The sequence below is a fragment of the Brevibacillus sp. BD137 genome, from assembly GCF_041644655.1.
Taxonomy (GTDB): domain Bacteria; phylum Bacillota; class Bacilli; order Brevibacillales; family Brevibacillaceae; genus Brevibacillus; species Brevibacillus brevis_D.
The window spans coordinates 1-57,671 of the sequence record NZ_JAOTNO010000017.1 but is presented as its reverse complement, the minus strand read 5'-3'; the positions used below and the strand labels follow the sequence as shown (position 1 = coordinate 57,671).

Sequence of the window (57,671 nt, the reverse complement as noted above, 5' to 3'; positions counted from 1 at the left end):
GAGTAAAAAGGCGGCTACGGCTGCACCCAATGGATTTCCTAGTCCGCCAAGAATGGCTGCGGAAAAGCCTTTGATTCCGAGCAGCACGCCGATATCGTAGGACGTTACGGAAAGCGGCGCGATCACGATTCCCGCAATCGCTCCGGTCGCTCCACTGATGGCGAAGGCCAGCATACTCATCTTTGTCGGGCTAATCCCCATCAGGCGAGCTGCCATCGGGTTGATCGAACAGGCGTTAATTTTTTTGCCGAGAATCGTCTTGTCCATCAAGTACCAAAGTAGAAGAAGAATGATAAGAACAGCAGCCAAAATCCAGATACTTTGTTGTGCGATCATCACGCCACCGAACGAGATCGGCTCATTGCTCGTAATCGGTTCGAGGGCAAACGCATCCTTTCCCCAAATAAAGCTGGCAATGCCGCGAATCAATGTGGATATCCCTATCGTCAAAATAATCAAACTAATTGGATTAGCCTTTTTGACGTAAGCGATTACATATTTCTGCATCAAAACACCGATCAAGGTGACCATGAGGATCGCGAGCAATGCCGCCAACCCATACGGAAGATTCATGCCGATCAATGCTACTGTAACCATTCCGCCCAGCATCAAAAATTCACCCTGCGCCAGATTAATCACCTTGCTTACGCTGTAAATCGTGATGAAACCAACCGCTACGATCGCGTAAATCCCGCCACTGACGAGTCCGTTTGCAACGTACTGCAGCAATTCCGTCATATTCGTGCTGTACCCCCTTTGTTTCTCGTCCACCAAACAACACCCAACTGAAACGCTTACATTTTAAATAATGGAAAACCAATTGAAGAATAAAGACCCTAGACGTGTGCTAGGGCCTTTCCTTCGCAGCTTTCGCCTATGCGGATGGCGCAGCTTCATACACGGTCTCGAAGAATCGTACTGCCCCTGGATTTAATAACTGGTAGTAATTTTGGAACAACTGATCCGCCTCTTTGCCCAACCACAGCTCTGGCAACAATTCCTGCGGCAAATCAGGATCGATGAACAAGAACTTGCGGTATTGGTGGACGAGCTTTGTCTTTTCCACGAAGCAATGGCTGTCTGGAACCTCTTCTCCATTGCTGAGTTTTGCTGAAAGCTGCTCATATTCTTCTCGGTAGGCATCGATGAAGGCCTTGTATTTTTCATTGATTTCATCGATATCCCAGCATTTCTGAACGAGCTGCTTCGAATTGCTCCAACCCATATGCTCGGATGTAAAAATCTCGACATACTCTGTAATCTCGTGGGCTTCCGTCAGGTCCTTCACGCGATCACTGAGGTTATTCGGGCTGATCCATGTGCTTGTCGTCAGCATCCCGAAGCCCATCCAGCCCAGCTCCTTGCGCAATTGATCACGCAGCGCTCGACGCTCCTCGGGGATGTTGTAGCTAGCAATGCACCACTTGCCATCCCACACATCTGTCTCGACCTTATAAATACGCGCCGCTGCCTCTTCCAGCCGCTTTTTGCCGCGGTCGGATACCGAGTAGAAGCTGCGGTTCCCTACTTTTCGCGATTCCAGCCAGCCTTGGCGAAGCATCCGGGAGATCGCTGCACGAACAGCCGGCTCCGACAGTCCGAATTCCCCCATCAGCTTGGTCAAACTACCAATCCAGATTTCGCTTCCATAATGGCGGACGTATTCACCGTAAATTGTAAAAAGCATGGATTGTGGCTTCACGTTTCTTCTACCCCCAAATCGATTCATACCTATTAGCTGTGTGAAATTGTACCATATTCTGTAGGAAGTGCGTGAATCGATCGAGAGTATATGACGATAAAATCGTATAACGTAATTTTAACGTAATTATAGTAAAACATTTTAAAAGAGTCAATTTATTCTGTCAAATTTATAATTCCCTACTTACTTCCTGATTGATCTCTGCTTGCAAGGCCTCAAAGCGCTGCTTGATCTCGTCCTTTTTGAAGATGGCCTGGACAAACGTCCCGAGTCCTACACGATTACGCGTAGTGTCCGCCGTAACCTCGCACACTACGCGTTTTTCGGTAACCTGCACACAGGTAGCCCGGAACGTGACCTCCTGACCAATCACAGCTGGGCCGACATGCTTGATATCTACAGCAAATCCCGAGCCCTCTTCATCGGCTTCCAGGTACGGTAAAATAACACGTCTTCCCGCCCATTCCATGTAATAAATCATGCTGACTGTCGACATCACAGGATGCACGACTTGGCCTTCAAAAACAGGCAGCATGTCCTTTGTCACCGTCACAGTAAATTCTTCCGTCGTACCCGGCTGCAGTCTATCTATCAAGAGTACCTGCCTCCCTATCTGTCCAAGCTATACACGCTCGATAATCGTCGCAATCCCCTGTCCTACTCCAATGCACATCGCTGCCAACCCGTAACGGGCATCACGACGCTCCATTTCATACAAAAGAGTAGTAAGGATACGCGCTCCGCTACACCCGAGCGGATGACCCAAAGCAATCGCTCCACCGTTTACGTTGACCAGATCAGGGTTGACTCCCAGCTCGCGTACGCTTGCCACTGCCTGCGCCGCAAAAGCCTCGTTGAATTCGAACAGATCAATCTGCGAAACCGTCAAACCTGCCTGCTTCAGTACTTTTCGCGTAGCAGGTACAGGTCCAATTCCCATCACGGATGGGTCAACACCTGCGACTGCGGATGCGACGATCCTTACACGAGGCTTCAAGCCGGCTGCAAGAGCCGCTTCCTGTTCCATGATGAGCAGAGCGCAGGCTCCATCGTTTAGACCGCTAGAGTTGCCTGCTGTGACGCTACCATCTGCTTGGAATGCTGGTTTCAGCTTTTGCAGCTGTTCGATAGTCGTCTCCGGACGTGCATGCTCATCGCGTGCAAACAGTGTGACCTCGCCTTTGCGCCCTTTTAGCTCTACCGGAACGATCTCGGCCTCCCACTTTCCTTCTGCCAAGGCATGTGCGTAATTTTGCTGACTGCGCAATGCAAACTCATCCTGCGCTTCGCGGCTAATGCCGTATTGCTCCGCTACCTTCTCGGCAGTTTCCCCCAAGCTGATCGGTGGATACATCTCTTTCATTTTTTCGTTGACCAATCGCCAGCCCAACGTCGTATCAACTAACTGCTGATTGCCGCGCTGAAAAGCCGTGCCAGGCTTCATCATCACCAGCGGAGAGCGTGTCATGCTCTCTGTCCCGCCCGCGATATAGACGTGACCTGCTCCGGCTTTGATTGCATTCGCGCTTTGGTTCACAGCCTCCAGACCTGAGCCACACAGGCGGTTCACAGTCACACCCGGCACCTCGACAGGCAATCCCGCCAATAGAAGTGACATACGCGCGACGTTGCGGTTGTCTTCCCCAGCCTGATTGGCACAGCCCATGATCACATCATCAATCGTCTTCGGATCGATGGAATTGCGTTCCAGCAGCTTTTGAATCACCAATGCGCCCAGGTCATCCGGGCGCACATCCTTCAACGCACCACCAATGCGGCCGATTGGGGTGCGCACAGCATCTATGATGACAGGTGTACCCATTCTTCCATTCCTCCCATGCACAAGGGCTTTGTTTCTATAGCGCTTCTACTAACGTGGCCAATCCTTGACCGCCGCCTATGCACAACGAAACGATTCCGTATTTCTTATTGCGACGTCTCAGCTCGAAAAGAATCGTACCTGCCAGGCGGGCACCGCTCATTCCGAGTGGATGACCCAATGCGATTGCCCCACCGTTCACATTGGTTTTCAGAGGGTCCAGTCCCAGTTCTCTCATGCAGGCGAGTGATTGGGAAGCAAACGCTTCATTTAACTCAAACAGGTCGATTTGCTCTACGGTCATGTTCGTTTCTGTGAGCAGCTTGCGGATCGCAGCGACCGGACCAATGCCCATAATGCGCGGATCAACACCAGCACTGACGAAATGAACAATGCGCCCCAAAGGAGCGACGCCTGTCTTTTGCAGCATTTCTTCGTTCATCAAGAGCAAAGCCGCTGCGCCATCGTTGATACCCGAGGAATTGCCTGCTGTGACGCTACCATCTCTTCGGAAGGCAGGTCGCAACTTGGACAACGACTCCACACTGGAATCTCTTCTTGGGAATTCATCCGTATCAAACAGCGTCTCTTCCCCTTTTTTCCCTTTTAACGTGATGGGAATGATCTCATCGTAGAACAGACCTGCATCTATCGCGTTGATAGCCCGAGACTGGCTCTCTGCCGCAAAACGATCCTGATCCTCGCGACTGATGTCGAATTGCTCTGCCACGTTTTCCGCGGTATCTCCCATGGTCAGATCGCCATAAATCGAGACAGGAGCAGAACGAGGTCCGCCAAAAGACTCGATCAGTGTCTGTCCGCCGCGTTGATACGGCTGCTCGAATTTTTCCATGATGTACGGTGAACGAGTCAAATTCTCTACACCGCCAGCCAGCATGACCTGACTATGTCCTGCCTGGATGGATTGCGCAGCCAAATTGACTGCCTCTAGCCCGGATGCACATACCCGATTCACAGTCAGTCCAGGTATGGTGTCAGGAAGCCCTGCTTTCAACAAACCAACGCGGGCAATGTTAATAAACGGTCCGGCCGATATGACGTTACCCATGATGACCCCATCAACAATCTCACCGGATTGTCCTGCCTTCGCAAGCGCTCCATTCAAGACAATGGCTGTCAGGTCGTCAATGGGGGTGTTCTTCAGACTTCCGCCCAGCTTGCCGATTGGTGTACGTACGGCTGCTGCTACGTACACCTCCTTGTTAGTCAAGCTCATGCCTCTACACCCACTTTTTCTTCGTACGTGTAAAAGCCTTGCCCACCGCGTACGCCGACTCGCCCTGCCAGCACCAGCTTTCGTAATAGCGGTGCAGTGCGATAACGCTCCTCGGCCAGATCCCGTTGCAAGCCTCTCGATATCGCAAAAATCTCATCCAAGCCAACGCGATCTGCCCATTCGAGAGGACCGTATGGGTAGTTGGTGCCTTTTTTCATCGCGATATCGATATCAGTGGCCGTTGCTGTTTTTTCCATCAGAGTAAAGGCTGCCTCGTTGATAATGAGTGTTAAAATGCGCGGGAATACGAGGCCTACCTCGTCGTTTACGGTTTCCGTCTCTTTCCCGAGCGATTGAAAGAAGCCTTCTGTTGCTTGAATCGTATCCAGCTCCGTTTGCAGAGCAGGGGCAATCTCGAACAGCTCCCGTTCGACCAAGGGTACGAGCGTTCCAAATCCGCAAACGCGTTCAGGATGCTGTGTCCAGGACGCTACTTCTGTCGCTGTAATCGCGAGCGAAGTCGTGATGATCGGTACGTTTGGTGGCAATAGGTCATCCAGCTCGCGTACCTGCCTCTTTTTCGCCTGCATATCCACGCTATTTACTTCCACAGCCAATTCAACCAGCTCAGGTTCCGCCATTGCTTCTGCAAGCGTAAGCACCTGGTAGCCTCTTTCCACCATCAATTGATTCAGCTCTGCGTACAGCGGGCTTGTGCCCACGAGCAATACAGCCTTATTTGTTGTAGTCATAGAAGCCTTCCCCCGTCTTTCTGCCCAGGCTACCGGATTGAACCATTTGTTGCTGAATCCGGCTAGGCTTAAATCGTCCTTCATGGAAGAAGTCGGTATAGACCGATTTGGTGGTGGCAAAATTGATGTCGATGCCAATCATGTCTTGCAGCTCAAACGGTCCCATTTTGAATCCGCCAGCCAGCTTCATGATGCGGTCAATCTGCTCCACACCTGCCACATGATCGCCCAGAATGCGCAATGCTTCATTATAATAAGGACGCGCGATGCGATTGACGATAAAGCCAGGGGTGTCCGTCACCAGAACAGGCACCTTGCCCAACTCTTGCGCAAATCGATACGCCATCTCCACATTTTCCTCGCTCGATTTTTTCCCGCGAATAACCTCAACCAAAGGCATGACGGGTGCCGGATTGAAAAAATGAAATCCGAGAATGCGCTCGGGATGCGAAAGCCCTCCTGCAATCTCTGTAATCGAGATGGAGGAAGTATTCGTTAGTAAAAGGGCATCCTCTCTGCAAATCCCAGAAAGCTGGTTGAAAATGCTTTTTTTCAAATCAAGACGCTCTGGCACCGCTTCGATGACGATATCGCAGTCTGCCAACTGCTCCATTTCCGAAACGAGATGGACCAGCTCTAGCGTCTCTGTCATTTCTTGCTCGCTGATTTTGTTTTTCTCCACGTCTTTTGTCAGGATCGATTCCAAATAGACAAGCGCTTTGTCAAGCACCGCCTGATTTGCATCCAGCAGCATGACCTGATGTCCTTTGCGAGCGCAGACGAGAGCGATCCCCGCTCCCATCGTTCCCGCCCCAATGACGCCTACTGTTTTTATACTCACTTGGGCTTGCCTCCCTTCGCCTCTAACGGCCTGTAAAACGAGGCGCACGTTTTTCCATGAAAGCGGTGACCCCTTCCTTATGATCCTCTGTGCGGCCAGCCGCCTCTTGTGCAAAAGCTTCATATTCCAAGGTCTCTTCCAACCCCATCTCAAGCCCTTTGTACATCGTGCGCTTGATTAAACCAATGCCCTTCGTCGGCAGTGACGCCAGCTTGCGTGCATACGCAAGCGCATCCTCCATGAAGCTCTCCGCAGGGTACACCTGATTGACCAATCCAATCCGTAGTGCTTCCTCAGCAGAAACCTTTTCCCCCGTCATCGCCAGCTCCAACGCCTTGCCGATCCCGACGATGCGCGGCAAGAAGTAGCAGCCTCCTGAATCAGGAACGAGCCCGATGTTGACGAAGGCATTGACAAAGGATGCCTTTTCCGATGCCAGACGAATATCGCACGCCAACGCAACACTCATGCCTGCACCTGCTGCTACACCATTAACCGCTGCGATGATTGGCTTCTCTGTTTTCTGAAACTGGAGGATCATTGGATTATAGCGATCCCTCAAGAAAGCCCCGTAATCCACATCTCCTCCTCCAGCAACGTCACTGAGATCCTGACCCGCATTGAACGCCTTCCCTGCTCCGGTAAGAACGATGCAACGCACGTCCGCATTCTTCTGTGCTTGCTTCAACGCATCAGTGATTTCCTTGTTCATGACGGCTGTAAACGCATTGAATTTGTCCGGACGGTTCAAGGTCACTACTGCTACGCCTTCTGATACTTCATAAAGAATCGTTTCGTACATGGCCGCCTCCTAATGACCCGTAAAACGGGGTTTGCGCTTCTCCAGAAATGCTTGCATGCCTTCTTTTCGATCTTCGCTTGCCAAAAGAAGATAAAAGCTGTTTCGCTCATAGTCCATTCCCTCTTGAAGAGCGAGATCACCAGCTTTGTACACGGATTTTTTGATGACCTGTACCGCGAGCGGCGGCTGCTGGGCGATTTGCTTCGCCAGCTTGAGCGCTTCCTGATAGTACGCTTCTACTGGCACTACCCGATTGACCAATCCGTATTTCAACGCTTCTTTGGCCGAAATCGGTTCACCTGTGAGCAGCATCTCCAGTGCTTTTCGTTCACCTACCATACGCGTCAGACGCTGTGTACCACCAGCCCCAGGCATGACTCCCAGCTTGATTTCCGGTTGGCCAATGACGGCTGTCTCCGAAGCGATCACAATGTCGCAGTTCATCATTAATTCACAGCCACCACCGAGCACAAAGCCGCTGACAGCACCAATAATCGGCTTGGAGATGAGTGAGATGCGATCCCAAACCGCAAACTGATTGCGCTTCATGATGTCGATGGCTGATGCTTCCGCCATTTCATTAATGTCGGCACCCGCTGCGAACGCCCTCGCGTTGCCAGTCAGGATGATCACCCGTATATCCGGGTTGCGGTCCATTTGCTCCAGCTGGTCAACCAATTCGTCGATGAGCTGCAAATTCAGCGCGTTTAGAATCTTCGGTCGATTCAACGTAATGATACCGACACCATCTTCACTGGCTACGCTAATATATTCATAGGCCATGAACTGTCACACCCTTTTTTTACAGGAGTTGGTTTAGATCGCTGCCTGTGATTTGTTTCGGTTATCTACGACTCGTATCGCTTTGCCTTCGCTACGCGTCAAGGAACTTGGCGGTTGCACCCGCAGCACCACGGACACACCTAACGTATTTTTGATGTGATGGCAAATTTCTTTCACCAATGACGAGAGAGCAGAGCTGTCATTTTCACTGAGCTCTTTTGCATATGCTGGTGTCAGCTCGCAGTGCACCTCAAAACGGTCGAGGGTACCGTCGCGCTCAATGACGACCTGGTAGTGTGGAGCCAATTGGTTGAACGTAAGCAGGACGGACTCGATCTCTGTCGGGAACACATTGACTCCGCGAATAATGAGCATGTCATCTACACGCCCTTTGATGCGCGACATCCGCATGGTTGTCCGTCCGCACTTACAGGGCTCAGGATTGAGGGACGCGATATCACCCGTACGATAGCGGACAACCGGGAATGCTTCTTTCGTCAGCGACGTAAATACGAGCTCGCCCTCTTGTCCGTATGGAAGCACTTCTCCGGTATTCGGATCGATAATTTCTGCGTAGAAATGGTCTTCTGCGATATGTAGGCCATCCTGCGCCTCCTGACATTCAATGGAAACGCCTGGCCCCATCACTTCGCTCAGACCGTAAATGTCCACGGCTTTAATGTCGAGCTCTCGCTCCAGCTGCACGCGCATTTCTTCCGACCACGGCTCCGCACCAAAAATCCCGTATTTGACACTTGTCTCACGTGGATTGATTCCTTGCTTTTTCATCTCTTCCACGATGTTGAGGACATAGGATGGCGTTGCTGCAATGCCACGTGGCTTGAAGTCCTCGATCAACGTAATTTGACGGGCGGTATTGCCGCCGGATACTGGCACTGCAACTGCGCCCATATGCTCGATGCCATTGTGCAGACCCAAACCGCCTGTAAAAAGACCGTAGCCATACGCGTTATGGAAAATGTCCCCTGGCTCTCCACCCGCACAGCAAATGGCGCGGGCCACGATCTCCGCCCAATTCTCCAAGTCTTTTTTCGTGTAGCCGACAACGGTCGGTTTTCCCTTTGTCCCGGAAGAACCATGAATACGTGCTACTTCCTTCATTTCAACCGCAAACAGATTGAATGGATAATTTTCTCGCAAATCAGTCTTTTTCATAAAGGGAAGCTTCTGTATGTCTTCGATCGATTGGATGTTTTCTGGTTTCACACCAGCCTCATTGAATGCTTTTGTGTGGAAAGGGACGCGCTCGTATACGCGTTTGACCGTTTCTTTCAAGCGTGCCAGTTGCAGTTCCGTCATTTTCTCTCTTGGTAGCGTTTCCATTTCTGTATTAAAGATCATGTCGCTTCCCTCATTCCCTTGCGTTATGACTCGGTAGGAGTGCTTATTTGAAAATGTTACTCGCCTTTAAAAACTGGTTTTCTCTTTTCGCGAAAGGCTTCCAATGCTTCCAGACGATCTGTGGTAGGAATAATCACTTCATAGCACATGGTTTCGATATCTAGACCTGTCTGTAAATCAACACTGCTTCCGCGATCAATAGCTGACTTTGCCTGATAAACCGCCAACGGAGCATTTGCCAAAATCTCGTTTGCCAGCCCTATTGCCAGCTTACGCAGCTCCTCTGTATCTTTTGCAACAGCATTTACAAAACCGATATGATACGCTTCCTGCGCTTGGATGCGCCTGGCAGTCAGGATCAGCTCCTTTGCCTTGGAAGGTCCGATCAAGCGAGACAAACGCTGCGTACCACCCGCACCAGGAATGATGCCCAAGCTCACCTCTGTCAGTCCCATTTTGGCATCTGCGACGGCATAGCGGAAATCACAGGCCAGCGCAAGCTCAAATCCCCCGCCAAAAGCAAATCCGTTGATCATGGCAATCGTCGGCTGCGGAAGCCTCTCCAACGCGGTAAATACATCGCGGATTTTGCGGACATTGCGGCGCACCTGCTGTTCCGTCAGTGTACGGCGCTCCTTCAAATCTGCCCCTGCACTAAATGCTCGCCCTTCTGCCTTCACGATGACCACGCGAATCTCTTTTGCATCCAAACGCACCTGCTCAATCAAGCTTCCCAAGCGCTCCAATGTATCGTAGTTCAGCGCATTCAGCTCATCTGGACGATTTAATGTAATCAGTCCTATATGCCCTTCACGTTCAAAGCGAACGCTCTCTTCCATCATCAACGTCCTCCTTGTGTAGGCGGGTTCACCCGTGCATACGTGCCGGTAGCAAAAGCCACAAGCTTGCCATCACAAGTCACGCGTGCTTCCATCACGATCAAGCTTTTTCCTTGTTTCAATACATGAGATTGTGCCTCGAGTACCTCACCGCGTGCAGGGTGGAGGTATTGAATCTTGCTCTCCACCGTCACACATTGCTGTACACCATCCACATGGGGTGCTGCCCCATGCCCCATCGCCACATCGGCTAATGTCGCCGTAACGCCTCCGTGTACGACACCTTCGATGCTATTGAATAGCTCGGGGCGAATTTTCAGTGCTACCTTACAGCCCTGTTCATCTCGGTGAACGACTTCTATGCCTAGGTAGTGGTTGAATCGATTACGGATCTCCACTGACATCTTTGCCCCCTTTCTCGTATCGTCTTGAAACAGTGAAAGGAGCCTAAGCACGTGGCTTTTGGCATCCTTTCTCCGTTTTATTTTCACTGTCAGTTAGTCGTTTTCGTCGATTTCGACGAAGTAATCACTTTTCCGGTACGCCAGTGCATCCAGTGTCGCTACCAAGCCATGCTCCGTTTCTACACGGATGCGGTACCAAGCTGTGCGATTATTTTTCTTTTCTTCGGTCGCAGTTGCCACCAAGCGATTTCCTTTCATGGCAGCAGCCAAAAATCCGATATTCATCGACAGTGCTACAGATGTTTTGCCATAGGAATTACAAGCCGCTGCAAAAACAAAGTCTGCCAGAGAGAAGATGATTGCGCCATGCGCGGTGCCGTGGGCATTCAGCATATGCTCGGCAACCGTGACTTCCGCAGTCGCCGTTCCTTCTCCCAGCTCAATCAGCTTGATGCCCAAAAATTGGGCAAATGGATCTTGCTTTAGCTTCTCGCAAATCTCTGCGTAATGCTTCTGATGGAGCGCTTGTTCGTCTATTAATCTTTTCGTGGTCATGATTAAACTACTTCTGCAAAATGCATGGACACAATGGGTCCAGCGAAGCCACGGAGGTCTTTTCCTGCTGCGCGACCTTCAGAAGATGACAACGCTTCCGTCAAAGCTTCTTTTGATTCAAAGTACATTTCTGCCATCAGATGCAGGTCAGATTCTCCCATTGGTGTTCCGTAGATTTTGCTTACTTCCATTTTGATTAAGCCAGGCATTTTTTCTGCCAATGGGCCATGTACCTCGAAATAATGCTTGTCAAAAGCATCGATATCTTCGGGCTTGCGATAAATTGCTACCAATTTCACCATCATGTTCCCTGCTTTCCTCAGATTATAGTTGTAATGTGTGACGACTAATTCATATAACGTTATTTTAACGCATGTTAATATTTTTATTATATAAAGCCTTTGTGACAGGTGCAAGTATTTTTCAAAAAGCGCGAAAACTCCGTCTGCTCTTAATCCCCCCTTCTCTTCATGTTTATGACCAGGAAAAAGCTTACAGAATATGCTTCGATGGGGTGTCTTCCAACTTTTGTGGTCGGGGGGAAGCCCTGCCACATGTTTTCCAGTCGCCTGTATCCTCACTTCGTTCGGGCGGTCTCCTTCCAAACATGTGACAGGACTTTCGAACAGCTGTAGTTGTCTTTGATTTTTCAAAACATTTGTTAGGGAATTTCAAGGAGTCCTTTTTCGGAATTTAATAAAAGCCGCGTGGGAAGAAGCGAATTTCCAGTCCAAGCGCCTCTGGAGCCCTACCCAGCGGAGGGATGAATGGCGGGAATGGTTTTAGCTTCAACCTCTGCTACCCCCTTCTTCGAGACTGCTACTTTTGAAGCGTTCCCGACATTCATTCCGGAGCGGACAGTGAATCCCCCTTGCGGGGCGTAGGCCGAAGCGTAGACTGGAAATTCGCTTCTTCCCCTCCCCAACAGCAACAAATACACAAAAAAGAGGACAGACCCAATGTCTGTCCTCTCGCATCGCTCCACTTCCTAGACCCAGACCCAGAAAATAAAGACGATGATCGCCATCATAATTACAAACAATCCTGCGAAAATACTGATCCGTGCAAACTCATGACCTTTTTGATCCATGTGCATCCAGACATACAGCTGGAAGAACGCTTGAACAAAGGCCAGTGCTACGATGAATGGTACGGTAAAACCTGATGGAATTGCTTCATACGCCACTGCAATGAATGCCAGTGCGGTCAATACGAGAGATCCGATGAAAGCAACAAGGTGCCTTTTCGGACCTTCGTGCTTCACTTTCGGTTTGCGTACCTCTTCATTATGAGCTTGTGCTCCCATAGATTATCCCACCTTTCCACCGATCATACCCATGAGATATACCACGGTAAAGATGAATACCCATACAACGTCGATAAAGTGCCAGTACAGACATGCCAGGTAGAACTTCGGTGCAGTTACTACCGTCAGGCCCTTTTTCGTCGCAGATAGTTGCAAAAGGATGATCCAGCAAATCCCAAACGCTACGTGAGCTCCGTGGAATCCAACCAATGTATAGAAGGCAGAAGAAAATGCACTTGTTGACAATTTCAGTCCTTCATGCACATAGTGTACAAACTCGTAGATCTCCAAAGCAAGGAAGCCGAGACCGAGTATTACCGTGATAGTCAACCATAGCTGAATCTTCTTGAGGTCTTTCCTGTGAAGAGCCAGTGTAGCCATAACACTTGTCATCGAGCTGGTAAGCAAGAGAAGTGTAGCCACTGCTACGAGATTCATGTCAAACAACGCTTGGGACGTTGGTCCACCGTTTGCTTGATCACGAAGAGCGATAAATGTTGCAAACAAGGAACCGAAGAGAACTGTCTCCCCACCGAGGAAGAGCCAGAAGCCAAGAACCTTATTCTTACCTTCAAGGGTGGCTTTTTCCGGTTCGTCAGGCAATACTGCATGTGCGTGATGGTTAGCCATTAAGCCTTTACCCCTTTCTCTTCGAGTTCATCTTCATGAATGTGATAACCTGGATCATCTTTCACTGAACGAGTAAACATGCAGGCGAATGTAGCGAGCACTCCAATAACTACAACCACATAGTTGTGGTAGATAAAGCCATAGCCTGCCACGAACAATCCGAGAGACATCAGGAATGGCAAGAACGATGGCGATGGCATGTGAATGTCGCCAATTGGCTCCGCAGGCGTCATGCCTTTGTTACCAGCCATTTTCTCGACCCACAACGCATCCAAACCGCGAACGAGAGGGGTTTGAACGAAGTTGTACTCCGGCGGCGGCGAAGGAATCGCCCATTCGAGTGAACGTCCATCCCACGGATCTGCAGGAGCGCGTTTGGAGCTCTTCGCTGCAACGACTACGTTGATCACGAATAGGATGGTACCGATCGTCATACCAAATGCACCAATTGTACTGATAAAGTTCCCCATATCCAGGTTCTGATCTTTAAGGTATGTAAAGACGCGACGTGGCATCCCCATCAGACCCAGGAAGTGTTGCGGGAAGAAGGTAAGGTGGAAACCAATGAAGAACGTCCAGAAGTTCCATTTACCAATTGTTTCGTTCAGCATTTTACCGAACATTTTCGGCCACCAGTAGTAAAGACCAGAGAAGAGACCGAATACGAGACCCCCTACGATTACGTAGTGGAAGTGAGCAACTACGAAATAACTGTCATGGTATTGATAGTCAGCCGGCGGAACCGCAAGCATAACCCCTGTCATACCACCGATTGTAAACGTTGGGATAAATCCTACTGCAAACAAGTTTGCGGTAGGGAAGCGAATTTGACCACCCCACATGGTCAAGAGCCAGTTAAAGATTTTGATACCTGTAGGAACAGCAATCAACATGGTTGCAAGTCCAAACAGTGTATTGGCAATTGCGCCCAAACCTGTTGTGAACATGTGGTGAGCCCACACCATGAAGCCCAAGAAACCGATCAGCGCTGTTGCAAATACCATGGAACTGTAACCAAACAGACGCTTTCTTGAGAATGTAGAAACTACTTCTGAAATGATACCGAATGCAGGGAGAATCAAAATGTATACTTCGGGGTGACCGAAGATCCAGAACAAGTGCTCCCAGATAACAACGTTACCACCTGCATCAGGGTTGAAAAAGTTTCCGCCGAACAAACGGTCAAACATCAACAGAACCAAACCAACCGTAATCGCAGGGAATGCGAAGAGGATCAAACCGGACGTAATAAAGGACGCCCAGGTGAACATTGGCATACGCATGAATGTCATACCTGGAGCACGCATGTTGATGATCGTAACCAGGAAGTTAATACCACCAATCAGCGTTCCGAGACCGGCAATTTGCAAACCGAGTACGTAGAAGTCTACGCCTCTGCCACTGTATTGATTCAAAGCCAAAGTTGTATACGATGTCCAGCCAGCATCAGGTGCGCCACCCAAGAACCAGCTTGTGTTCAGTAGCACTCCCCCGAAGAAAAATAGCCAGAATCCGAGAGCGTTAACAAACGGGAATGCTACGTCGCGTGCACCGATTTGAAGAGGGACAATCGCGTTCATCAAAGCAAAAATGATCGGCATAACCGCCAAGAAAATCATCGTAGTGCCGTGCATCGTAATTAATTCATTAAAAGTCTTGGCACCAACGAATTCAATCTCCGGGTACATCAACTGCAAACGAATCAGCAGGGCTTCCAAACCACCGGCCAAGAAGAATATCCCACCAGCAATCAGATAAAGGATCGCAATCTTCTTATGGTCCACTGTCGTAAGATAATCCCACAGCCCCGAGCGATTTGGTGCATGAGAAGCATGTGCAGACACGGGTTTACCTCCTTTTTAAGCGTCACTGCCTATGACGATTGTCAATGCAATAAGTTTTATGAGGTTTTACTTTACTTTTTCTCGCTTACGCTCAATGTCTCCATGTACTCTACAAGTGCTTTCACTTGGTTGTCATCGAGGTTGAGGTTAGGCATTTTGTTGCCTGGCTTGATTTTTTGCGGATCTTTCAGCCACTCTGCAATGTTTTCAGGTGTATGTGCTTTGATACCTGCTACACGTTCGCGATCTGCAAAGTTAGTCAGGTTTGGCCCCATCTTACCGCCTTTACCTGCCACAGCGTGACATCCCAAACAGCTCTTATCAAAGATTTGTTGACCTTCAGCAGCCAATGGAGAAGTTGCCGTTACAGGTTCTTTTGCCTGAACGCCCTTCATGTTCGCTACCCAAGTGTCAAAATCTGCTTGTTCCTTTACTTCTACCTTGAAGTCCATCAAGGCATGGGAGGCTCCACAGAGCTCCGCACATTTACCGTAGTAAATGCCTGCTTTGTCTGCTTGCAGCCACATTTTGTTTTCTTGCCCTGGGTTCGTATCGATTTTACCGCCCAATGCAGGAATCCAGAATGCGTGCTTAACATCAGATGCTGATAATACGAATTGAACCTTTTTACCAACCGGCAATACCAAGTCTTGTGCAGTCGCTACTCCAAGATCAGGATACTCGAATTCCCACCAGAATTGGTGAGCAGTAACCTTTACTTGAACTGCTTCCTCTTTCGGGTACTCCTTGTGCAGTGCGAAACCAGTAGTAACAGTCGGAATCGCCATGATGATTAGGAGCAAGAAAGGAATTACCGTCCAAAGAATTTCAAGTGCATGATTTCCTTCGACCTGCTTAGGAATGCCTTGCTGTCCGGGACGCTTACGATAGCGGATAAGGACGTACGTAAAGATCGCCATAACGACAATGAAGACGCCGATCATGATAGCGGAGGACAGCTTCATCAGGTCAAACTGCATCGCAGCTACCGGACCAGAGGGCTTGAGCGCTGAGAGCTCATCCTTGCCACACCCGGTTAACACTAGCGCCAGCAGAGCAAACAGGGAAAACTGACGCCAATACTGTTGCCAACCCTTCATACCAATGAACCCCTCTTTCTTCGTGTTGGTAACGTTCTAGCCACGCCTACAACTAGAAGTTTTCGTACTTTTCTATCTGCTTAAAGAAATCGCATACAATACCATTCACAACTATAATACCCAAACATGAAAAGTATTAGCAGCCATTCCAAAAACAAACAGCAAAGTAAGGGGCAGTATTGCACACTTCTACCCAAGCGTGGTAACCATTTAAGTATACATAAATTTTCCTTAATACAAAGGCTATTTGTTATGATTTTGTTAACAAATTTATGAACAATTTTGTGAACATTGCAGTTAAATTCTACCATACTATACATTTTAAAGGAGAATTCTATGCAAAAAAGACCAATTGCACTAGTCACTGGTACCTCAAGTGGCTTTGGTAAGCATGCATCGGTCGCTTTAGTCAAGGCTGGTTTTCAGGTAATTGCTGCTATGCGTGATCCAGCAAAAAGAGACCCTCTTGACAAATTGGCAAGCTTGCTTATAGATTCTGACCATCTGGAAGTCATTTCCCTTGATGTTACGAATTCGGAACAAATTCAGGAGGCGATCACCTCCATCATTGCAAAACATGGGCGCATTGATTTATTGGTAAACAATGCCGGCTACGCGTTGGGTGGCTTTGCTGAGGAGGTCTCTTCTGAAGAATGGCGCAAGCAGTTTGATGTAAATGTGTTCGGGTTGATCGACGTCACTCGGGCAGTCTTGCCTTATATGCGGCAGCAACAAGCTGGACGAATTATAAACGTAAGCAGCATCAGTGGGCGATTTGGTTTCTCCGGTCTCTCGCCGTATGCCGCATCCAAGCATGCAGTCGAAGGCTTCAGTGAATCGCTTCGCCTTGAAATGCTACCCTTTCAGGTTCAAGTCGTCCTTGTTGAGCCCGGCTCCTTTCGTACAGCCATCTGGGAGAAAGGAATGCAAGACCAACAGCTTGATGAAGACTCTCCTTACGCCTCCCAAATGAAGCAACTAATACGTCACGTAGAAGCAATCATAGAAAAGGCACCTGCCCCCGACGCAGTCATCTCGACGATTGTCCATGCAGCCACCACTCCCAAGCCGCGATTCCGCTACCCGGTTGGCCGAGGTGTGGGACTTACAATCGCTGCAAAAAATTGGCTTCCGTGGTCATGGATTGAGCGAATCGTGACAAAGCGATCGTAATGGTTTTTCCATAAACAAAACACACCCCCAAGGAGTGTGTTTGCACGGTAAGCAACTATACACTTTCCGTTCGTCCTGTGCGTATCAGCCAAACATGCTGGATATATTCTGCTACGCCAAAAAATATCGCAACAAAACCGGCCCCGATTGCAGCAATTTGAGCCGTCGGCAAAAACACAATGCTTCCATAAACGATCAAAAAGCCGATAATCAAGTCAAACATGGTCGTAAGCCAAAGACTCCCTGCTGTAAGGATCGCCCTATCCAAAAAATATCCGGCGATTGCCAAGACAAATCCGACTCCGACAGACTGATATAGATTAGCGAAATTCACTTCTGGAAAGAGAGCATCTGCCAAAACGACCAACAACGGACTAACGAGCAGCTTCATCAAAAGACCGTCCACGTCTATTTACTCTCCTTTACTGGGGGTGTACTCAGTATGCCCCTCGTTTACTTCAGCCATGTCATGAGGCCGTCGTATACGGGCTTGTAAACCATTTCCACCCAGTAAACAGGATTGGGGACAACCCCTTTTTCAGCTCCTGCGTACAAGCCAACACTAATGACAAGCAACCCGAGAAAGACAGCGATCTCTTTGCGCTGTCGCATCCGAATCAATCGGGGCAGCTCGTATGCACAAACGATTATGGATATAACGATGACAGCAAATGTCGACATACAAACTCCCCCTGCCCCTGTTACACAATCACCTTTCTTCAAAGGCATTATTGATGGTTCCTAAACGTCTGATTTTCACATCAGCTTTGACATGTACAGGCAGCTTGGAAAATCCCTTTTCCCAATTACTCCCTATCTTCTTCCATACCTTCGGGTATTGCCGATGAATCGCTTCTCCGAATCCATATATGTCTACTCCATGTTTCTTGGCATTGGCAATGGCTTTTGTCGCCAATGCTTCCAGTGATTTTTCTGCCTCTTTTTCCAGCTCCTTGATCGTATCCTCCTCTGTCAGATCGAGCTTGCATTGCACTTCGCCAATATCATTTTCCAAAGCGATGTGAACGATGACTTCAGGCGTGCCATTTTTCATGGTAGCCTCGATTTTCGCGTCGGCGTGCATGACTTCCAGCGTCAAGAGTCCTCCCCCCTTGCAGGGCATACTTCCGACCGTGCTTTTTACTTTGCCTGTAATGTAACTATAGGCTTTGCTGTCCGCTTCACTCAGCCAGTTAATCATCTTGTCTCCCCGGAAAGTAGCCAATGTCGTATATTGAAGAAGCACGGGGGTATCTATTTGCTCGACGTTATTTCGTTGGTCCCCCTCCCTTGCAGGTCCGGTTAGTCGCACGCCTGTCAAAACCGCTTCTTTCCCTTTGCTGGTAAAGTCAGTAATCAATTGATCCATCGTAACGGCTGCGGTAGGCGCCCATACTTTGGAGGATGTCTCTAAAGAAGCAAACATTTCTGTAGAAGGGATTTGTTCAAGCGGTGTGATCACTCTCAGGATGTTGCGTGCGGTCGTTCCTCTAGCGATGGCAATATAAAAGTCAGTCCGAAACTCATGGTCGCGCGAGACAAAGTCGATGACAGGAGCGATCCCTTCTCTCGCAACCTCCTCGCCAAATATGAGCATCCGCGTGTGGGACATATAAATTTTACGTGGAGAGATCGTGGTCATTTTCCGCACAGCCTCAAAAATCGTCGGAGCGTTCATGGTAAAGAGAGTAACAGGTGAACGTCCTGGCTTCCCCTTGTTGGCCGCTACCTCTGCAGGATCTACTACTTGAACCGAAACTTGATAGCCTCCTTGCACTTTATCAATACCAATCCCGACCCCAATCGCCAAATCGTTCAGTTCTTTTCGATCCCAACAACCAGCTAGGATAATAACGAGCATGATGCAGAGAAGAACTTTTATCCCTTTCACTGGTGCCCACTCCTTTACATGCTGTGGAAAGTTTCTTACTTTCGCGGTGGTAATGGCTTTATCCCTTTAGATTGGCGTCGCAAATTGTTTTTGGTAATCGATTCAGGACGTTTGTCCAAGGCCCAGCGTGGCAAGCGAAAAATCGTGTCTCTTTGCTCTTTCAAAGAAAACGGAGCAAATGATTCCATGTACGGTACGCCAAACGAGCGCAGACTACATAAATGCAGCACCAAGGCTAGCATCCCTACAATAATTCCGTATATGCCAAAAGAAGCAGCCAGCACCATCAGGGGAAAACGAAGAATCCTCACGGTAATCGACATATTGCTCGCTGGGAAAATAAAGCTGGAGATCGCGGTAATCGAGACCACAATGACCATCGCTGCCGAAACAATCCCGGCTTCCACCGCTGCTTGTCCGATGACCAGTGTTCCCACGATGGAAATGGCTTGACCTACTGCACGCGGCATGCGGATTCCAGCCTCTCGCAATATCTCAAAAGCCACTTCCATCATGATCGCCTCAATAAAGGCCGGAAAGGGCACTCCTTCTCGCTGTGCTGCCAAGCTGATCAGAAGCTGTGTCGGGAGCATCTCTTGGTGGAAGGTCGTAATGGCGATATAGAGAGAGGGGGCCAGCAACGCTATGAAAAAACAGGCGAAGCGCAGCATGCGAATCAACGTACTAAAATCAAAGCGCTGATAGTAGTCTTCCGCTGAATGGAAAAACTCAACAAAAAGAGAGGGCACGGTCAAAACAAAAGGAGTCCCATCTACAAGAATCGCTACGCGTCCCTCTAATAGATTCGCGGCCACTACATCCGGGCGCTCCGAGTTAGAAATGGTGGGGAAAGGTGTGTAGGCTTCGTCCTGGATCAGCTCTTCAATCATTCCACTTTCCATGATGCCATCGATGCTGATTCGATCCAGTCTATTACGTACTTCTTCTACCACATCTTCTTCTACAATCCCTTTCATATACACAACCGCGACTTCTGTCTTGGTTTCCTCGCCGATTCTGTTAATTTCAATCCATAGCTTTTCACTGGAAATCCGTCTCCGCAGCAGCGTAATATTCGTGCGAAGTGTCTCCGTGAAGCTCTCCCGTGGACCACGAATGACAGTTTGTGATGACGGCTCGGTGACTCCTCTATCCTTCCACTCCTGCAAACCAATATGAATTCCTTGCGAGCAGCCATCCACGAGAATGATGACACAGCCAGACAGCAATGCTGTAAACAAGGTGGGAAAATCGTATAAATCCCCCATATCCCCTACGGTCAAGATCGATTCTTTTAAAAAGGGAACGAACTCGTCCTCGCGTATCCCTTCCCATTCCTTCAAGCGCATTTTGTATAAGAGACTGTCGATTAAGACGGCTTGTACCAGATACGAATCAACCATGCCATCCGCATACATGACTGCTGCCCGAACGGGTTCTAGGTTATGTAGGACTACCTCTCGAATCACAATGTCATTGCTGTATCCGAGCGATTCTTTTATATAGTGAACGTTGTCGTCTAGGCTGCAACCAATCTGAGCCATTCGGATTGCTCCTCACATCGGCAATTATGAACACAGTTTCTCCGATTGCCCCCATTGCTAAACAAAACGTTCATGACCGTTTTCACAGAAAAAGACCTCGCACTCATGGAAGAGGACAAGGTCTTTGGGTATAAGTTCTACTTATGGAGCAGGTATTTGTTCTTCACCTGGCACTGATGGATCGTCAAAGGAAGGGTCGTTCCATTCTACTTTGTGTTTATCCTGAAGCGTATTTAACCAGGTACCGTAGTTCTGACTGCGATTTTGGTCAGTCAGCATCATCTTGATCTGATCTTTGACTTTATCAAACTCAGGTGCTGGTGAACCCAGCTGTGCTTTATTTGTATCATAGTAGGTTTTGATTTGCTCCTCGGTAACCGGGAATGCTTTATCCAACAACTTATCCCGTGTCATGAGCACGTTCAACTTATCCCGCAGTTGGGCCTCAGTCATTCCCATACTCTTCAAGTAGTTTTGGAATGCCTCAGGTGAACCTACCTGTTTTTTCATCGAATCAATCTCTTTATTCATATCTTCTTGCGTCACCGCGACGTTTTGCGCCTTGGCTTCCTGCTTGATTAACGCTTCCGCAACAAGTTCATGTATCGTTTGTTTTCCGTACGTTTTCTTCATTTCACCGTAAAGCTGATTTTGTGTAATCGAGGTATCGCCAGCTGTTACCAATACAGGGTCATTGCCTTTTGCCCATGATTGATAAAAACCTAAAACAGCTAACCCCGTTACTAATATGGCAACCGTAAGCATGGAAATATCAAACTTCTTCACTTGGATATCCTCTCTTTCTATAATCTGCCCTCCAAGTATAGAAAGAAGTTATGGTAGAAAAATGGAAAGCGTATTACACAACTTTTCCACATTTTAAACATATTATGCGCTACATAAAAAATCGGGTAAAAAAAGAGGAGAGAACGGAGGCGATGACAGGACCTAAAACTGCCCAAACCTGTAGAAAGCGTTCTTGTTTCCTATCTTTTTCTACTTCCATAAACTGAGCAAGTGCTTCCTTGTCCCGATTTTCATTAGACAGCAATTGCAGGATAATATCTTTGTCTTTTTCCGTCTTCTCTGCTTTCGTTTCTAATTCAGTCTGCAGCTTGTTCAAAACTTGCAGTACATCGTAACGCACATCCTCCATGCGTCCCAATCGATGTTCAATTCGTTCCAACCACTTCGTGACGACTAACATTTGTCCCTCAAGCTGATCGATTCGTTCTTCGAATTTGTCTAATTTCAAATAGATACGTTGGATATGCTGATCTATATCTTTCTGATTTTCATAAGGTCCTGCTGTCATAGATTCCACCTCCCCCGTCCGTCCTTTATACTACTTGTTTATGTATCGGTGAGGAGCATTGCCTGTACGGTTATCCCTCTCTGTTCAGTCTCGTGTAAAAAAGGCGGCAAACAAATGTATTTCCAAATCCTGAATTCAGCTAAAATAGAAGGAAGACTATCTAGCATTTCTCTCAAATAAACGGGGACAAAACCGTTTATTCATAAAGGAGGATACCATGACAACCTTGTTGGAGGTAAAAGGGGTAACGGGTGGGTACTCTTACAACCACGCCGTAATTAAAGATGTCTCCTTTCACATACGCGAAAAAGAAATTGTGGCCCTAATCGGGCTGAATGGCGCAGGCAAAAGCACGACAATCAAGCATATCCTAGGACTCTTGGAACCCATCGTAGGTGAAATCAGCATTGCGGGGAAAACTTTTCAATCTGATCCGGAAAACTATCGCTTGTCTTACGGGTATATTCCTGAGTCTCCCATTTATTACGAAGAGCTTACGCTTTGGGAGCATATCGAGTTAATGGCCATGAGCCACGGGCTGGACCGGGAAGTTTTTTATGAACGGGCACGTCCTCTCTTAAAAGAATTCCGCATGGAGGAAATGAAAGACCGATTTCCTCAGCAGTTTTCCAAAGGGATGCGACAAAAGCTCATGATCATGATGGCGTTGCTCGTACAACCGCCTCTGTACATCGTAGATGAACCGATCCTGGGTCTGGACCCGCTGGGGATTCGTTCTCTTCTCACGTGGTTGAACCGTTGCAAGGAGCAAGGGGCTGGCATTTTGATGTCCACACATATTTTGGCGACTGCCGAAAAGCATTGTGACCGATTCATCATTTTGCACAAAGGCGAGATCAGAGCCCAAGGAACGCTTGAGGAGCTTCGGCGTATGACAGGGCTCCCAGATAGCTCTTTGGACGACATATACTTACATATCGTAGAGGATGACGGCCAGTGAAAATAGACGTTGATCAATTATTTCGCAAACGGTTCCATGCCTTTTCCGTAGAATTCATTCGGTATGCCCAGTACATGGCGAATGGCGGTTTAGCGTTTGTTGGGGTCTTTTTGATGGGGTTGCTCGCTTTCTACTACCGCAGCATCATCGCGATGATTCCAGCCTGGTTCCCTTTGCCGTATGCGATGGCGCTCGTGATTGCAATCGTCGTGGTGAGAAGCCCCCTACGCACGTTTTTGCTGGAAGCGGATTTGCTTTTTTTGACTCCGCATGAAGTAAGACTGGATCGCTATTTCCGAAAGGCGCTCATTTACAATTTTGCCATTCAGGGCATGGTGGTGTTTATCGTCCTGCTCCTGCTCATGCCTATGTATACAGGGGTCGTAGGCGCACAAGGCGTGCAGCTGTGGGTGTACTGGTGCATTCCCCTGCTCTTGAAGGGCTGGAATATTTACAGCAATTGGACCTTCTTACGTTTGCCAGATCAGCAGAAGATCGGATTCTATACACTCGCTCGATTTGTCTTTTCGTACATCCTCCTCGCCTGGGTATTGAGCGAAGGCCAATTCTTGCGCTTGGGTAATGTCCCATTCGGTGTTCTGATCTGCGCTGCGCTCTTGATCTGGCTCCATTCGCAAATGTTGACTTATAAGAAAAAACATTTTCTACAATGGTATCGCCTGCTGGCCATCGAAAGCGGCTTGCGTCACCGCTTTTATCAGTTCGTGAACAACTTCCGGGATGTCCCTGCCATACAGCACCAAGTGAAATCACGCTCGTGGCTCATTACCCTGACGAAGCTGCTGCCTTACCATCAATCAACAGCAGGACGTCATTTGTTTACCAAAAAATTCATTCGCTCTGGTGACTTTGCGGGCACTTATTTCAGACTGCTCCTGTTGTCAGCCTTCGTCGTTCTCATATTGCCCGGCCCATATGCGAAAATCATTGCCGGTCTGCTCTTTCTCTTCATGACTGCCAGCCAGATCAGCAGCCTCTGGCGCCATCAGCAAAAGCGCAACGGATATGCAATCTTTCCGATTCGGGATGGGCAGATGAGACAGGCTTTTAGCTGGCTGCGTATGGTTCTTTTGGGTTTTCAGGGTGTAGTTCTTGTGCTCATTGGAATTTTGTAGTGTAAGCTTGCCGTTACATGAAAAGCCGCGTGGAAGAAGCGCATTTCCAGTCCAAGCGCCTCTGGAGCCCGACAAAGCGGAGGGCTGAATGGAGGGAGTGGTTTTAGCTTCAACTCTGCGAATTCCTCATCGAAACTTCTACTTTTGAAGCGGCTCCCGCCATTAAGCCCGGAGCGGACAGTCTTCACCTCTTGTGGGGCGGAGGCCGAAGCGTAGACTGGAAATGCGCTTCTTCCCCCCACTACAGCCACAAAAAAAGCTCTTCCCCAGTGGAAGAGCTTTTTTATTTATCGATAAAGTAATTTACCTACAGTCGGAACGTATCCACCTTGCTGCGCAGCTCTTGAATGCTGTCTGTCACCTGCTCCGTTTCAGACACGAACTGATCAACGTTTCCACTGACCTCATGCATCGTAGCAGATACCTCTTCGGTGGCTGCTGCTGTTTGTTCTGAGATGGCAGTAACCGTCAACACGGATTCATTCACCTTGTTCTGACCTTGCTTCATCGTCTCTACACTTGCCATAACATTCGCAAGCGACGTCTTCAAGGTATGCGTCATATCAGACAGCGCCGTAATGCCTTGTGTGACGGAATCCAAACGCTCTGTACCCGCATTGTAGCGATCCAGCGTCGCATTTGTCTTTTCCGTAGCCTGTCTCACCTGATCTTGAATATCTTTGATGCTCTCCTGAATAACATGAGTTGCCGCACCTGTCTGTTCAGCAAGCTTGCGAACTTCTCCCGCTACCACAGCGAAGCCTCTGCCCGCCTCGCCAGCACGCGCACTCTCGATGGCTGCATTCAACGCTAACAGATTGGTTTGTCCAGCGATCTGCTGAATCGTTTCAATCACGTCGTTAATTCGGCTCGATTTTTCTTCGAGAATCGCCATTGTATTTTGCACTTCATGAAATTGTTTGTTCGTCTCTGTTCCATCTGCCAAAAACTCTTGCAATACTTTATAGCTGCTCTCTCCGATATCAGACACGCGATTGGATACCGCATCCATCTCGTCAATCGCCGTATTCAATTCAGACAGCTCACTCAAGAATTCTTGCACCGTTTGCACCGTCATCTCCATCGCCGTTGCTGTCTGCTCATTCCCTTGGGCAATCTCTTGACTGGTGACCACGATATTTTTGTTTTGCTCGCGGACAGAGTTGGCACCTTCCCGAATGGAATTCGCCATAGTGTCGATATGCTCCGTAGTCTCTTTTACTCCGCCGATGATTTGACGCAGCTGTGCCGTCATCTCACCAAAAGCAACGACAATTCGGCCAATCTCGTCTTTTTTGTTGGAAACGGAAATCTCGGTAGACGTGAGATCACCAGAAGCAATACGCATAGACGCCTCTTGTACAACCTGCAGTGGACGAAGCAGCTTTTTGATCAAGAAGAATACAGCAACCAAAGCAATAATCGTTACGACGATCATAGCGATGATGATCCGTGGCATGGTTTCATCTAAAACCTGATCATTAATCTGCTCCACTTTGTCTGCCGCAGTATCTACACCTAGCACAGCAATCACTTGACCAGATGGATCTTCAATCGGTGCGAATGCACTTAGGTAGTCTCCGTACACAGGGTCTTTGACAATTGGCGTACTGTTCGATCCGCCTGCCAAAACAGGAGAGATATCGGACATGCCGGTAGAGGACGTCTCTTGACCGATTGTAGCTGCCCCCTCTGCTCCCTTCGCCATTCCATCCACCATAATCTTTACCTTTTCACCGTCAGCATGAAGAATATAAACATAAAGGGCGCCTGTTTTTTGCGTGTACTCAAGCAACATATTTCGGATCGACCAGTAGTCGTCAGATTCTTTTGGCTGAGATATAAATGTCGCTATCTTCTCTGAGTCAAGCCCTTGGGAGATATGCAATGCTGTGTTGATGCTTGAGCGCGAGAGTGTTTTTTCAACAGTAGCTACGCTATTTTCGTAAATCATGATAATATTGATTGCCATCATGACGGCAATGATCACCGCTACAAGAGCAACGACCCGTGTTGCCAAGCTCTTACTCATCCTGTTTCACTTCTCCTTCGCCGGTTGCGATATGTGTAATGCGGACCACCCACCCAGGAGCGGACGCTTTGTTGCGGGAGGGTTTGCCTTTTCGTAAAAGGATCAGCGTTGCTGTTCTCACACGGTGCTACTCGATAAAAAAAGCACCCAAAAAGGGTGCTTTTCCTAAACACTCCCTACCAGTCTTATCGACAATCGGTAGTGATTTAATTAGGACTTTTGTTGGGCGATCACGAGAAAGCGATGGGTAGGAATATCGATATAACCAGCCGCTTCGATTTTCTGGTGCAGATCGAGTAAGGCTTGAGCGTACTTTTCAACAGTAAAGTCGCGAATCTGCCATTCGATAGCCTTCAGGTAGTAAACAATGGCACCTATGTCGTAAAAACGCGAAAAGCTCATTTCCTCTCTTTGCTCTACAATCCTAAGACCAGCTTCCTCCAGTTCGTTCACTGCATAGGCTAGATTCCAGTGCAAGTAATCTGGCGGAATGGGAGCGTCCAGCAATCGATTCAGCTCGAGATTGTCTTGACCGCCTACTTGCTGGGTAACAAATGTGCCCCCTGGCTTCAACAGGCGCTTTATTTCAGAAGGCAAATAAGCTTCATGTCGATTAATAATCAAGTCAAGTGACTGATCCTCAAAAGGCAATATTTCTTCCCCGTCTACCGGAAACACACGAACACCCAGGGGCTCCAGATTGGCTTTTGCCACCGCTACATTCGGCTCATAGCCTTCTGTCGCATACGTTTCCAAAGGGAACGGCGCAAGCGTAGAAAACAGTTCTCCACCACCTGTTCCCATTTCCAGCATAGAGCTGATCCCTTGCATGTTCTTTTTCACGAGGTTTACATAGTTCCAGCCAAGTGGTGCATCCTGCATCCTGCCTGTCGCAGTCAATCTGGCAAAATCCCACCCAGCGAATGGGGCCTCTACTTCCTCTTGAAAGCTTTTGATCCAATCCTTCTTTTCCATGTTTGCTTCTCCTCTCGTTTATACCAGTCTGTTCGCGCCCAATCCAGACGAGGCAGGAGGAGCTCGAGAGCGTTGTTACGTTTGCACAAAATCAAAGGACATGAGTAAAAGTCCCCTCCCCAATATACTTCTCCGACTTAAGGCGGAGTGAAAATACTGCCCCAGTACGTTTGGTCCTCGGCCGTTTCTCTATATCATTAGTATCGAACTAGTAAACAGGAGGAACTGATCATGGCTGATTTTGAAGTGCTTGCCGGGATTCATCAAGGATTGTTTCTGGTCCTTCTCATCGTCATGCTGGTCCCTACAATCATGGCAAACCAGCTCGTTTTCCGTCCGACGAAACGGGCTTTCATAAGCAGTGCTCGCATCACTTTATGTTTTTTATGGTCGGCCCTTTTTGTCTTTGCAGGGCATTTGGTGATGACGTGGGTTTTGTTTGAATCCTTTGGCTGGCTTTACATAAAGGATAAGCTGCTTGGCTTTTTACCTTTTATTTTGGTTCCATTGCTTTTCTGCCTGCTCTCTACTTTTCCACGACTGTGGGAGTTGGCCGGAAAAGGAGGCAGAGATTCGAGACATTCACAAGTAGATACGGATTATACCCGAATTTTGTTACAAGAGAAAAATGTTCGGCCTGTAAAAGCAAACTCCCCTGACCTAGATGACACGTTAGATGCAGAGTGGCGAGGAGACGCATCATGCCCCGAATTGCTCGTTCCGTTGCAAGCCACCGTCTTGGGCTGCCTAATTGCACTCTTCCTTCAAGTCTTTTTTCCTGCTGTTACGTTGGAACCGTCCATTTTATTTCTTGCTTGGGGTGTACTATTAGCTGGGGTCTCCCTGCTTTGGATTCAGCAATCGTGGCAGCATCAATACCACTCCACTGCGGACAACTGGGTAAAACCGCGCCGTCTGCTCCGCTTCATCCGTTTTGCCATGCTTTTCCTGATGACCGCTTTACTTGCAACGATCTGGGGAAATCAAGCGATGATAGCGAGCCGCCTTCCCGACCATCCATCCTTGGGAGCTCAGAATCAGGACGATCACGCTCTCCCCGATTTCGTTTTCCCTGTAAGGGCAAGTGCCTATTCAATGCCTTCCACAGAGAAACCTAGAAGTATCGATGTATCAACAAAATCAAACCAAGAAAACCCTGATCGAACGTTTTCGCTGAACGCACAGAAAACAACCATCCGTCAGGCATCAGGCAAAACCGTAGAAGCATGGACCCTGAACGGACAATATCCAGGACCTGAGATGCGTATGAAGCAAGGTGAGCTCGTCGAAATCACCCTGCTGAACAAGGATATATCCGAAGGGATAGACATCCACTGGCATGGCATGCAGACTCCCGCTAGCAATGATCGCCTTGCAAAAGGAGAAAAATCTGTATTGCGTTTTCGTGCAGAACAAACAGGAACGTATTGGTACCATTCTCATCAGCAAATTCCTGGGCAAGTAGTGAACGGGTTATTCGGTGCCCTTGTGATCGAGGCAGCCGATGCAGCGACTACAGGAAAATCCATCCGCGACATCGCCATGATTCATCACAAGGATGAAAAGGCAGGCGCGACGTTAAACGGCTCAGATACGCAAAAAATCGAAACAGTTACTCCTGGCACAACGGTTCGCCTGCGCTTTATAAACGCAGAAAATGCTCCTGTCACCTATTTGCTGCAAGGAACTCCTTTTCAGGTAGTAGCGATAGACGGAACCGAGGTAAACGAACCGAATTTGATTGCCAATCAAGCCTTGCAACCGGGTGGAGGCGGTCGATACGACATTCAGTTTACGATGCCGAATCGTCCCGTGCTATTTGCTCCAGCTGCCAACCAGCATGACAAGGGGCTGCTCTTAAGTCCAGACGGGTCCAAAGATGCTGTACCCTTCTTAAACGCAGAGCTTTCCGTCTTTGACCCTGCACGTTACGGTAGTCCGACTGCTCTTCCTTTTGATCTCTCTTCCCATTTTGATCGGGAATATCAACTGCTCATTGATAGTCAGTATGGTTTTTATGACGGTAAATTCGAGCGATTATCGACTGTAAATGGCGACTTGCTTCCTGATACCCGGATGATGCTTGAAGAGGGCGATCTCATAAAGCTAACCTTCGTCAACCGCAGCTTTCAGGATCAATCGCTGTATCTGCACGGTCATCACATGCTCATCTTGAGCCGGGACGGCAAAAAGGTTACGGGAAGTCCATGGTGGACGGACACTCTCCAGATAGCGCCGGGTGAAACCTATGAAGTTGCTTTCCGTGCGAATAATCCTGGTGTATCGATGAAAGAGAACCCTCCTAAAGATGAAACTGCTTTTGGTATCGCAGTCCCGCTCGTGTATGAAGAGCATCTCCAAAAAGAAAACAGCAGTCCGTAGCGATTCTTTCGCCAGGCTGCTGTTTTCTTTTTTATCTATTACCGAGACTTTTTCCGGTTCTTGGCCGCCAATAGTCTGTTTAGCGCTTCGTCAGACTGTGTTTGCTTCTCCTGTTTCTCTTTTGCCTGCTCGTTCTTGACTGCCTCTGGCTTCACCCGATTTCCAGCCGTTCCTACCGGATGAATAAGGGGAGCAGATACGACTTTCGGGTCATCTGTCCTCTCTTCGCGTGTCCGTCTTGTTGCAGAGCGCTTCTCGCCGAGGCGAGACAATACTGCCTGTTGTTCAGGATCGGCAGACGGGGACTTGCGCAATCTCCATAGACTGGAAAGCCTTGCCCACCATTGATCCGGCAACTGCAGACGACGAACGGCGATATCGATCGGCAGCAGCAACGCCGCCAACATCAGTAACCACTCACTGATTGACTGTGTGTCCCATTTATCGGGAAGCGTGCCACCAAAAGCTTCTTCCGGCTTGATGATCTGATTCCCTCCACCAGCACTTAGCCACTCTTGAAGTCGCTTCTCACCATCGGCATGTATTCCGTATTCGGGTGAATAGGAAACGGTCAAGCCTGTCGTTTGGCTCGCCATGACTTGGCCTCGATTTTTTTGTGAGATTTGAATCATGTACGTGCCCGGATCAGCCGTCTCGAATTCACCCTCCATAACACCTGGCGCAACCGGCTTAAGCTTGATGACCTCTCGCTTCATCTCTTGATTGAGAACGACTGCCTCCATCTCTTGAGGCATGCTTTTACCAGCTGGCATCGTAACCTTCACATTGCCTTTGGCGCCGTTCAAGCTCGTGGTCGTCTTCCAAGCGCCTTCCGTAATTTGTGGGAAAGTCCATGCCACGATTTCGTTCCACAGACGGCTGTTTCCTCCCCAAGCCACCCAGTCCGGTGACCACTTCCCTTCCAGATCACTCGTCCAGGCGACAGAACGCCCCAGACCGTACTGCCAGCGGGAGAGAATCGGATCATCGTCAGCACTCATCAAGGATGATTCGGCTGTTTGCTTCGGTGTTGTCGCGATATACGCACGCACCGGAGGCAATGCTTGCTTCAGCGTCGGCCAAGCTCCCAAGCCCGTATAGCCTGGTACTTGAGGCTTCTCCACAATAAACGTGCGGCTGGCTAAGGCTGTTTCTTTACTGAAGATTTTCGGGATGGATTCGGCATCATTTGCAAAATAGTATCTGCCTTTTCCTAACTCGGCAATCATCTCCAGCAGCCCCCTATCTGAATCATCCCCCAGCGCCACTGTTGAAACAGTAATATTTTCAGCCGTCATTTGTTGGAGCAGGCCCTCGTAATCGTCGTCGAGTGCAGACTGTCCATCTGTGAGCAAGATAACGTGCTTGCGCTGTGTGTTCATCGCCTTTACACGTTCGTAGCCCAGCTGTAAGGCAGGGAAAATATCGGTCCCGCCATCCGCTTGAATTCTGCTGATCTGCTGTTGGATTTCATCCAGCTTCGTGACAGATTGTGGAGCTACGACATCCCATGGTGTGTCGTCAAATGCGATCACCCCGATGTAGTCCTGTGCATTCATCATGGTTGTCGCTCGTATCGCGGCTTCCCTAGCCAGTGCCATCTTATCCGCACCTCTGGCATCGGAGCTCATACTACCCGACTTGTCGATGACCAGCTGAAGTCCGAGCGAAGGGAGCTGTTCCTTCCCTTTTAAATCCATGTGAACAGGTAATGCCTCTTCGATTGGTGTCTGGAACCAGCCACCCATGCCGAAGCTATCTTTACCGCCTGTCATAATCAAACCAATGCCCAAATCACGTACAGCGGTCCGCATGCGTTCCATATCCGCATCAGTCATGCTGGTAGCGGGCACATCTGCCAGTACGATGGAGGCAAATTGCTTGTAGCCCTCAAGCTCCTTTGGCAGCAGTGCGAGATCGCGCAGCTCCACCTTGATATTGCCCGCTTCCAGCGCTTGAATGAGGTTGCTAGCGGCACCTGGATGCCCTTCGGCTACGAGTACGACTGGTGCCCCGGCTACCTGCGTATAGGCTGTTGCCTGATTGTTCGCCGCTACGGTATCTTGTCGTGGCTCGATTTCCACACGATAGCGATGGAAACCCTGCTGCATCGCTTTTTGCGAAAAAACGAAGCGATTGTTGCCTTTGCCAATCTGTACCGTTTGCTGACCAGCCTCGCGATTGCCTTCATACAGGCGAAGGATAGCCTCGGTCGCTATCGTACTCTCCACATCAACGGTGATGCCGTATTCCTCTCCCGCATACAGTCTTTGTGGCACCTGTACAGATGTAAGGACGACCTCATCCCCGTTTGGTTGCTGCAAGGATACAGCCTCTACAACGATTCCTCGCTCCCTCGCCAGTCTCGTCTGCCGTGCCGCATCTCCGCTTGTTTCCAGACCATCTGTTAGCAAAACGACTTTTCCTCTGGCATTGGTAGGGATCATGGCAGACGCCAATCGGATTCCCTCTGCCAAATTGGTTGCATTCCGGTTGACATCCACGCCCAATGGCTGTACCTCTTCGCGTATCGTCATCGGTTGATCGACCGCCGCCTCTGCACCTATTGCAATGACAGCATACTTATCCGCTGCCTGCTTTTGACCGACCGCCTCCCGCAAAAAGGAAAGAACTCGCGGATCGTCCTTCATGGAAGCCGATCGATCGACAACAAACACAATCGTTTTCGCCTGAACAGGTGTCAGCAGCTGTGTCCCTGCCAACGCCAAAACCAGAAGGAGGAACAAGAGCGAACGAATAGTAGCAATTGTTGCCTTTCTGCCGATTGGCATTTGCTTTTGATGTCGCCACCAGCTGATGATGACATACGCAACAGGAAGCAATAGCAACAGGAATAGCGGCTGTATAAAGTTAATACCCACGCTGATACACCCTCCATTCCACCAATAACACCAAGAGAGCAAAAGCTGCCAACCAATAGGTCAGCTCCTTCGTTCCCAGTGCTCCTGTCGTGTCAGTCGCTGTTGCTTCCTCACTCTCCTTTTGCTCTTCGGCATTCTTCCGGGCAACGCTCAAGGACTTTGGTGTAATGTTCGATTCTTCCTCATTCATTTGGACAGGAAAATACGTACTTTTGGTGCCTGTATCTACCTCTTCATCAAGGCGATACAATCCGGTCAGTTCCGGTAGCTGCATCGTTTTGGACGTGGCGTCCTCCGAAAGAGACTGCTGATGTCCATTCGGATACGTCAAGGTACGTGTTGTCGCTCCCGGTGAGAGTGGGAGGGTCAAGACTTCTCCCGGATGTGCCCTAGGGATTGGGGCTGTCTGACCAGGTGACAGCCAGTTGACGACATTTTGCATGAAAATCGGAAAAGCAGGACGCAGCGGGAAGTCCGATGCATGCAAATCAAATCCGATGATGACCATTCGTCGACCGTCTATGATCCCGGCTCTGACCAGATCGACATCACCTGCGCGTACCAATGGCTTCATACCAGGCATCTCGTCCAATGCGTATCCTTTGGCGATGTGCACATCTCGCCAATCTACGTGCTTGAGCAGAGGGTCATCCGGGGAAACTGGCCTTGGCTGTTGATCTAGCTCTTTTTCTCCGGCAAGCGGCAACCACTCTGTTTTCTTGTTCGGAGCAATCAACAAAAGGTTTCCTTTTGGTAGCTGGTCTGGCACGACTCCGTCAAAAACCCACAAGTCACTCGCATCAGCCGCAGCATCCGGTGCCTGCTGAATCGTTTCCACCTCAAGACTCCCGACTGTCTGCAATACTTGATGGAGGAAGCGGTTCCCCTCTGGCGAATACAATGCTGCTTTTCCCTTCCCGGCAGCGAATGGAACACTCCACATGACATTATCCTGGGAAAGTCCGTCCTGCTCCGGTTCGATGACTGCACGATAGACGCTAGACACTGCCAGCTTCTGAAACGAAAATGTCTGGGAGCTACCCGCCCCAATCGCAAAAGAATCGGTATCCAGCAGCTTATCTTGCTCATCAAAAACCGTGACTTTTCCTTTTGCAGGCATACTGCCGTGATTGTCCACTCGCAGCAGTCCCTCTACCCCTTTTTCCGTAGGTTGGGTCACAAAAACACCGATTGACGTATTCTCCCGGGTGCTTCCCATCTGCATGAACTGAAAGCTTCCGGAAAAGGCAGGGACTGAGCCTCCATCCAGCTTGCGTTCCCCGCTTCCGTCCCCCATCCAAACCACTCCACTACCTGGTTCATTCTCTGCAATGGCTCCTGCCAAAGACAAGGCTGCGGTTTGATCGGTTGTCCCGGAAAAAGGCGCAAGCTTTTCGATGGCTTGCAAGAGCGGCTCTTTGTCTGCACTTTTGGAAACTAAAACATTTGGCTCACGCCCTGCCTCAATGAGGGTCATCGTCTGTCCGCTTCCCAGCTTCTCTACGAGTGCTTTTGCCTGTGAAACGGCTCGTTCCAGCCGCGTCTCGTTTCCTTCCTTCGCCATCATGCTCCCTGATGTATCCACGACCAAAATCGTATGGTCCGATGTGATTCCCTCAGTGGGCACGGCCGGTCGGATCAAAGCCAGCACGAGCAAGCAGGCAGCGAGCAGTTGCAGCAGCAACAACAGGTTGCGCCGTAGCCTTTCCCACGGTTTCACCGCTTCCCAGTTTTGCAACGTGCGCTGCCACAGGAGTGTACTAGGTATGACACGATCCTCTACTTTTCGCTTGAGCAGGTAAAGGACGATGATGGCCGGGATCATCAGCGCAAACCACAAGTTGCCCAAACCCATCCACTGCATGTTGTCTCTCTCCTCTCTAGCGAATCAAGCCGGCCTGACGAAAGACATGGAAGACAATCGATTCCAGAGATTGTTCTGCCTCTACAGACACGAAGGCGATTCCTCTTCCATAAGCAAACGCGGACAGTTCTCGTTGATAATCTTGCAAGCTCTTGTGATACTCTTCCATCAAAAGGCTGGTCAAGGATGCTTCTTTTGCCTGCCCGGTCTCTGAATCGATCAACCGCAGCTCTCCCGCATACTCGGGCGAAAGCTCTTCTTTGGAAAGCACCTGGACCAGCGTGACCTCTTGTCTGGCCGCCTGCAAATACGCGATGCCTTCCGTATAGCCTGACTCAAACAAAAAGTCCGACAGCACGATGGATGTGCCAGCTTTGCCCCTCACAGCCCCGGGCTGGCGCATTGCGGTTTGTATATCACCTGCTCCCCCTTCTTGCAGGGAAGAGAGGAAGCTGAGTAAGCGATGCGCCTGGCTCTTTCCTTGCAGCCCGGTAAGTGCTGCCGTAATGCGGCTGTCAAATGCATAAACTGACACATGATCGAGGTGACACAGGGACAAATAGCCAAGAGCCGCGGCAATCTCGACAGCACGGGTTATTTTGTTCGGTTGCCCGTAGCTCATCGAACGACTGCAATCGATATACAAGTTCACATGAAGCTCGGTCTCATCCAAGTACTTTTTCAAAAACAGCTTGCCTGAACGGGCATACGCATTCCAATCGAGCTGCCGCAAGTCATCGCCGGGAACATACGCCCGAAAGTCTGCGAACTCCATGGAGCTGCCCAGCTGTCTCGCCCTTCGCTTTCCTGCCTGGCTGCCGCTGACCGCTTTGCGACTAGCCATCTGCATTCGCTCCAGTCTGGCGAGCCATGACGGATCAAGCAGGTGTTGATTCATACCTTCTGCGTCCCCAGTTCGTCCAAAATATCCATAATGACGCGGTCTGGTCGGATGCCGTTTGCCTCTCCTTCAAAATTGAGGAAAATGCGGTGGCGCAACGCTGGCATAGCAACTGCTGTCACGTCCTCGTACGCCAGATTGTATCGCCCAGCCAGTAATGCACGTACCTTTGCCAAGGAGACAATCGCCTGCACGCCACGCGGACCTGCACCGTTGCGCACATATTTGTTCACCGAAGCAATTGCCAACTCCCCCGGATGCGTCGCTAAAAGCAGCTTCACGGCGTAATCCAGTACCGCATCTGCAACCAGCACTTCACGCGCTGCCTGCTGAATCTCAGCAATCTGCTCGGCTGAGGCCACTTTTTCCACGGTGATCACCTGGCTCGTCGTCGTTTGCCGCACGATCATTTTCAGTTCTTCTTCCGTCGGATACGGCACGTCGATCTTCAATAAAAAGCGATCCATTTGCGCTTCTGGCAACGGGTATGTCCCTTCCTGCTCCAGTGGGTTCTGGGTCGCGAGAACAAAGAACGGCTCCGGTAGCGGACGAGTCACTCCTCCAGCTGAAACGGTTCGCTCCTGCATGGCCTCCAATAGGGCGCTTTGCGTCTTTGGCGTCGCCCGGTTGATTTCGTCAGCGAGCACAACGTGAGCGAAGATCGGCCCATGTTGGAATTGGAAGGACTGCTGTCCCTTCTCGTCGACCAACAGGATGTTCGTTCCAGTAATGTCTGTCGGCATCAGGTCCGGAGTGAACTGAATCCGCTGAAACGACAGCTCGAAGGCTTGGGATAGTGTCCGAACAAGCAACGTTTTGCCCAATCCGGGTACGCCTTCCAAAAGCGCATGTCCTCCTGCAAACACGGCCCACAGAAGTTGCTCGACCACATCTTTTTGTCCTACCAATACCTTTCCAATTTCCTGCCTGACAAGCTCTACTCGCTGCAAGCAATCCTCAAGCGTTTGCTGCGCCATCGCCGTGTCTCCTTCCTGTTGTTGAATGATCTAAGGCTCTATTTTGCTGAAGTAATCCTTCACGATCTGTTGATAATCGCCGGGAATACTGCCTTTTTCCATACTCTCGCGGGCAAATTGCTCATACTGGCCGTAAACTTCCTCGTACGGCAGCGTTCCACCGGAGGTGACTTGTGTGTTTCCGCTTTGCTGTGACTGGGAAGGTCCTGACCCGAGTGAGCCTCCGACCGTATCAACGGGTCCATTGTCTCCACCTATGCGATTTGCCGGGATGGTGACGAGCTCGTGTTTGCCTTTTCCTAACCCGGCGCCGCCGCCTTGACCGATTCCATTTCCATTTCCATTGCCATTACCGTTGCCATTTCCATTTCCATTTCCATTTCCATTTCCATTGCCATTACCGTTTCCGTTTCCGTTTCCGTTGCCATTCCCAGGCTGGTTTGCCGGGTTCGCCCCTTGATTTGGGTTGGTACCTGCTCCCGGTGTCGCCGCTGATGGCTGATTGCCGGGTGACCCAGATGCTGGAGTCGCCTGTCCTGTTGCTGCCGTTCCTGCCGCAGCTCCACTTGACCCAGCATTTCCTGATTGTGTGCCTGCACTGGCAAGCGTCATTTGCGACTGATTGAGCGAGGCCGCGGCATGTATGGCTGCGAGCATAGCTTGCTGAGATTGCTGGATGCCCGTCATGGCTTGCATCAAGCTGTTCTCGAGTGCGGTCATTGCTTGAGGCACTTGTCCTTGGGCTGTTTGCTGGGCTGCCTCTGCCAGTTGTTTGGCGATATCCTCCAGCTCCTTCGAGTCGGCAGACTCTGCCTCTTTTTTCAATTGCTCTGCTGCACTTGCGAGTTCACGGGCGATCTCTTCCCGCTCTTTTTGCGACATGCTTTCCATGGCCTTTGCCATTTGTGCCAGGGCCTCGGTCATCGCTTGTCGATCTTTCGCTTCCATTGCGCCAGCCAAGGCTTTTGTCCCTTCTTGATTACCCAAGCTGCGCTGGAGTGCCTGCAGCGCTTTTTCTTTGTGCTGCTCTGCATCTCTGACCTTCTCCAATTGTTTTTCCGCAGCGCGCAAGGCATTTTGACGTTCTGCCGGGTCGTCTGCTTTCGCCAAAGCCTTTTTTGCCTGCTCCAGCATTTCCTCCAGTTGCTTTTTCTGCGCGTCCGTTAAGTCTGTATTCTTTTTCACGTCCTGTTTGATTGCCTCTACTTCTTTCTCTACCTGCGCGATGGCTTTCTTCTCCTCTGCCATCTGGGCCAGTCGCAAGTCTTGAGGATTGGGCCAAAGAAACAGCACCAAGCACACCAATAGCAAGCTGCTTGTGACATACACCTTTCTTTGGATCAGCGACCATATGCGGACGCTCTCCACGATTTGCGGCAAATTTTTACGCAGATGTTGCAAGGCGTCTTCCCTCTGCATACCTGCTACCATCGACTGATTCTCTTGATTCTCCCATGCTGTGACGACTCGCTGGGCCAAACCATTACCGTCTGCCACTTGTGCACATTGGAGCCAGGTTGGGCGCATCCAAAGCGCACGCACCAGACCTGTCATGACAACAAGCACTGGCAGCACAACCGCGATCCAATGGTAAAACGGAATCGGCCAGATACGGGCAAGAAGGAGGAGAACCAGACTCGCCCCTATTCCCCACAAACCATAAACAGTTAGCTGCTTGATCCACACTCGTAGGCCCAATTGCTTTCGAACGGGTGCAAGCAGTGACTTCAGCTCGTCGTTCGCTCTAGAGGTAAACATGGCTTATTGCTCCTCTTTTACTTTGCGCAATCTCGGTTTCACTGGCTGAATGAGATAAATGGAGAGTAACAGGCAGAACAATGTAATGGCCCCGAAAAACAGACAGTAAACTGCGTACGGGTCCACATTCCCAATCCTGATCTGCGGCCCTTCTTCAAAAATGTTCAACATCGCAAACAATGGGTTAAAATTATGCATGAGATTGGGCCAGTCTGGCATAGTCGCGGATGGCATGTTACCGGACCGGCGCTGGTACCGAATGAACTCTTTGATAATTTCCGCCAGTATGCTCGACCCGATCGCAGATCCGAACACCACGGCATAAGTAACAACCGTAGAGATACCAGTCCGTTTGATCAGCGTGGACATGAGCACACCAATGCTGCCGATACCGAACATCGTAATGATGTAAAAGCCAAACACCTTGATTACTTGTGCAGGTGAAATTCCCCCATACAAAAAGACGATGGCATAGAGCGGGATGGTCGCAATGACCAGAAAGGTCATGAAGCTGAGCGATGCCAGCCATTTGCCTAAAATCAATCGTGTGGCGCTGACATTCGTGGTCAACAGCACACTCAACGTCTGGCGTTCGCGTTCACCGGAAATCACACCTGCCGTCAGTCCCGGCACGACGAAGCCGATCATCCCGAGCTGAAACACAGATAGCATCATGAACAGCTCCCGTGTATCATTCGGGTTATAATAACTGCCACCGTTTGTCATAAAGAAAATGATCGTGAGCGTCATTGCGCCCAAAACGAGTAAATATAACAGGATGATCCACGGTGACCGATTGGTCCGCATCCGCATTTTCCATTCATTGAACAAGACAGGGTTGTGAAATCGTCTCAAGTCGCTCATGAGCCCACCCCTTTCGTAATTTCCAGGAAGATTTCTTCCAAATCACCTACTGCCTCATTAAACGCGGCAACAGGATAGCCTGACACCGCAAGCTCCCGCAGCAGCTCAACCTGTTCTTCGTCATTGCCTGAAAAGCCTGCAACGACCCAGTTCCCTTCACGTGTCACCCTGGTAATGACGGGCATTTCACGCAGGCGCGTCATTGCTTCCTCAACCCGATCTAAGAGGCGAATGCGCAATACCCGCTGCTCTTGCATTTTCGAGTAAATCTCATCGACTCGTCCAAAGGCAACCAGATTGCCTTCCTCCACAATCCCGATGACGTCGCACATCTCCGCCAGCTCAGGCAATATGTGCGAGCTAATGATAATCGTCTTGCCCATATCACGCAGTTCCTTCAAAATCTCCCGCAGCTCGATGCGTGCACGCGGGTCCAAGCCAGAAGCCGGTTCGTCCAAAATGAGTACCTCCGGATTGTGAACCAGCGAGCGGGCCAGTCCGAGGCGCTGCTTCATCCCCCGCGACAACGAGTCAACGTAGGCATCCCGCTTGTGCGTGAGATTCACCAGCTCTAATAACTGCGGAATGATTTGTTTTCGTTCGGCTGCCGGAATATCGTAGTTCGCAGCGTAAAAATCAAGGTACTCTTCTGCTGTCAAATTGTCGTAGACACCAAAAAAGTCTGGCATGTAGCCGATCAGCTTGCGCACTTCCTTTGGATGCTTGGTCACTTCGTAGCCGCCTACGTATGCTTTCCCACTGGTCGGCTCCAATAAAGTCGCCAAAATGGACATTGTCGTCGATTTTCCTGCCCCGTTCGGACCGACGAAACCAAAAACAGTACCCTTGTCAATTTCGAGCGAAAGTCCTTTTAACGCTTCCATTTTGCCGTAGCGCTTGCGCAAATTTTGGATCTGGATCACTTCTTGCTCACCTTCCCTTCCACACTGACACTTGGAACCCCAATGTGGCGTTCGTCCTCAAACTGGTGGGCAAATTTGATGCGGACAATGCCGTCGCCCGAAACATAAGTAGTGGTCTTGTCGCTTGACATGACGTTGTTCATGAATGCTTTTTCAAATGGTTCGAAAGCTTTTGTCTTCCAGTTGTAAACCTCTTTTTCAAATGTCGTATTGTCCTCTGACCAGGTGTATAGATACAAATTGCTGATGGTAAGCTCCTGGCCTTCCTGATTTAGATTGATATCAAACGTAATATCCCCGGCAGGGAGTCGAAAGCCATCGCCGTAATCATCTACCGGAACAGAGCTCCCCGACATCGTCACATCAAATGATCCCGTCGGATAATAAATGTGTCCGTCCTTGGATGGATTTACTTGCAGCGTCGAAGTGACCATCGCAATGCTGCTGTTCGCCGTATTTTCGTTTGGTACGACAGCCTCAACAACTTGCTCATCGGTCCAGCCCACGAGTTTTACCACTTCAGACGGACCGTTACGTCTGTCCATCATGTCCAGCATTTCCACGATGAGTTGTTCACGCGTTTCTGTTTCATAGCCATTCGATTGCATGTGCTGCGGCAGCGCATTCCCCATATTTATCCGATGTTTGTTCCGCCTTGCTTGATGTTGAGAGGCAAACGGCAAGTTCACTTCGATACTGCTGCCAGCCGCCAACTGCGGAAACTCTTGTACTGTTATACCTGTCGAGATCGTCACATCTCGCAGCGAGTACTTCGTATGGTTCGTCACAGTTCCTTTTAGTGCGCCGTTCTCATACGACAGATTCGATTCTATTTTTCCTACGTCTGATAAGGTTTGCTCTGTCGCAACCTTGCGCATCGACCAGAATTCTACATCTCGGAAATCAATATGAGTCTGATCTGGCTGTATGGAAATCCACGTTTTCGGAACTTGATCGGTATAGTTTCTTTCAATGACGGGCTGGGTCATGCCCTCTCCCTTTAAAGTCAAACGATAGTCGTCATTACTCGGTACGAATAATGCGGTAACACTCACCGTATTCGCCTGTCCGTTGTTTTGCAGCTCAACATAACCTACCTGGTGCAGCTTTACACCCACACCCCGCTGGATGGCACCAATCGAGAAGATTCCGATTCCCGCCACCACCGAAAGGGCAGGGACGATCACCCACATGTAGCTTTGCTTGCGGCCTCTCCGCAAAATATAGAAAAGAACTGGCCCGACAACCAGGGCATAAATTCCGAAAAATACTGCGAACCAGCCAACCTCCGGAATTTTCAAGGATGGGACGCGATCAGCAGCATCCCGAAGCGGCCATACGTCTTCGATCATGCTCCTATTTGAAGCGTTGATGGAAGAACCAAAAGCCTTTACTAATGTATCTGCCCAAAAGCGGCTGTTTCCTGCCCAACTGGCTACTGGTTCCGCCGCCAAATCATAGGCGACGTACAACACTTTTCCGGCTCCCACGTTATGTACAGCCATCAGCGGAATATTTCCTTCGCTATACAGAACTTTCCCTGCCTTCAATGTCCCATTGCTTACAGTAAAGGGGGATGTCAGTGCGATCGGATTGGTCTTATCCACTTTTAAACTAGAAAGTGCCTGTACACTCGTCACTCCTGTCACTTCTACTGGTGACAAATCACCCAAAACGCCTCCGGATTTCTTGTACTGTGCTCCTCCAGCTAAAATCAGCATCCCGCCAGATTTCGTCCAATCCCGAATCGCTTTGATCTGCTGTTCATTCAATGAATCCAATGCAAAATTATTGATGACGAGCATATTCATCATTTGGAGCTGTGTACCTGTCACTGGCATATTGTCTGCCTTCATCGTCAAGAGCTGGACAGGGTTATGACTAGAGCCTTTCGGCAGTACACCAAGGAAATTAGCTGTGTCGGGGTTTTCTGCCAACACACCGATCATCAGCGTATCTTCACTGTATGAGCTCCCTGTTATTGGCGTTTGCGCGATCACTTTGTTATTTTGCATCAAGGCCACAAAAGAACTGCTTTGCAGCTCTGATCCAGGAACGATAATCGTTGCCTGCTTGGTCACTCCGCTTGCAATGGAAACCGGCTGATAATTGGCAACTGCGAAGCGGCTGTCTCCCCGTTCTCCAGTGGCGACAAAAAGCTCCCCTTCGATATCCGCCCCTCCATTTTTCACCGTGACGACAACGGGAATCATCCCCGTTTGCCTGTACTTCCCTTCAATTCCGACTGTTACTCCTAGCTGAATGTTTCCCTCTGCCAAGGCTGTCCTCGTTAATCCTAAAGGAACACCTGCTACCAACAGGAGGAACGCACAGAAGGCCAGGAGCCATCGCTTACACTGTGCCGTTTTCATTCGTTCAAAACCTCCACGGACCATTCTTTTTTCTTCCTATCTTTTCTACTCATACAGTTATTGACGTTATTTCCAGACAAATAGCTACAATTTTTTTCAAAATGAAGTCGATGGATCGACAAGGGCGAAGGGATTTTCACAGCCTGTGGCAAATCATTTCTGTAACATAAAAGCATGAACAAGGAAGAGTGGTGGAATAAAAATGTCTACGTTTTCATGGAATTTGCAAGATGATTTGCATGAATTTGATCTCGGGGACTCACAGGCAAGACATAATGAAAAATAGAAAAAACGTCAGGATCATGCTCTGACGTTTTTTCGTAATCCTTCTATGACATGCCATACCCTACATCCTGAAGTCTCGCCGTATCAAACATATCGGCTATCGCCTGATGCACATGAGGCGGGTGCTCCGCCAGTCGATGACACAAGTACAAGTACCACTCTGTCCCATATGTGAGGTACAAGCGCACTGGAACCCCTTTTTCTCGCAAAACATGAGCCAGCTCAGGGCGAACCCCGTATAATAGCTCTACCTCTACATTCGGTCGATGCAAATAGTCTCGACCGTCTAGCTCGTCCACAATCGTTTGGTCGTGCGTGGCGAATGAGCATTCACGCCCAGCTCGTACACACATATCAGCCAGCTCCAGGTATCGTTCGTTCAACTCCACGGAACGCCCCAATGCGATTTCCTGAGGTTCCTTGAATGCGCCTTTAACCAAACGAATTTTCCCCGGGAGTCCGAGCACCCGTTTCACATCATCCAGCGAGCGGTGCAAATGTGCTTGAATCGTAATGCCCACATTTTCATGTCGCTGTGCCAAGCGCTCATACATGCTAATGATCGCCTCTGTTTTCGTCGATTCCTCCATGCTGATCATCAAATAGTGCCCGTTATGTCTCGCCCGCTCCGCCAACTCTTCTACGTGGGTAAACGCCAGCTCTTTATCCAGTAACAAGCCGAGATGGGACAGATCAAAGGAGATTCCGACTGGTGTATGTAGTTGGGAGCAATCCGCAGTTAGCGCCAGAAATTCCCGCTGCGCTTCATGTACAATCTGCGAATCCAGCGTATTTTCGCCAATGTGTTCCATTGATAGACGGTAGCCCAATTTTTCCAAGCGTTGGGCTATTTTTATTGCATCCGCTCGCGTTTCGCCTGTCACATAACGTTTCGCAGCAGTCAAAAGCAACGGATATAGCAAGGGCGATGTTCTGACCGCTTCCTTGATTCGTTCATCACGGGCGATTGTACGCAAAATGTCTGCGGTTCTTCTCTCTTCTGGTGTCATCCTTCTCTCTCCTTTGGCAATGGCATACCTCTTCTCTTCTATCACCCTACCATGGTACGCTTGTATGAATTAGGTCCAGTTTCCCACAATTTCGAGAGGACCAGTTGCGTAAGGAGGCTCACACGGCTTGCTCTGGATAACCATTGACCGAGAGAAACCGATTCCGTTAATCAGACAAATTTATTCTGAATTGCGCACAAGGATTTTGAGCGGAGAGCTTACAGCCGGCTTCAAGCTTCCATCTACCCGAAAAGTAGCAAGCGAACTGCACCTCTCTCGCAATGTGGTACTAGAGGCGTACGAGCAGCTACTGGCGGAGGGCTACATCGAGAGCAGACGTGGCTCCGGGTATTTCATTGCCTCGGGCATTTATTTGGAACAGCACGCCCGGATGACAGAAGCTGGGGCTGGGTTGCCGAAAGTGGATCAGCATTTCAACGAAGCCGAGAGCAAGCTAATCGATTTTCGTTCTGGTGTTCCTGCTCTGGAGCACTTTCCTCGCAACCTCTGGGGCAAAACTGTCCAGCGTGTCTGTCAGGAAGCACCGCTGTCAGTCTTTGGCTATAATCGTCCCGAGGGACGTACGGAGCTGCGCACGATTTTGTGTCGCTATTTGTATCGAACGCGCGGCGTGCAATGCGACCCCGAACAAATCATTATGACATCCGGGGCTACTCAGGCGCTCACCCTGATTGCCAATGTGCTTCTGCGTCCTGATAGTCACGTAGTCATCGAGGACCCGATCACGCACGATATCCAGAATATTTTCACCAGGACAGGCGCTCGTTTACTGCCTGTTCCGACAGATGGCTACGGGATGGATATGGAACAGCTACCGTCATTATCTGCCCATCGCCCCCGCTTCGTATTTGTCACGCCTTCCCATCAGTTCCCGCTCGGCGGCACCATGCCCATCCAGCGAAGACTTCAACTCATTCGTTATGCACGGGAAGCTGACTGCTACATTGTCGAGGATGATTACGACAGCGAGTTTCGTTACGAGACTGCTCCTATCAGCTCCATTCAGGGACTTGCCTCGGAGCGTGTTATCTACATCGGTTCCTTTAGCAAAATCCTTTCTCCCGGACTGCGCCAAGGATACCTCGTCCTTCCAAAAGCATTGGTAGCTTCCTATCAACAGGCAAAATGGCTATCCGATTTGCACGCCCCTTCGATTGATCAGCTTGCCCTCGGGGTTTTTATCGAGGAGGGGCATCTAGAGAAATACGTAAATCGCGTAAAAAAGCTGTACAAAAAACGCCGTCAATGCTTGATTGATGCTCTTAAACTGGCTTTTGGTGATAGTATTCGCATTTGGGGGGAGGCCGCTGGACTGCACATCGTAGCTGCTTTTCCCACAATTCACTTCACACCTGACGTCCTTGCTGCGCTGGAGCAAGCCGGAGTGCGTGTCTACCCGGTCGAGGAACACGCCATTGTCAAAGGCAATCATACAGATAAAATCATTCTCGGATACGGCAATACCAATGAGGCACAGATCGAAGAAGGGGTTGAGAGGATCAGGGCTGTTTTAACGAGAATGCTGGCATCTCTTGATTCTCCATGATTTCCGCCCTCTTTCCTTCTCAATTGCCCAAAAGAAGAGCCAAATCTCTCGAATCCATCTCAAGATTTGGCTCTCATTCTTCTACTTATCTGTTAGCGAAAGCGTCCGCAGCAGCCAGGAGGGCACCAACGACAGTGATCCGGGCATCTCCTTCTGTGGTCAAACTCCCAACTCCGGTAAGGTCTCTGCCATTCTCCTCCACGATCCCATCCTGGTGGCCGTTCCCGATCTCTTTGCCAAGGGTAATAAGAAGAATGTCCTTCCCGCGAAGAATACGAGGATTGCCATTGAGAGCTTTGAAAATTCACGCAACCGCCTTCTTTCCTCTTATTTTTGCTGACTATATGTGTATATGCACGGTGACGTTCATCCGCATAGACTTCTGACCGTTATCCAAATAAAAGGGTATCTACCTACCTCCTCTATCATCGTCATCTACCTATTTTCTTATAGGACAAACACAAAAAAGCCGGTATTCCTACGAACAGGAATGACCGGCTTTTGACTACCCTACTATGCTCTTATGATTTCGTCCACAGCTCTTTGCGAGAAGTGGTTACAGATGTCGCACCTGCAAGAATAGCGCGATCGACATCTTCCATTGTACGAATAAATCCTCCAGCGATAACCGGAATCTTGGTTCGTACAGTGATTTCTTCGATCAGATGGGGAATGATTCCTGGCAAAACCTCGACGTAATCCGGCTTGGTTCTCTCCAGCTGGGTAAGGCTGCTATCTAATGCCATCGTATCAATGAGAAAAAGTCGTTGGATCGAAATGAGTCCTTTTTTCTTGGCGGCAAGGACGGCACTGTTCCGTGTGGTGATGATTCCTTCGGGCTGTGCTTCTTGCGCAAGAAACTCCATCGCATATTCATCAGACTTCAAGCCGTCTATGAGATCAGCATGGATCAGCAGTTTTTTCCCAAACGCTCTGGCCCGTTTCCCCAGTGGCTTTACTTGCGCTACATGAGCATTCAGCAAAATAATGCGCTCGTAGCTGCTTTCCATGAGTTCATCAAATTCTTTTAATGTCCGGGCTGCAGGAAGTATGACTTGATTGATCTGGTTTGCCAATCACGAATCACCCCTATTGAAATGTTTTCGCAAGATGATATTCCTCTTCAAACGCTTTTATTTCATGTTCTTTCCTTTCATCCGACCATTGCAGCTCATGAGCGAGCTCTTCTCCCACCATTCGATACACAGGCTCCAGTGTATCCCTCTCGAAGAATAGTCTGCCACTGCGACGAATGAGAAAATCGCTCATGGTCATGACCATTTCTTCTTCAACAGCGTAGCGCAGTTCTGCTTTCAACAGTGCTTCGATTGGAGACACATTTTGAGCATTTTGTGTCAAAATCTCCTGGCACATGGTTACGATTTGCTCACTGTTGCTTCCATATTTCCCAACCAGAACGCGGATTTGTTCCTCGGTGATTCCCCATTGGCGAAGTCGTTCTGCCTGTGCTTTCACAAATACAGGAATCTTGGCTGCGGATTCAAATTTTCCACCTGCGAGGACGATTTTGTCTGTCTGACAAGCTTTAAATGCTCTGCCTTCTTCTTCGGTCAACTGCTTGACCACCACATCGACAATGCGCTCGGCCATCTTGCGGAAGCCCGTCAATTTTCCACCTGCGATCGTAATCAGCCCGCTCTTGGAATAAAAAATCTCGTCCTTGCGTGACAATTCGGATGGGGACTTGCCATCTTCGTGGATCAGCGGTCTGAGTCCTGCCCAGCTCGAGCTGACATCCTGTTCCGTCAGCTTCACAGAAGGGAACATCTCGTTCGCGGCATTCAACACATACTCCATGTCTTCTCTCGTCACCGTTGGCCGCTCCAGCACACCTTTGTAATTCGTGTCAGTGGTACCGATATACGTACTGTTATTGCGCGGAATGGCAAACAGCATGCGCCCATCGGATACATCGAAATAAACGGCCTGCTTCAATGGAAGTCTGTTATATGGCACGACCAGATGGACACCTTTTGTCAGGTGGAGGCGCTTGCCGTACAGGGAGTGGTCTTTTTCTCGAAGCTGATCCACCCAAGGTCCTGCTGCGTTGACGATTTTTTTGGCATGAAGATTGTACTCCGTACCCGTAAGCAAATCCTTCACGCGAATCCCGATGACTTTGCCGTTTTCATAAATAAAGCCAATGGCTTCCGTATAGTTCACGCAAAGCGCTCCGTGCGCGCTTGCTGTTTTCATGACCTCAACGGTAAGTCTAGCATCATCTGTCCGATATTCGAAATAGAGCCCGCCGCCCTTGAGAATATCGCGGCGCAAAAGCGGTTCTGCCTCTACGGTTTTCTGTTTGTTCAGCATGATGCGTCGTTCTTTTCTTTCGACTCCAGCCAGCACATCGTACACATACAAACCAACAGAGGTTGCCAGCTTGCCATAGGTACCATTTTTCACGATGGGCAAAATCATTTTTTCCGGGATGACGATATGTGGCGCATTGCGATACAAAATAGCTCGCTCCCGGCCTACTTCCCGCACCAGCTGCACATCGCCCTGCTTCAAATAGCGCAATCCTCCATGAACGAGCTTGGTAGAGCGACTGCTGGTGCCCGCAGCGAAGTCCTGTTTTTCCACGAGTCCAACGCTCAGACCTCTCGCGGCTGCGTCGAGGGCAATACCTGCTCCCGTCACCCCACCGCCAATTACCAAAAGATCGAGTTGTTTGTTTGCCATTTTATCCAGACAAGCCTGGCGTTGACTTGATGATAGTGCATGTTGATCGTTCATCGTTCTTCTCATCCTTTCTAAAAGAAAAAGACAGCCAATATCCAAAAGAAGCAATGCAATGTCATTGCTCTTCTGATACTGGCTGTCTCCGTAGTCTCCACAGCATGATTAACTTATCTCTAACTTTAGACCTCTTTTACGCAAAAATCAATGCCTAATCTTGTAACCCATCGTTGCCGTAACTGCTTGCTTCCAACCTGCGTACAGCTCCTGGCGCACTTCGTCTGCCATATCTGGTGAGAAGGAGCGCTCCACCACTTTATTATTCACAATATCTTCCTTGCTGCCCCAATACCCGACGGCAAGCCCTGCCAGGTAAGCTGCTCCCAATGCGGTCGTTTCATTCACACGCGGACGCTCTACCTCTGTATTCAGGATGTCGGACTGGAACTGCATCAAAAAGTTATTCGCCACGGCTCCACCGTCTACCGCCAGCTTTTGCAGCCGGATGCCGGAATCAGCCTCCATCGCTTCAAGTACATCCCGTGTCTGATAAGCCAAAGACTCCAAAGCTGCCCGAATTAAATGGTCTTCCGTCGTTCCACGGGTCAAGCCAAAGATCGCTCCTCTTGCTTCCATGTCCCAATACGGTGCTCCCAGTCCAACAAAGGCTGGAACCATATAAACACCATCTGTGGTGTCAACAGCGAGTGCGTGTTTTTCTGAATCCGAGGATTTTTCGATCAGCTTGAGTCCGTCACGCAGCCATTGAATCGCCGCACCAGCCACAAAAATACTGCCTTCCAGGGCGTACTCTACCTTGCCATCCACGCCCCAAGCAATGGTTGTCAACAGCCCATTTTTGGATGCAACTGCCTTTTCTCCGGTATTCATCAGCATGAAGCAACCTGTTCCGTATGTGTTTTTGGCCTGCCCTTCCGCAAAGCACGCCTGCCCAAACAAAGCCGCCTGCTGGTCTCCGGCAATCCCGGCAATCGGAATCTGGAATTCGAAGAGCTTCTCGTCTGTGTAGCCGTACATTTCGCTGGAAGGACGGACAGCTGGCAGCATGCTTTTCGGAATTTGCAGCATGTTCAACAGCTCGTCGTCCCACTCCAGGGAATGAATATTAAACATCAACGTGCGCGAAGCATTGGAATAGTCGGTCACATGCACAAGACCATTGGTCAGCTTCCAAATCAGCCACGTATCAATGGTTCCAAACAAGAGGTCGCCTTTCTCGGCTCGCTCCCGTGCTCCCTCCACATGATCGAGCAGCCATTTTACCTTTGTGCCAGAAAAGTAAGCGTCAATCAACAAGCCTGTCTTTTCACGAACGGTTTGCTCATGGCCTTGCTCTTTCAACTGGTTGCAAATATCGATGGACTGTCTGCTTTGCCATACAATCGCATGGTGGATCGGCTTTCCTGTGTGCTTATCCCATACCACGGTTGTTTCCCGCTGATTGGTAATCCCGATTCCTGCGATTTCTTCCGGTTTCACATGATTCTCCAGTAAAACCGCTTTCAAAACCTCCAGCTGTGATTCCCAGATTTCCTCGGCATTGTGCTCCACCCAACCCGGCTTCGGATAGATTTGTGTGAATTCCTTCTGGGCAACCCCGATAATGGCACCTGATTTATCGAATAAAATAGCGCGAGAGCTCGTGGTTCCTTGATCGAGGGAAAGCATATATTTATTTTCCATGATAACTGTTCCTCCTTCACTCATTTAGAATCGTCTTCATTCTTACCTTTATGTCTAGGAACGCGCACTTTCGGATGCGATTCGCTCCTTGCTGCTGATTGATTTTTTGGTTGTCATGCCGACCACGATGGCAATCACCATGAAAGCCGCTAATGCTATTACACCTGTCAGCGAATGGTCTGTAAACGTCCATTTGTAAAAAAATGCTCCACTTACAGCTCCAATGATAGGTCCAACAACAGGAATCCATGCGTAGCGCCAGTTGGACTTTCCTTTGCCGTGGATGGGCAAGAGAGCATGGGCGAGGCGAGGGCCAAGGTCACGGGCTGGATTGATTGCATAGCCGGTAGTACCACCAAGAGACAAACCGATTGCGACAATCAGGAAGCCAACGATAAACGGATTGAGTCCTTCTGCAAATTTATTCGCTCCGATCGCCAGTAGACCGAGCACTAAGAAAAACGTACCTAAAATTTCGCTGATGAGATTGGCTACTGTATGAGGAATCGCGGGACCTGTTGCAAATACCCCCAATTTGGCTCCTGCATCATTCGTCTCACGCCAATGCGGGTAATAAAAGATCCAGACAAACGTCGCGCCCATAAATGCCCCAATCAGTTGAGCCGCTATATAGCCCGGCACATGCTCCCACGGAAATTGACCGATGCTGGCCAGTGCAATGGTAAGTGCCGGATTCAAATGCGCTCCGCTAATACTTCCTACCGCATACGCTCCGCACGCAACTGCCAACCCCCAGCCAAACGTAATCACAATCCAACCACCGTTTTGGGAATACGCCTTTTTCAAGTTCTGTCCGGCGCAAACACCTGCCCCCAAAATGATCAAGATCATTGTCCCGATCAATTCCCCTACATAAATAGACATGCCCCATCCTCCCCCTTTTTGGGAAAATTGTAAAACAACTCCCGTAAAGCGCTTACAATTCGCCAACTTCTTTGTGGTTTGACTGGCAAGAAAATAAAAAAGCTAATACTCGCAACTCAAGAGCAAATGCCCTCATTTTGCAAATATTAGCTGATCTCCCAATCTCCACAGCACTATTAACTTAAGACTTACTATATAGCCACGGCTCAAAATTTGTCAAGAATCCCTTTCCTTCACTTTTGCCAGTTCTCGCATCAAGCCCGGCAAAAAGAATAACGGGTAAATCAGCAGGTACAGGTTCGGAATCCACCAGGACCAATCAAAATCTGCCTTGAATGCCCAAAAAGCGATTGCCTGCAAACCCGAGCAGGACGTCAAAACAAGTGACAGCATGGCGAGTGGCTTCCAGATGTGCCGTCCTCTGCGATAGGCGTACAGACTGGCAAAGCCCGTGATGGAAATGAAGATATCCAATGGAAAAAAGGACAGGTTCCATGCGAGCAAATGGGGATCGTAGTAATCCTGATACAGATATTCCACGGGGAGAAGCTCCAAAAATGTAATGAGCCAGTATGCGACAAAAGCAACATCGGTGACCCAAAAGAACACGAGCATTGTCCTCACATTTTTCTCACTCATTTCGCCTCAGCTACCCCTGTATCTTTGGAAGGTTGCGCATGAGAAGTGTCTCCCAGATTCAACAGCACACAACCCACGATGATCAGTCCGACAGCAATTACTTTTTTGACAGTGAAGGCATCCTTAAAGATCACCACACCAATGACCGCGATGATTGCTGTGCCAAGACCCGACCAGATGGCATAGGCAGTCCCGACCTCCATTTCCTTGAGCGCCAGGCTCAGCGACGAGAAGCACAAAATATAAAAGATAAACATCATTACACTGGGGACAGGCTTGCTCAGGCCGTCAGACAGCTTCATCGATGTTGTTCCAGCCACCTCTAGTAAAATGGCCATTAATAGATAGACCCAACTCATTATGTTCCTCCTACTTACTTGTTTGAAGACGAAGAATCTACGATGCCACCTAATAAAATATCGATGACGGCATCCAGCGCTTCGCCAATCGTCACATGATGCTGGTTCGCTAACTGTTGATCAATTAGCTGGTTGAGCGTTCCGGTATACATCTGGATCAAAATCGGGAGCTGGATACGACGAAACACACCTTCCTCTACCCCTTGCTCCAGAATGATTCGAACATGCTCCCACTCCTGTTGATTGAACGCGTCGATCAGCTTCCATTGCTCGGGATAGTAGCGCTTCAGCTCATACCACACGCGCAGGTCCGTTCGTGAGAAGTTGTTCGGCACCAGTGCCAGAAGCTGCCGCATCTTCTCTACCAAATCGAGGTCAGGATCGTGCAAAATCTGATCTTCCGCTTTACGCAAATCCTCGATGTTTTCTTCAATGACCTTGGTAATCAAGGCTTCTTTCGATGGAAAGCTCGCATACAACGTCTTGGTGCTAACGCCTGCTCGCCGAGCTAAATCGGACATCGTAAATCGGACACCCTTGGTCTCAATCTCATGATAGGCGCATTGTAGGATACGCTCCTGCATGCTCTTGCCCCCTTTCGAAAACAAGGAAAATATTTTGTTTTTCATATTTTCCAAAAGGTACTCTTAGCATAACGGCGTACGCTTGGCTTGTCAACAATCACCAAACCACGCTTGGCTCAGTGCCTCCATACCAGGATCGATTTTTTCCAAAGGAATGCCCGCGAAGCCGAGGAAAAACTCTTTTGGCAAGGGATTGGGTGGCACCAGCCATGTAAACGATGAGGAGGAGGCTCTCACACCTGCCTGAATCGCCAGTTTTTTCAACTCCTCCTCGCTTCGCTCGCTGTTTACCCGCAGTAAGACGTGAAAGCCTGCATCCGCTCCAATGACTGTCGCTCTTTCGCCAAAATGCTTGTGCACAGCCAGCAGCAGCGCATCATGCTTTTTGCGGTACAGCTTGCGCATTTTACGGACATGCTTTTCGAAATATCCTTTTTCCATAAAGGCTTCCATCGTCCGCTGATGCAGTCGGGATGAGGATGGTTCCAGCAATGTCTCGCGCAGCAGGTTGTAGTACGTATCCAGCAGAGATTCTGGCAAGACCATGTACCAAATGCCTAGTGCAGGCGCCAATACCTGCGCAAAGCTCCCCATATAAATCACATTCGCATGTGGGAGCAAGCCTTGCATAGACGGAATCGGTCTGCCATGGTAACGAAACTCTCCGTCATAATCGTCTTCGATGATGTACCCTCCCACGCTTTTGGCCCAATCGAGTAATTGCAGTCGCTTGGATATAGGCATGATCATCCCACGTGGGTATTGATGAGCCGAAGAAACGGCAGCCAACCGAACCTCTGAGTTATATAGCTCCCTGACATTAATTCCTTCCTCTGTCAGTGAGATCGGCACCACATCGTAGCCGTGCTGGCGAAACGTATTGGCAAACAGCAAATACCCCGGATTTTCTACGCCGATGCGTTGGAACTGCGGCTTTACCATCAAACAGATCAAGGACAGCAAGCCAAATTGGTCCGCCCCAATCACCACTTGATTCGGTGAACAAGCAACGCCCCTGTACCTGCGCAAGTAGTCAGCGATTTGGCTCCTGAGTCCAGCCTCCCCTTGCGGATCCCCATAAAAAAGATTCTCCTGCTGCTCTATGTGAAGTGTCTCATTGTACAAACGCCGCCAAATCATGGTTGGAAATAACGAAAAATCATTGCGGGAGAGATGAAAGTCATAGACGTATTCCCGCTCGTCACGCAGCATGGGCCGCTGGATGGCGTGTATGCTCGGATCAGCACCTGGCTTCACCTCTGGATCAGGCAATTTCTCCACATAGTACCCACTGCGCGGTTTGCTCTGGATAAAACCTTCTGCCAGCAACTGCTGGTATGCCATTTCCACGGGTGTCGTGCTCAACCCCAGCAGGTCAGCCAGCTTTCGAACGGATGGCAGCTTGCTACTCACCGCCAAGCGTCCTGCGACGATCTCCTTTTTCAAATAGGCATATAGCTGTACGTATTGCGGATCGTTGTCGTTTTCCTGCCAATTTGGGGTCAAGAGCATCTCGATTTCTCCCTCCATCTGTCCTTTTCATTTTTACAAAACTGCACATTTTCAAGTATACACCTGTTCGTTATCCTAAGAAAAAGAAGTTTTGAACGAACAGGAGGACAACGATTATGTCTATGACACCCCACGAGAATGCAAGTGCAGCGGTTCGCTTTTTGGAAGGAGAACGTGTCTTTTTGCGACCGATTGGCACGGAAGATACCGAATTATACTTCCGCTCCTTGTTCAGCAAGGAAACGCGTATGCTGACTGGTACACAAAAACATTTCACGCGCGAGCAAATCCACCAGTACATAGAAAACAAAGGCCAAGACTCCTCCAGTGTCCTGTTATTGATCTGCCTGTCTGAAAATGATCAGGTAATTGGCGACGTCCAGATTGGGGATATCGATCGGAATAATCGCAGCGCCTTTATCCGAATTTCTATTGATCAAAATGCCTATCAAGGCAAAGGCTACGGAAGCGAAGCCCTTCTGCTGATGCTCGATTATGGTTTTGGCATCCTCAATCTGCACCGCATCGAGCTAAACGTATTCGCCTTTAACGAACGTGCCATCCACACGTATGAAAAGCTCGGCTTCCAACGGGAAGGCGTACAGCGACAAGCGCTTTATTACAACCATGCCTATCACGACTCCATTCTCATGTCCATGCTGGCAGATGAGTATCGGGCGAAGTATTTGAAATAGCAAATGGAAAACGCACCGGAGGATCATTCACCCCAGGTGCGTTTTTACATGTTGGCTGGAACTCCACAGAATAGAATTCACTGTAGGTAAATAGGATCAAGAAGCAGTATAATTATGTAAATGGTAAGAAAATCCACTTGTTTCACAGTAATCCCTTCAAGAAAGAGAGATTGATATGAAAAGAAAACTCCTGATCACCCTAAGCTTGTTCATCGTACTGAGTGTATTGACGGGTTTCCAATCTGCATCAGCTAACACCTTGCTGCAGTCCTTGCAATCTACACTTGTCCCTGTTTCAAAAATGGAGCTTCCCGCAAAAACCATCATCGGGTTTGGAGAAGCTACACATGGCAACAAGCAATTCACTACGCTTAAGTTAGATATTTTTAAGCATTTGGTAGAAAAACAAGGTTATCGCGTATTTGCCATCGAAGGTGATTTTGGCGGTGGACAAAAGGTCAATGAATACATCTTAGGAGGCAGCGGAACTGCGAAGGATGCCGCAAAAGCCATTGGATTTACGATTTACCATACAGAAGAAATGGCCGCCCTTCTCTCTTGGATGCGCACCTTTAATGAGCAACGGGATCCCAAAGATCAAATTCATTTCTATGGCTTTGACATGCAACGCTATGACCATAACAAAAGCGGGGTATTCGCCTATTTGAAAAAAGTTGATCCGACACTCGCAACCAAGTATGAGAAGCTGCTTACGAATCTGAATGATCAGACGGTGTATGATCAAAAGATCGCTCTCGTACAGGAGGCGCTCACCCACATAAAAAGCTTGATGGAGCAAATGAAACAAAACCAATCCGCCTACATCGCCAAAAGCTCTGTGAAAGAATATGAGCTGGCTACTGCCTTCGTAGAATCCATCAAGCAAAACGCTACACTGCGCGGAACAAACACAAACTATGGCAACACCCGTGATCGCTATATGGCGGACAAAGTGATGTGGATTCTATCCTTTGAAAAGAAACATTACGGTCGCAATAACCTGTTCATCGCCGGACATAATGGACACATTGAAAAGACCTCCACTTCCGCAGGACTGACAACCTGCATGGGGGCACATCTCGCAAAAGCCTTGGGGGACCACTATTACGCAATCGGAAGTGAATTCTACGAAAGCACCTTCCTCGCAAAGGATGCCACTACCAATGAGCGCAAAGTGTTTACTGTAAAAAATAGTGGCAAAGATCGGCTAGCTGTTCTGTTTGCACAGACAGGCATGGCGGATGGATTCCTTGATTTTGGCAAGGCAAAGCAGCATCAGGATTTTTACACCTATCTGAATAAAGCGCAGTCTATCAGTGCAATTGGTGATGCTTTTAGTGGCTGGTATGGAAAAATGGAGAAGATGTATACGTTGCAGATGGTTCCAGCAAAAGCTTTTGATGCGATCATCTTCGTGCGAACGGCTACTCCTTCGGTTATGATAACGGATTAACGGGTGGATATTTTCCTGGTTAAAAATTACGGCAGCCAATGAAACTGGCTGCCGTTTTTTGAGGGTATGCGATTATTGCTCCAATACCTTTTCAAGCTCGCCGCACCAATTGCTCCAGCCATACTTGGCTCCACCCAGTGCTTGAGCATTTGAGATTCCGGTTTGTTCGAGATGAAGGTTAACCTTTCCGTCCCCTAAATCCTGCAACGTCCAGGTGACCGTGTGCTCCTCTCCTCCACTGCACCAAGTATAGGACAGCCGGTGTGGTTCTTCCACGATTAGCACTTCACCGCTAACAATTCCATCCCAATATTCGGTCGGCTGAGTCCGAAACTGAAAGTGGTGTCCGATGGCGGGCTTAAAATCATTTTCCATCGCCTGTCCGGTGTGGACGTTGACCATCCACTTGGTAAGCTTGTTTGCATCGGTTAAAGCGGACCATAGCTTCTCCATCGACGTTTTGTACTGAAAATCCAGGGATAATGTTAAACTCATTCTTCTTCCTCCTCTAAAAATTGGTTTAAGCGCAACATATTCGTACTCCAGAACTGCGTATAGAAAGCCAACCAATCTTGAATTTCTCTAAGTGGGGCGGCGTTTAGCCTAAATCGCGTTTCTCTGCCTACTTTTCGGTCAAGTACCAGTCCAGCCTCTTTCAGGATTGTCAAATGCTTGGATACCGCTGTACGCCCCATTTGAAACTGTGCCGTTAATTCATGAAGCGGCATCTCCTCTGCCTCTGCTAACAGGCGAATCAATCGCCGCCTGGTTGGATCTGCAATCGCATCAAACACATCCCGTAACGGGTTGTTCTCGCTCACAACACTCCCTCCAAAATCTGATTTTCTGTAGGATAGTGGGGACAACCGTTAATTTCTGCAACCTCCCTAAAGTTTGCGGCTCATCGGACGCAGCGCCCACGAGGCGATATTTAGCGCAGCGTATGAAAGCGGAAGAATCATGTAAAACCCGTACTCTCCATAATCGTTCGCTAGCGCATGAGATAAAGCCGCACCCGTCATTAAAAAGAAGATACCAGCATGAACCCATTCTTTAAGCCGAGGAAAACCTGGGATGACGAGAGCAATGGCTCCAAGCACTTTCCAAATCCCGAGAATGGTCAAGATGTACAGCGGGTAACCAAGATTCGTCACTAACTCGATGTTTCCTCCAAATTGCATCAGCTGTCCAATGCCACTTAACAAAAGAGCTACTGAGAGTAGTAATGTTACTGACCAATATGCAATCATTTTTCCTCGGGGCTTGGTTTCTGCTTTCGCGATTGTTTCTGCACCGTTAATTTGACCCATTTGTTTCCCCCTCATAATGGTTTCAAGTGAAACTTATTCATGTCCGAAACTTTCTAAATGACTAATTCCTAATTGGACACCAATTAGTGTCACTTTGATAATACAACACCTTTTGGTGTCCTGTCAACAACGGCCTTTACTTTAGCACGACTGGAAAAATCATTGTATTGTCCCTTGACTACATGCTAAAAAGCCTCGGCGCGTTCATGCCGAAGCTTGATGATTGTCAGTCGAATCTGAATAACTGCCTGTTAACGTACCCCTTGACTAAGTTCTACGATCCTATCCTTCACATTTCCATTGCTTAGTCCACCGTGGTAACAAACCACAGATGCAATGTCGAGGTCTATATACTTTTTCAACGAAAGTCTAGCTGCATTCATATCTGGTGTGGTCGGGGCATGAATGCCTTCGAGAAACCCGTTTACACTGTACATCGAGTCCCCGGCAATGAGGATCTTGCTTTGCTTTAGATACAGGCTAATATGACCGGGAGTGTGCCCAGGAGTATGGATGACGCGAATCCCACCGCAAAACGGCAGTTCCTGACCGTCACTCACGGTATGATCCACTCTGCCCTTCGGAGGATTCTCAACGTGTCCGTCTTTTAAAAGTGGGATCTCCCCCTGAATATACGGCTTATCCAGTTCGTGTGAATAAACGTGAACCTGATCCCCGCACTCCTGCAAAATCTCTGGGAGACTGCCGATGTGATCCACATCCTGATGCGTCAAAATCACAGCTTTTAGTTTGTCGAGCGGCACCCCTGTCTTTTCCATGGCCACGCGTAAATCTTCCATTTGTCCAGGGAATCCGGTGTCTATTAAAACAGCCATGTCTTGATCCCTCAACAGAATGGGATGAATGATATTCCCATGAAAATCCAGATCAAGCATTTCGACTCCCTTTGAAATTTCCATCAATCAGCCCTCCATAAAACCAAATTTTTACGTAAGGTTATATTATTATGTTGGTTTCATTGTTGTCAACATTGCATAAAAAAAGCCATTCCTTTAAGGAATGGCTTCTTCATTCATTC

55 protein-coding genes (1 of these 55 running past the window's edge) are annotated in these 57,671 nt (G+C 49.1%); 8 read left to right on the top strand and 47 right to left on the bottom strand.

Going from position 1 to position 57,671, the window contains the following annotated elements:
- The 18 genes from ODZ53_RS26225 to coxB form a co-directional block, all read right to left on the bottom strand.
- Positions 1–738, bottom strand: the 5' portion of a protein-coding gene (locus ODZ53_RS26225) for a branched-chain amino acid ABC transporter permease (protein ID WP_372681146.1). 141 nt of this gene lie to the left of the window's left edge; the window shows 738 of its 879 coding nt (coding positions 1–738); the start codon lies at positions 736–738; its stop codon lies off the left edge, out of view.
- 136 nt (positions 739–874) lie between these two features.
- On the bottom strand, positions 875–1,702 hold the full coding sequence (paaX, locus tag ODZ53_RS26220; protein ID WP_372681144.1) for a phenylacetic acid degradation operon negative regulatory protein PaaX: 828 nt from the start codon (positions 1,700–1,702) through the stop codon (positions 875–877).
- 169 nt (positions 1,703–1,871) lie between these two features.
- Positions 1,872–2,297 (bottom strand): thioesterase family protein, encoded by a 426-nt coding sequence (locus ODZ53_RS26215; protein WP_372681142.1) that lies wholly within the window; start codon positions 2,295–2,297, stop codon positions 1,872–1,874.
- A 27-nt stretch (positions 2,298–2,324) separates the two neighbouring features.
- Complete coding sequence (locus ODZ53_RS26210) at positions 2,325–3,524, bottom strand: thiolase family protein (RefSeq protein ID WP_372681140.1); 1,200 nt, start codon at positions 3,522–3,524, stop codon at positions 2,325–2,327.
- Between the two features lie 34 nt (positions 3,525–3,558).
- On the bottom strand, positions 3,559–4,758 hold the full coding sequence (locus tag ODZ53_RS26205; protein WP_372681138.1) for a thiolase family protein: 1,200 nt from the start codon (positions 4,756–4,758) through the stop codon (positions 3,559–3,561).
- The gene (locus tag ODZ53_RS26200) at positions 4,755–5,510 is read right to left on the bottom strand and encodes a 3-hydroxyacyl-CoA dehydrogenase family protein (protein ID WP_372681136.1); all 756 of its coding nucleotides are present in this window, start codon (positions 5,508–5,510) and stop codon (positions 4,755–4,757) included. Before ODZ53_RS26200 ends, ODZ53_RS26205 begins: the two co-directional genes overlap by 4 nt.
- On the bottom strand, positions 5,494–6,351 hold the full coding sequence (locus tag ODZ53_RS26195) for a 3-hydroxyacyl-CoA dehydrogenase family protein (protein ID WP_372681134.1): 858 nt from the start codon (positions 6,349–6,351) through the stop codon (positions 5,494–5,496). Before ODZ53_RS26195 ends, ODZ53_RS26200 begins: the two co-directional genes overlap by 17 nt.
- Positions 6,352–6,373: 22 nt before the next feature.
- Positions 6,374–7,153: an enoyl-CoA hydratase-related protein gene (locus ODZ53_RS26190; protein ID WP_372681132.1), complete on the bottom strand. Its 780-nt coding sequence runs from the start codon at positions 7,151–7,153 to the stop codon at positions 6,374–6,376.
- 9 nt (positions 7,154–7,162) lie between these two features.
- Positions 7,163–7,936 carry an enoyl-CoA hydratase-related protein gene (locus ODZ53_RS26185; RefSeq protein ID WP_372681130.1) on the bottom strand — a complete coding sequence of 258 codons (774 nt, stop codon included), beginning with the start codon at positions 7,934–7,936 and terminating at the stop codon, positions 7,163–7,165.
- A gap of 33 nt (positions 7,937–7,969) precedes the next feature.
- The gene (gene paaK, locus ODZ53_RS26180; RefSeq protein ID WP_372681128.1) at positions 7,970–9,298 is read right to left on the bottom strand and encodes a phenylacetate--CoA ligase PaaK; all 1,329 of its coding nucleotides are present in this window, start codon (positions 9,296–9,298) and stop codon (positions 7,970–7,972) included.
- A gap of 56 nt (positions 9,299–9,354) precedes the next feature.
- Complete coding sequence (locus ODZ53_RS26175) at positions 9,355–10,140, bottom strand: enoyl-CoA hydratase-related protein (protein WP_372681126.1); 786 nt, start codon at positions 10,138–10,140, stop codon at positions 9,355–9,357.
- Positions 10,140–10,541: a PaaI family thioesterase gene (locus ODZ53_RS26170; protein WP_007723391.1), complete on the bottom strand. Its 402-nt coding sequence runs from the start codon at positions 10,539–10,541 to the stop codon at positions 10,140–10,142. Before ODZ53_RS26170 ends, ODZ53_RS26175 begins: the two co-directional genes overlap by 1 nt.
- A gap of 93 nt (positions 10,542–10,634) precedes the next feature.
- Complete coding sequence (locus ODZ53_RS26165; protein ID WP_372681123.1) at positions 10,635–11,096, bottom strand: PaaI family thioesterase; 462 nt, start codon at positions 11,094–11,096, stop codon at positions 10,635–10,637.
- A 2-nt stretch (positions 11,097–11,098) separates the two neighbouring features.
- Complete coding sequence (locus ODZ53_RS26160) at positions 11,099–11,398, bottom strand: EthD family reductase (protein ID WP_041749930.1); 300 nt, start codon at positions 11,396–11,398, stop codon at positions 11,099–11,101.
- A gap of 686 nt (positions 11,399–12,084) precedes the next feature.
- The gene (locus tag ODZ53_RS26155) at positions 12,085–12,402 is read right to left on the bottom strand and encodes a cytochrome C oxidase subunit IV family protein (protein WP_015893238.1); all 318 of its coding nucleotides are present in this window, start codon (positions 12,400–12,402) and stop codon (positions 12,085–12,087) included.
- 3 nt (positions 12,403–12,405) lie between these two features.
- A complete protein-coding gene (locus ODZ53_RS26150) occupies positions 12,406–13,032 on the bottom strand; it encodes a cytochrome c oxidase subunit 3 (RefSeq protein ID WP_372681121.1) in 627 nt (208 codons plus the stop codon).
- Complete coding sequence (gene ctaD / locus ODZ53_RS26145; protein ID WP_221867800.1) at positions 13,032–14,876, bottom strand: cytochrome c oxidase subunit I; 1,845 nt, start codon at positions 14,874–14,876, stop codon at positions 13,032–13,034. The genes ODZ53_RS26150 and ctaD overlap by 1 nt, the downstream gene beginning before the upstream one ends.
- A 71-nt stretch (positions 14,877–14,947) precedes the next feature.
- Positions 14,948–15,976 carry a cytochrome c oxidase subunit II gene (coxB, locus tag ODZ53_RS26140; RefSeq protein WP_016741454.1) on the bottom strand — a complete coding sequence of 343 codons (1,029 nt, stop codon included), beginning with the start codon at positions 15,974–15,976 and terminating at the stop codon, positions 14,948–14,950.
- Positions 15,977–16,312: 336 nt separating this feature from the next.
- On the opposite strand from coxB, the gene ODZ53_RS26135 reads away from it, so the two are divergent.
- The gene (locus tag ODZ53_RS26135) at positions 16,313–17,149 is read left to right on the top strand and encodes an oxidoreductase (RefSeq protein ID WP_372681118.1); all 837 of its coding nucleotides are present in this window, start codon (positions 16,313–16,315) and stop codon (positions 17,147–17,149) included.
- A 55-nt stretch (positions 17,150–17,204) separates the two neighbouring features.
- Here the strand turns inward: ODZ53_RS26135 and ODZ53_RS26130 are convergent, their stop codons facing one another.
- The 6 genes from ODZ53_RS26130 to ODZ53_RS26105 form a co-directional block, all read right to left on the bottom strand.
- Positions 17,205–17,555: a DUF2512 family protein gene (locus ODZ53_RS26130; protein ID WP_064201612.1), complete on the bottom strand. Its 351-nt coding sequence runs from the start codon at positions 17,553–17,555 to the stop codon at positions 17,205–17,207.
- A 47-nt stretch (positions 17,556–17,602) separates the two neighbouring features.
- Positions 17,603–17,830 carry a hypothetical protein gene (locus ODZ53_RS26125; RefSeq protein WP_199927341.1) on the bottom strand — a complete coding sequence of 76 codons (228 nt, stop codon included), beginning with the start codon at positions 17,828–17,830 and terminating at the stop codon, positions 17,603–17,605.
- A gap of 28 nt (positions 17,831–17,858) precedes the next feature.
- Complete coding sequence (locus ODZ53_RS26120) at positions 17,859–19,040, bottom strand: Ger(x)C family spore germination protein (protein ID WP_372681116.1); 1,182 nt, start codon at positions 19,038–19,040, stop codon at positions 17,859–17,861.
- A gap of 35 nt (positions 19,041–19,075) precedes the next feature.
- Positions 19,076–20,584 (bottom strand): spore germination protein, encoded by a 1,509-nt coding sequence (locus ODZ53_RS26115; protein WP_372681114.1) that lies wholly within the window; start codon positions 20,582–20,584, stop codon positions 19,076–19,078.
- A 141-nt stretch (positions 20,585–20,725) separates the two neighbouring features.
- A complete protein-coding gene (locus tag ODZ53_RS26110) occupies positions 20,726–21,370 on the bottom strand; it encodes a SurA N-terminal domain-containing protein (protein ID WP_015893246.1) in 645 nt (214 codons plus the stop codon).
- 109 nt (positions 21,371–21,479) lie between these two features.
- Positions 21,480–21,899 carry a hypothetical protein gene (locus ODZ53_RS26105; RefSeq protein ID WP_015893247.1) on the bottom strand — a complete coding sequence of 140 codons (420 nt, stop codon included), beginning with the start codon at positions 21,897–21,899 and terminating at the stop codon, positions 21,480–21,482.
- A 217-nt stretch (positions 21,900–22,116) separates the two neighbouring features.
- On the opposite strand from ODZ53_RS26105, the gene ODZ53_RS26100 reads away from it, so the two are divergent.
- Positions 22,117–22,860, top strand: a complete 744-nt coding sequence (locus ODZ53_RS26100; protein ID WP_372681111.1) for an ABC transporter ATP-binding protein — start codon at positions 22,117–22,119, stop codon at positions 22,858–22,860.
- Positions 22,857–23,996 carry an ABC transporter permease gene (locus tag ODZ53_RS26095; RefSeq protein ID WP_372681109.1) on the top strand — a complete coding sequence of 380 codons (1,140 nt, stop codon included), beginning with the start codon at positions 22,857–22,859 and terminating at the stop codon, positions 23,994–23,996. Before ODZ53_RS26100 ends, ODZ53_RS26095 begins: the two co-directional genes overlap by 4 nt.
- Positions 23,997–24,303: 307 nt before the next feature.
- On the opposite strand, the gene ODZ53_RS26090 is transcribed toward ODZ53_RS26095, so the two are convergent.
- Positions 24,304–26,028 (bottom strand): methyl-accepting chemotaxis protein, encoded by a 1,725-nt coding sequence (locus tag ODZ53_RS26090; protein WP_372681107.1) that lies wholly within the window; start codon positions 26,026–26,028, stop codon positions 24,304–24,306.
- Between the two features lie 210 nt (positions 26,029–26,238).
- Positions 26,239–27,003, bottom strand: a complete 765-nt coding sequence (locus tag ODZ53_RS26085) for a class I SAM-dependent methyltransferase (RefSeq protein ID WP_372681105.1) — start codon at positions 27,001–27,003, stop codon at positions 26,239–26,241.
- 231 nt (positions 27,004–27,234) lie between these two features.
- Between ODZ53_RS26085 and ODZ53_RS26080 the strand changes: the two genes are divergently transcribed.
- Complete coding sequence (locus tag ODZ53_RS26080) at positions 27,235–29,385, top strand: multicopper oxidase family protein (protein WP_372681104.1); 2,151 nt, start codon at positions 27,235–27,237, stop codon at positions 29,383–29,385.
- 38 nt (positions 29,386–29,423) lie between these two features.
- Here ODZ53_RS26080 and ODZ53_RS26075 read toward each other — a convergent pair whose 3' ends face one another.
- The 9 genes from ODZ53_RS26075 to ODZ53_RS26035 form a co-directional block, all read right to left on the bottom strand.
- Positions 29,424–32,267 carry a VWA domain-containing protein gene (locus ODZ53_RS26075; RefSeq protein ID WP_372681102.1) on the bottom strand — a complete coding sequence of 948 codons (2,844 nt, stop codon included), beginning with the start codon at positions 32,265–32,267 and terminating at the stop codon, positions 29,424–29,426.
- Positions 32,257–34,131, bottom strand: a complete 1,875-nt coding sequence (locus ODZ53_RS26070) for a VWA domain-containing protein (RefSeq protein WP_372681100.1) — start codon at positions 34,129–34,131, stop codon at positions 32,257–32,259. The genes ODZ53_RS26075 and ODZ53_RS26070 overlap by 11 nt, the downstream gene beginning before the upstream one ends.
- A 16-nt stretch (positions 34,132–34,147) precedes the next feature.
- Positions 34,148–35,029 (bottom strand): DUF58 domain-containing protein, encoded by an 882-nt coding sequence (locus tag ODZ53_RS26065; RefSeq protein ID WP_199927352.1) that lies wholly within the window; start codon positions 35,027–35,029, stop codon positions 34,148–34,150.
- Positions 35,026–36,009, bottom strand: a complete 984-nt coding sequence (locus ODZ53_RS26060) for an AAA family ATPase (RefSeq protein WP_087347587.1) — start codon at positions 36,007–36,009, stop codon at positions 35,026–35,028. Before ODZ53_RS26060 ends, ODZ53_RS26065 begins: the two co-directional genes overlap by 4 nt.
- Positions 36,010–36,039: 30 nt before the next feature.
- Positions 36,040–37,767, bottom strand: coding sequence for a coiled-coil domain-containing protein (locus ODZ53_RS26055; protein ID WP_372681097.1), 1,728 nt, complete (start codon positions 37,765–37,767; stop codon positions 36,040–36,042).
- Between the two features lie 3 nt (positions 37,768–37,770).
- Positions 37,771–38,631, bottom strand: a complete 861-nt coding sequence (locus ODZ53_RS26050) for an ABC transporter permease (RefSeq protein ID WP_087347583.1) — start codon at positions 38,629–38,631, stop codon at positions 37,771–37,773.
- The gene (locus ODZ53_RS26045; RefSeq protein ID WP_087351382.1) at positions 38,628–39,554 is read right to left on the bottom strand and encodes an ABC transporter ATP-binding protein; all 927 of its coding nucleotides are present in this window, start codon (positions 39,552–39,554) and stop codon (positions 38,628–38,630) included. The genes ODZ53_RS26050 and ODZ53_RS26045 overlap by 4 nt, the downstream gene beginning before the upstream one ends.
- Complete coding sequence (locus tag ODZ53_RS26040) at positions 39,551–41,926, bottom strand: DUF7408 domain-containing protein (RefSeq protein ID WP_372681095.1); 2,376 nt, start codon at positions 41,924–41,926, stop codon at positions 39,551–39,553. Before ODZ53_RS26040 ends, ODZ53_RS26045 begins: the two co-directional genes overlap by 4 nt.
- A gap of 329 nt (positions 41,927–42,255) precedes the next feature.
- The gene (locus ODZ53_RS26035) at positions 42,256–43,221 is read right to left on the bottom strand and encodes a proline dehydrogenase family protein (RefSeq protein WP_372681093.1); all 966 of its coding nucleotides are present in this window, start codon (positions 43,219–43,221) and stop codon (positions 42,256–42,258) included.
- 127 nt (positions 43,222–43,348) lie between these two features.
- On the opposite strand from ODZ53_RS26035, the gene pdxR (ODZ53_RS26030) reads away from it, so the two are divergent.
- Positions 43,349–44,788 carry a MocR-like pyridoxine biosynthesis transcription factor PdxR gene (pdxR, locus tag ODZ53_RS26030; protein ID WP_372681091.1) on the top strand — a complete coding sequence of 480 codons (1,440 nt, stop codon included), beginning with the start codon at positions 43,349–43,351 and terminating at the stop codon, positions 44,786–44,788.
- Positions 44,775–45,128 (top strand): hypothetical protein, encoded by a 354-nt coding sequence (locus tag ODZ53_RS26025; protein WP_372681089.1) that lies wholly within the window; start codon positions 44,775–44,777, stop codon positions 45,126–45,128. Before pdxR (ODZ53_RS26030) ends, ODZ53_RS26025 begins: the two co-directional genes overlap by 14 nt.
- Before the next feature lie 181 nt (positions 45,129–45,309).
- Here the strand turns inward: ODZ53_RS26025 and ODZ53_RS26020 are convergent, their stop codons facing one another.
- The 8 genes from ODZ53_RS26020 to pdxR (ODZ53_RS25985) form a co-directional block, all read right to left on the bottom strand.
- Entirely contained in the window at positions 45,310–45,864 is a 555-nt protein-coding gene (locus ODZ53_RS26020; protein WP_199927359.1) for a glycerol-3-phosphate responsive antiterminator, read from the bottom strand.
- A 13-nt stretch (positions 45,865–45,877) separates the two neighbouring features.
- Positions 45,878–47,548: a glycerol-3-phosphate dehydrogenase/oxidase gene (locus tag ODZ53_RS26015; protein WP_064201629.1), complete on the bottom strand. Its 1,671-nt coding sequence runs from the start codon at positions 47,546–47,548 to the stop codon at positions 45,878–45,880.
- Positions 47,549–47,695: 147 nt separating this feature from the next.
- Positions 47,696–49,195 (bottom strand): glycerol kinase GlpK, encoded by a 1,500-nt coding sequence (gene glpK / locus ODZ53_RS26010; RefSeq protein ID WP_372681086.1) that lies wholly within the window; start codon positions 49,193–49,195, stop codon positions 47,696–47,698.
- A 54-nt stretch (positions 49,196–49,249) separates the two neighbouring features.
- Positions 49,250–50,080 (bottom strand): MIP/aquaporin family protein, encoded by an 831-nt coding sequence (locus ODZ53_RS26005; RefSeq protein WP_372681084.1) that lies wholly within the window; start codon positions 50,078–50,080, stop codon positions 49,250–49,252.
- Positions 50,081–50,296: 216 nt separating this feature from the next.
- Positions 50,297–50,719 carry a YvaD family protein gene (locus ODZ53_RS26000; RefSeq protein ID WP_087351356.1) on the bottom strand — a complete coding sequence of 141 codons (423 nt, stop codon included), beginning with the start codon at positions 50,717–50,719 and terminating at the stop codon, positions 50,297–50,299.
- On the bottom strand, positions 50,716–51,078 hold the full coding sequence (locus ODZ53_RS25995; protein ID WP_015893270.1) for a DMT family transporter: 363 nt from the start codon (positions 51,076–51,078) through the stop codon (positions 50,716–50,718). Before ODZ53_RS25995 ends, ODZ53_RS26000 begins: the two co-directional genes overlap by 4 nt.
- Before the next feature lie 14 nt (positions 51,079–51,092).
- Positions 51,093–51,662, bottom strand: a complete 570-nt coding sequence (locus ODZ53_RS25990) for a TetR/AcrR family transcriptional regulator (RefSeq protein ID WP_064201645.1) — start codon at positions 51,660–51,662, stop codon at positions 51,093–51,095.
- 90 nt (positions 51,663–51,752) lie between these two features.
- Positions 51,753–53,174, bottom strand: coding sequence for a MocR-like pyridoxine biosynthesis transcription factor PdxR (gene pdxR, locus ODZ53_RS25985; RefSeq protein ID WP_372681081.1), 1,422 nt, complete (start codon positions 53,172–53,174; stop codon positions 51,753–51,755).
- A 116-nt stretch (positions 53,175–53,290) separates the two neighbouring features.
- Between pdxR (ODZ53_RS25985) and ODZ53_RS25980 the strand changes: the two genes are divergently transcribed.
- Both ODZ53_RS25980 and ODZ53_RS25975 read left to right on the top strand, forming a co-directional pair.
- On the top strand, positions 53,291–53,869 hold the full coding sequence (locus tag ODZ53_RS25980; protein WP_372681079.1) for a GNAT family N-acetyltransferase: 579 nt from the start codon (positions 53,291–53,293) through the stop codon (positions 53,867–53,869).
- A 175-nt stretch (positions 53,870–54,044) separates the two neighbouring features.
- Positions 54,045–55,322, top strand: coding sequence for an erythromycin esterase family protein (locus ODZ53_RS25975; RefSeq protein WP_372681077.1), 1,278 nt, complete (start codon positions 54,045–54,047; stop codon positions 55,320–55,322).
- Between the two features lie 72 nt (positions 55,323–55,394).
- Here ODZ53_RS25975 and ODZ53_RS25970 read toward each other — a convergent pair whose 3' ends face one another.
- The 4 genes from ODZ53_RS25970 to ODZ53_RS25955 form a co-directional block, all read right to left on the bottom strand.
- Positions 55,395–55,817 (bottom strand): SRPBCC family protein, encoded by a 423-nt coding sequence (locus ODZ53_RS25970; RefSeq protein ID WP_372681075.1) that lies wholly within the window; start codon positions 55,815–55,817, stop codon positions 55,395–55,397.
- Positions 55,814–56,143 (bottom strand): ArsR/SmtB family transcription factor, encoded by a 330-nt coding sequence (locus ODZ53_RS25965; RefSeq protein WP_015893276.1) that lies wholly within the window; start codon positions 56,141–56,143, stop codon positions 55,814–55,816. The genes ODZ53_RS25970 and ODZ53_RS25965 overlap by 4 nt, the downstream gene beginning before the upstream one ends.
- A 66-nt stretch (positions 56,144–56,209) precedes the next feature.
- Entirely contained in the window at positions 56,210–56,632 is a 423-nt protein-coding gene (locus tag ODZ53_RS25960; RefSeq protein WP_372681073.1) for a DoxX family protein, read from the bottom strand.
- Between the two features lie 251 nt (positions 56,633–56,883).
- Complete coding sequence (locus ODZ53_RS25955) at positions 56,884–57,552, bottom strand: MBL fold metallo-hydrolase (protein ID WP_372681071.1); 669 nt, start codon at positions 57,550–57,552, stop codon at positions 56,884–56,886.
- Between the last annotated feature and the right edge of the window lie 119 nt (positions 57,553–57,671).

Bases quoted from the DNA above. Each gene is read 5' to 3' on its own strand.
- ODZ53_RS26210 (WP_372681140.1), bottom strand. From the start codon at position 3,524: ATGGGTACACCTGTCATCATAGATGCTGTGCGCACCCCAATCGGCCGC.
- ODZ53_RS26205 (WP_372681138.1), bottom strand. From the start codon at position 4,758: ATGAGCTTGACTAACAAGGAGGTGTACGTAGCAGCAGCCGTACGTACA.
- ODZ53_RS26200 (WP_372681136.1), bottom strand. From the start codon at position 5,510: ATGACTACAACAAATAAGGCTGTATTGCTCGTGGGCACAAGCCCGCTG.
- ODZ53_RS26190 (WP_372681132.1), bottom strand. From the start codon at position 7,153: ATGTACGAAACGATTCTTTATGAAGTATCAGAAGGCGTAGCAGTAGTG.
- ODZ53_RS26185 (WP_372681130.1), bottom strand. From the start codon at position 7,936: ATGGCCTATGAATATATTAGCGTAGCCAGTGAAGATGGTGTCGGTATC.
- paaK (WP_372681128.1), bottom strand. From the start codon at position 9,298: ATGATCTTTAATACAGAAATGGAAACGCTACCAAGAGAGAAAATGACG.
- ODZ53_RS26175 (WP_372681126.1), bottom strand. From the start codon at position 10,140: ATGATGGAAGAGAGCGTTCGCTTTGAACGTGAAGGGCATATAGGACTG.
- ODZ53_RS26170 (WP_007723391.1), bottom strand. From the start codon at position 10,541: ATGTCAGTGGAGATCCGTAATCGATTCAACCACTACCTAGGCATAGAA.
- ODZ53_RS26165 (WP_372681123.1), bottom strand. From the start codon at position 11,096: ATGACCACGAAAAGATTAATAGACGAACAAGCGCTCCATCAGAAGCAT.
- ODZ53_RS26160 (WP_041749930.1), bottom strand. From the start codon at position 11,398: ATGGTGAAATTGGTAGCAATTTATCGCAAGCCCGAAGATATCGATGCT.
- ODZ53_RS26155 (WP_015893238.1), bottom strand. From the start codon at position 12,402: ATGGGAGCACAAGCTCATAATGAAGAGGTACGCAAACCGAAAGTGAAG.
- ODZ53_RS26150 (WP_372681121.1), bottom strand. From the start codon at position 13,032: ATGGCTAACCATCACGCACATGCAGTATTGCCTGACGAACCGGAAAAA.
- coxB (WP_016741454.1), bottom strand. From the start codon at position 15,976: ATGAAGGGTTGGCAACAGTATTGGCGTCAGTTTTCCCTGTTTGCTCTG.
- ODZ53_RS26135 (WP_372681118.1), top strand. From the start codon at position 16,313: ATGCAAAAAAGACCAATTGCACTAGTCACTGGTACCTCAAGTGGCTTT.
- ODZ53_RS26125 (WP_199927341.1), bottom strand. From the start codon at position 17,830: ATGTCGACATTTGCTGTCATCGTTATATCCATAATCGTTTGTGCATAC.
- ODZ53_RS26115 (WP_372681114.1), bottom strand. From the start codon at position 20,584: ATGGCTCAGATTGGTTGCAGCCTAGACGACAACGTTCACTATATAAAA.
- ODZ53_RS26105 (WP_015893247.1), bottom strand. From the start codon at position 21,899: ATGACAGCAGGACCTTATGAAAATCAGAAAGATATAGATCAGCATATC.
- ODZ53_RS26100 (WP_372681111.1), top strand. From the start codon at position 22,117: ATGACAACCTTGTTGGAGGTAAAAGGGGTAACGGGTGGGTACTCTTAC.
- ODZ53_RS26090 (WP_372681107.1), bottom strand. From the start codon at position 26,028: ATGAGTAAGAGCTTGGCAACACGGGTCGTTGCTCTTGTAGCGGTGATC.
- ODZ53_RS26085 (WP_372681105.1), bottom strand. From the start codon at position 27,003: ATGGAAAAGAAGGATTGGATCAAAAGCTTTCAAGAGGAAGTAGAGGCC.
- ODZ53_RS26080 (WP_372681104.1), top strand. From the start codon at position 27,235: ATGGCTGATTTTGAAGTGCTTGCCGGGATTCATCAAGGATTGTTTCTG.
- ODZ53_RS26070 (WP_372681100.1), bottom strand. From the start codon at position 34,131: ATGCAGTGGATGGGTTTGGGCAACTTGTGGTTTGCGCTGATGATCCCG.
- ODZ53_RS26065 (WP_199927352.1), bottom strand. From the start codon at position 35,029: ATGAATCAACACCTGCTTGATCCGTCATGGCTCGCCAGACTGGAGCGA.
- ODZ53_RS26060 (WP_087347587.1), bottom strand. From the start codon at position 36,009: ATGGCGCAGCAAACGCTTGAGGATTGCTTGCAGCGAGTAGAGCTTGTC.
- ODZ53_RS26055 (WP_372681097.1), bottom strand. From the start codon at position 37,767: ATGTTTACCTCTAGAGCGAACGACGAGCTGAAGTCACTGCTTGCACCC.
- ODZ53_RS26050 (WP_087347583.1), bottom strand. From the start codon at position 38,631: ATGAGCGACTTGAGACGATTTCACAACCCTGTCTTGTTCAATGAATGG.
- ODZ53_RS26040 (WP_372681095.1), bottom strand. From the start codon at position 41,926: ATGAAAACGGCACAGTGTAAGCGATGGCTCCTGGCCTTCTGTGCGTTC.
- ODZ53_RS26035 (WP_372681093.1), bottom strand. From the start codon at position 43,221: ATGACACCAGAAGAGAGAAGAACCGCAGACATTTTGCGTACAATCGCC.
- ODZ53_RS26015 (WP_064201629.1), bottom strand. From the start codon at position 47,548: ATGAACGATCAACATGCACTATCATCAAGTCAACGCCAGGCTTGTCTG.
- glpK (WP_372681086.1), bottom strand. From the start codon at position 49,195: ATGGAAAATAAATATATGCTTTCCCTCGATCAAGGAACCACGAGCTCT.
- ODZ53_RS26005 (WP_372681084.1), bottom strand. From the start codon at position 50,080: ATGTCTATTTATGTAGGGGAATTGATCGGGACAATGATCTTGATCATT.
- ODZ53_RS26000 (WP_087351356.1), bottom strand. From the start codon at position 50,719: ATGAGTGAGAAAAATGTGAGGACAATGCTCGTGTTCTTTTGGGTCACC.
- ODZ53_RS25995 (WP_015893270.1), bottom strand. From the start codon at position 51,078: ATGAGTTGGGTCTATCTATTAATGGCCATTTTACTAGAGGTGGCTGGA.
- ODZ53_RS25990 (WP_064201645.1), bottom strand. From the start codon at position 51,662: ATGCAGGAGCGTATCCTACAATGCGCCTATCATGAGATTGAGACCAAG.
- pdxR (WP_372681081.1), bottom strand. From the start codon at position 53,174: ATGCTCTTGACCCCAAATTGGCAGGAAAACGACAACGATCCGCAATAC.
- ODZ53_RS25980 (WP_372681079.1), top strand. From the start codon at position 53,291: ATGTCTATGACACCCCACGAGAATGCAAGTGCAGCGGTTCGCTTTTTG.
- ODZ53_RS25975 (WP_372681077.1), top strand. From the start codon at position 54,045: ATGAAAAGAAAACTCCTGATCACCCTAAGCTTGTTCATCGTACTGAGT.
- ODZ53_RS25970 (WP_372681075.1), bottom strand. From the start codon at position 55,817: ATGAGTTTAACATTATCCCTGGATTTTCAGTACAAAACGTCGATGGAG.
- ODZ53_RS25960 (WP_372681073.1), bottom strand. From the start codon at position 56,632: ATGGGTCAAATTAACGGTGCAGAAACAATCGCGAAAGCAGAAACCAAG.
- ODZ53_RS25955 (WP_372681071.1), bottom strand. From the start codon at position 57,552: ATGGAAATTTCAAAGGGAGTCGAAATGCTTGATCTGGATTTTCATGGG.